The sequence below is a fragment of the Blautia sp. aa_0143 genome (genome assembly GCF_004167315.1).
Taxonomy (GTDB): domain Bacteria; phylum Bacillota; class Clostridia; order Lachnospirales; family Lachnospiraceae; genus Blautia_A; species Blautia_A fusiformis.
The window spans coordinates 1-57,671 of record NZ_RCXU01000008.1 but is presented as its reverse complement, the minus strand read 5'-3'; the positions used below and the strand labels follow the sequence as shown (position 1 = coordinate 57,671).

Here is a 57,671-nt window from a genome sequence, read left to right as displayed (position 1 = left end):
GGAGCCGATAATGAATACAATCACAATCCCCGCAACCTATCATGCAGACCTGAACCTCCATGACACACAGATTGCGATCAAAACAGTAAAAGATTTCTTCCAGCAGACACTCTCACAGAAGCTGAACCTTCTTCGAGTATCCGCTCCAACATTTGTAGCACCGGAATCCGGCCTTAACGACAACCTTAATGGTGTAGAGCGCCCGGTAAGCTTTGATATCAAGGCTATCGAAGGAAGCAACGCCGAGATCGTACACTCCCTTGCCAAATGGAAACGCTACGCACTGAAAAAATACGGATTTTCTCACGGAGAGGGTCTTTACACAGATATGGTAGCCATCCGCCGGGATGAAGATCTGGACAATATCCACTCTGTTTACGTAGACCAGTGGGACTGGGAAAAGATCATCTCCAAAGAAGAGCGTTCCATAGAGACTCTCGAGGAAACCGTACGCACCATTTACAGTGTCCTTCGTAAAACTGAGAAATACATGGCTGTACAGTATGACTACATCGAGGAGATCCTTCCGAAGGATATCTTCTTTATCACAACTCAGGAACTTCTTGACATGTATCCGGACTGCACACCGAAGGAACGTGAATATCGGATCACCCGTGAAAAGGGCGCTGTCTTCCTTATGAAAGTCGGCAAAACCCTCACCAACGGCGAGCGCCACGACGGACGTGCCCCGGACTATGATGACTGGGAACTGAACGGTGATATCCTCGTATACTATCCGGTACTTGACATTGCCCTTGAGCTTTCCTCAATGGGAATCCGTGTTGATGAGGACGCACTTGACCGCCAGCTTACCGAAGCAGGCTGTGATGACCGAAGAGAGCTTCCATTCCAGAAAGCAATCCTGAACAAAGAGCTTCCGTACACCATCGGTGGTGGTATCGGACAGTCCAGGATCTGTATGTTCTTCCTTCGTAAAGCACACATCGGAGAAGTACATGTCTCTCTCTGGCCGAAGGAGATCACAGATGCTGCAGAGACACACGGACTTCAGCTTCTCTAAAACAGCCTACAGATTTATTTATAATTTTCGCGGAAATGAGGTAATAACGTGAACATTCTGTTTTTTCTGATTCCCAAAAGCGAAGTAGCCTACATCTTTGAGGATGAAACGCTTCGCCAGACCCTCGAAAAAATGGAGCACCGCAAGTACTCCTGCATTCCTATCCTCACCATGGACGGCAAATATCTCGGCACCATCTCAGAGGGAGATCTCCTCTGGGGCATGCGCCGTGCAGATATCCACGACATCAAGGAAACAGAGGGAATCCCGATCATGGCGATCCCACGCCGTGCCACCTACAAACCGGTCCATGCAGATTCCAATATGGAAGATCTCCTGGATCGCGCCATTAATCAGAACTTCGTACCGGTGGTAGATGACCAGGGCTCCTTCATCGGGATCATAACCAGAAAATCTATCATCAAATACTGTTACAACGAAATAAAAGCCGCACAGAAAACTGCCGGTGAAGAAATCCACTGAGCAGCGGAAAGAAAAAGGATTTTTTTGCAACTAGCACTACAAAAAACGGATGCTTTATCTCCTGCAGCATTTCCACAGGAGGATGAAGCATCCGTTTTTAATATTCTTATATTTATAATGTCATTATAATGTCTTTGAAAGAAACTCTCGAAGTCTCTTATTCTTTGGATTTGCAAAGAATTCCTTAGGAGAATTTTCTTCCTGGATCTTTCCTTCATCAATGAAGAGGACTCTGGTTGCCACCTCGCGGGCAAAGCCCATCTCATGAGTTACCACAACCATGGTCATGCCGGATCTTGCAAGCTCCTGCATCAGTTCCAGGACCTCTCCTACCATCTCCGGATCAAGAGCAGATGTAGGCTCATCAAACAGCATCACGTCCGGGTTCATGGCAAGAGATCTTGCAATGGCGATACGCTGCTTCTGACCGCCGGAAAGCATGTCCGGATAGGAATCTGCCTTATCCGGAAGACCTACTCGCTCCAGAAGCTCCAGTGCCGTTTTTTCAGCCTCTTCCTTACTCATAAGATTCAGAGTCACAGGTGCGAGCATAATGTTCTCTTTTACTGTCTTATGTGGAAAAAGATTAAACTGCTGGAATACCATTCCGATCTTCTGACGATGACGGTTGATATCCACCTTGGAATCTGTGATGTCGGTTCCCTCAAAGAGGATTTTTCCCCCGGTCGGCTCCTCAAGGAGATTCAGGGAACGGAGGAATGTAGATTTACCACAGCCGGATGGTCCGATAATGGCTACTACTTCACCTCTGCGGATCTGTGTGGTGATCCCGTTGAGAACCTGATTGCCGCCATAGGCCTTTTCAAGTCCCTGTACATCCAGAAGCACTTCATTACTTACGCTCATTGGTTCTCAGCCTCCTTTCAAGTCTTCCTACCAGATAGGTAAGAAAACAAACGATCACAAGATAGATCGCAGCTACTACCAGCAGCGGGAACAGTGCACTGTAGGTCTGGCTTCGGATAATGTCTCCGCCACGGGTCAGATCCATAAGTCCGATATAACCACTGATGGATGTCTCCTTCAAAAGTACGATCAGCTCGTTTCCAAGGGCCGGCAGGATGTTCTTGACCGCCTGCGGAAGAATGATCTTGATCATAGTCTGTGTATAGTTAAGACCCAAGCTCCGTCCTGCCTCAAACTGTCCCTGATCAATAGACATGATACCGGAACGGACGATCTCAGCCACGTATGCAGCAGAGTTCATACCAAAGGCGATAATGGCAACAACTATCTTACCCGGATCTATGGTTGCAAAAATAACATAAAATACGATCAGCAGCTGTACCATCGTTGGTGTACCGCGGATCACAGTCAGATAAACACGACAGATCACATTAAGGATCTTAAGCTTACCTGTCTTATCATGTGTAGAACGGACAATAGCAATGACAAATCCCAGAAAAATACCAAGAAGTACAGCAAAAAAAGTAATGATGATGGTATTTTTCAGACCGGACAAAATGAACTGCCAGCGATTGTCGTCCAGAAAGTTAAACTGAAACTGTTCAATAAGACTCAAAATTTCCACCCTTTCCAAAACTACAGGTTCCGAAATCCGGAAAACATACCCGGATATCCGGAACCTGATCATTCGCTACTGAACCCTGCAACGAATATCTGTTTCTCAGCTTATCCGTTCAGAATCCTCTGATTTCTCTGTGCAAAATTATTTCTTTACAATAACAACCTGCTCTGCAGTTGTGTACGGATCAGTGAAATCAACGCTCTTTTTACGATCCTCTGTTACTGTCATTCCTGCAGCACCGAAATCAGCTTTTCCGGATTTAACAGAATTTACGATCGCATCAAACTCCATATCCTCGACCTTCAGCTCATATCCAAGCTTGTCGCAGACAGCCTGAGCGATATCAACATCAATACCTACAATCTTATCTCCGTCATAGTATTCGTATGGCTGGAAGGTTGCGTTTGTTGCCATGGTAAGAGTTCCCTTGGAGTGATCTGCATCCTTAGGAGTCTCATACGGTGTCTTACCTACATCATCACCGATGTAGTTATCTCTGATGGAATCCAGAGTTCCGTCATCCTTCAGCTCCTTCAGCGCTTCGTTGAACTCTTTGGTAAGGTCTGCATTATCTTTGGAAAGACAGATTGCATACTCCTCTTTATCAAAAATATCCTCAACGATCTCAAGATCATCGTTTTTCTCAACAAATTTCTTGGCAGGCTCGCTGTCGATCACTACGCAGTCAATCTTACCCTGTTTCAGAGCCATAACAGCGTCATTACCTTTGTTGTATCTCTCTACTGTTGCGTCTTTAACCTCTGTAGCGTCTGCATCACCGGTTGTTCCAAGCTGAACACCGATCTTCTTACCCTCCAGATCATCTGCGCTCTTGATCTCATCTGCTGCAAAAACAGCGGATGTCATAGAAACTGTCATAGCTGCTGCAAGTGCAAGTGCCATAAATTTTCTCTTCATTTTTTCTTCCTCCTGAATTCTATGTACTTTACGTTAACTGTCTCTCTGCTTGTGTCAGTCCAATGTTACTGTTCACTTCGTGACCAGCAACACGCTCCGCGATGCACAGAAATCATGCTTTTGCATGATTTCGCGCCGAAATTCTCGGGTTTTCTGTGACCTGTGGTCACAAAAAACACCTCGCGGAATATTACCAATGAACAGTAACAGCCCAATCCGTAATGTACAGCATAATTATACATCTCCATGCATATTACTTTGTTTTATGATACCATGTTTCTGACAAAATGCAAGCACATAAAATCCATAAATACAAAAATCCACTTCTAATTTACCGGAATTTCACAGGGAAAATTCACTTTTCGATAACAATTGTCCAATATACTATACTATTAAAGGCAACAAATGGAAAAAACCTGCGTGTTTTTTTCATGTGGGTCTTGTGCTCCAACAGAAAAAACAAGTATAATATTCAGAAACAAGAGGAGGCTACTATTATGAAATTCACGAAAATGCACGGCATTGGAAACGATTATGTATATGTAAACTGTTTTGAGGAGACTGTTAAGGATCCGGCCGCAGTGGCAAAATTTGTCAGCGACCGTCATTTTGGCATTGGTTCCGATGGTCTGATCCTGATCCGCCCGTCTGAGATTGCAGACTGCGAGATGGATATGTACAATCTGGACGGCTCTCAGGGTGCCATGTGCGGAAACGGTATCCGCTGCGTTGCCAAATATGTCTATGACCACGGCATTGTGGACAAAACTTCTTTAAGCATCGCCACAAGAAGCGGTATCAAATATGTGGATCTTACTATCCGCGACGGCAAGGCCTCCATGGTAAAAGTCAACATGGGCTCCCCGATCCTCACTGCAAAAGAGATCCCGGTGGTTGCCGAAACCGAGCAGGTGATCGACGCTCCCATCACCGTCGACGGAAAAGAATATCACATGACCGCAGTTTCCATGGGTAATCCTCATGCCATCATCTACGTAGACGATGTGAACAGCCTTGACCTGGAAAAGATCGGCCCGTCCTTTGAAAATCACGTATGCTTCCCGGACAGAGTCAACACTGAGTTTGTTCAGGTGATCGACCGCCACACCGTAAAGATGCGTGTATGGGAGCGTGGCTCCGGAGAAACTCTTGCCTGCGGCACAGGCGCCTGCGCAGTTACGGTAGCTTCCATCCTCAATGACAAGGTTGACGGCAGCAAGCCGGTTACTGTACAGCTTCTTGGCGGAGACTTAAACATCTCCTGGGAAAGAGATGAAAACCTTGTATATATGACAGGACCTGCAACTACGGTGTTTGACGGAGAGATCGATCTTGGATTTTTAGGTGAATAAATGAAAAAGGAGGGAGCTTTTCGAAGCTCCCTCCTACATATTATACTTTTCAGATAAATACCAGAACCCTCTCCACGATAAACACCGCCGCACACGCCAGCAGGGCTACTGTGATCAGGCTTTTTTCCTTATATGCAGCAATAAGTGCTACCAGGAAACCTGCAGCGCCGGAGATGATGCTGTCTGTGGCTTTCAGGATAGCCGGGAAGGTCATGGCTGCCAGACAGGCGTATGGCACGTAGTACAGAAAGGACTTGATAAACGGGCTTCTGATCTCGTTTTTTGCAAGAGCAAGGGGCAGCATACGGATGAGATAGGTGACAATTGCCATCACCAGGATATAAAGATATACATTACGACTCATGAACGGCTTCCCCTTTCTCTTCCAGCGGGCAGAAATAAGCTGCCAGGCCTGCTACCAGAAGTGTTGTGATAATGATCATAAATCCGGATGATACCTGTTTTAACACCGGTGTCACCGCAAAAACAGTACTGACTGCCATGGATGCCACAACCACCCCAAGAACCGGTCTGCTCTTTTTGGACGGCGGGATGATGATGGCCAGGAACATTCCGTAAATGGCAACGCTCAACGCACTAAGCATAAAATCCGGCAAAAGGCTTCCGGAGATTCCTCCTGCCAGAGTTCCAAGAGTCCATCCGGGAATTGCCACGCACATGGCTCCGTAATTATAAAATACGCTGACCTTTCCCTCCTGGGCCGCACTGATCCCGAAAATTTCATCGGTGATACCAAAAGCAGCGATGTATTTCAGGATGCCGGACTCCTCACGCCGGAATTTCTGGGACAGGGAAAATGACATCAGGCAGTATCTCAGGTTGATGATCAGCTGGGTCATTGCCATCTCCCACATGGAGCCTCCCGCAAAAATAATGTCCAGTCCCGCAAACTGACCGGCCGATGTCAGGTTGGTCAAAGAGATCAGGACTGCCTGCCAGATACTCAAGCCGCCGGCAACAGCCATCATGCCAAAGGTAAAGGATACCGCAAAATATCCAAGAGCGATGGGAACTCCATCCTTCATACCTTTTCTGAAACTTTCTCTTTTCATCGATTTCCTCCATTGTATGTACATTCCGTTATAAACGCAGCTGTGCCTACTTCTCCGATCTGTACAGCACTCATCAGAATCTCGCCACAGCTCGTTGTACATGTAAATAAGAGCGTGCCCGGAAACGTTTTTCCTGTTTCCTGACACGCTCTTTTATTGTAGCATTGCCCTGTCAAAACTTCAATACGTGAATACGTCATTCCTGTTTGTCATTTTTTCCGGAATATGTCCTTACGCTTCTTCAACTCCATCCGGATCTACCAGACGATCCAGAACCTTGAATCCATTGTTACGAAGAACGCTCTCTGCAACAAGGAGATCCTCACAGTGCATGATCGCTACCGGGACTTTCAAACCTCTGTGGAAAAAGGTGTAAATGTAATGAAGGTTTACATTGCTGTCGCCCATGACGCTGAGAAGCTTATCAAGACCGCCGATCTCATCCTGAAGATCTACCAGGATAGCCTGAGTAATACGGGTCATATATCCGTTTTCTGCCATGATCTGGTCTGCTTTTTCCGGATCATCACATACCATACGAAAGTTTGCGAACTCCGGTGCATCGAAACAGCCGAAGCCGTAGATGTCGATCTGATTCTCAGCAAGAATCTTTGTGACTTTCTGAAGACTTCCCGGAGTGTTTTCTACGAAGACGATATTCTGTTTTACCATGATGTGATTTCCTCTTTTCCTGATTATTTTTTCTTGTTATTGTTTTTCTTATTATTCTTTTTTTATTCTAGCATGAAATTAATTGGAAGTGAATCCCTTTCCGGGAGGGAGCATTTCGCATGCGGTTTTTCCTTTCCAGGAGGAGCATTTCGCATGCGGCAGGTGCGAGGAGGGGAAGCATTCATAGTTGCGAAGGCCATCGTCCCCTCCTCGCGCTCCTCCCCTCCCGGCCACGCCGCTGTTCTGTGTTGTGGAATGTGTTACTTTTCTGACGGGGTGATGGATTCTACGATGTTGGGTATTGCAAGTTGTGCCGATATAAGTAACTGATATGCTTTCTTGATTCAGGTCAAGCGGATATTCGCAATCCGCTTCGCTACTTGCTCATAACTGAATAACTGCTCCGCAGTTTATCAGATAGAGCCTGCACTTCTCCTGATACAAGCAAGTCCTCACCCACTGCTTATTGCTTTTCGCAACTCTGCAGGGAACTTACTTGATTCAGTTAAATATCACAGAATATAAATCTCATATCAGGGAACAGGCCCACTATGCGGGCCGCTTTTCCGTCCGCCTTCATTCATCGGCTCAGCCTTGAATTCCCGATACCGTCAAATCCATCACCCTATCAATAACGTATCACACACCACAACGTACGTTCAAAAAAGCGTGCCCGGAAAGGGGGAGCGCGAGGGGGAAAAACGGGCTTCGCAACTTTGAGTGCTTTCCCCCTCGCAAATTTCCGCCGGGAAACAATTCCCGGATCCCCCACGCGGTATTACAGCGGTATATATTCATACATTAAAGTGTAACACTTTCAATCATTAAACCCATGTATAAGTATACCATCCCGACATGAAATGTCAACCACCTTTCCCCAAAAACGAAAATCCCCCCAAAAAATATAAAAACAAAAAGACAAAAAATATATAAAAAAAGACCAGACGCACATCCAAACAGACATACGTCCAGCCATTTTAATTACAATTTACAATTGCCCCGAAGAGCTCAATCCAGCTCTTCATCCACATACTTCTGAATGTTAGAAGCATTCACATACTTCTTAACCTGTACCCCGTCAGTGATCACAAGTGTAGGCGCCTGACGGATCCCATACTGCTTGACAAGCTCGGGATTCTGCTCAGCATCGATGATCTCCAGCTCTTCGCCTTCCAGCATTTTCTTTGCCATACGGCAGTTCGGACAAGTGCTGGTCGTAAAAAGATATTTATGAGATTCCACTGGCTGGATCTCCACCTCGTCACCCTTCATGGTCATCACACTGGTATGGACCTTTTTCAGCTGGGAATGGGTAATATCATAGAGGGTACGGTTCTTGTACTCCTGGGTCTTACCATCGTTCCAGTTCTGTACAGGACGGTAATATCCTGTGATACGGCTGTAAACCTCAGCCTTCTTTCCACATTTCGGGCAGGTGAAATGCTCGCCGCTGATGTAGCCATGCTCCTGACATACAGAATAGGTCGGTGAGATGGTGTAATAGGGCAGGCGATAATTCTCTGCGATCTTACGTACCAGCGCTGCCGCTGCCTTCCAGTCCGGAAGCTTCTCCCCAAGGAATGCATGGAATACGGTTCCTGAAGTATACAGAGTCTGCAGATCGTCCTGAATATCCAGTGCGTCAAAAATATCCGCAGTGTAATCAACCGGCAGATGAGAGCTGTTTGTGTAATACGGAGTGTCGCCCTCTTTTCCTGCTGTTTTGATATCCGGATAACGGCTTCTGTCGTGTTTGGCAAGACGGTATGCAGTGGACTCTGCCGGTGTTGCCTCCAGGTTGAAAAGCTCTCCCGGATATTGCTCCTGATAGTCTGAAAGACGGCTTCTCATATGCTCCAGAACCTCTTTTGTAAACTTCTGGGTTTCCGGATCTGTCATGTCTTTTTTCAGCCAGCAGGCATTTAAGCCCGCTTCGTTCATTCCCACAAGACCGATAGTGGAAAAATGGTTGTCAAAGCTTCCAAGATATCTCTTCGTGTACGGATACAGTCCCTCATCCAGAAGCCTGCTGATCACATCTCTCTTGATGTGAAGAGATCTTGCGGAGATATCCATCATGTGGTCCAGGCGCTGATAAAATTCCTTCGGCGTTCTGGAAAGATATGCGATACGCGGCATATTGATGGTAACAACGCCTACAGAACCTGTACTCTCACCGGAGCCAAAGAATCCACCACTCTTTTTGCGGAGCTCACGGAGATCCAGACGGAGGCGGCAGCACATGCTGCGGATGTCGCTTGGCTTCATATCACTGTTGATATAATTGGAAAAATACGGAGTACCGTACTTGGAAGTCATCTCAAAGAGAAGACGGTTGTTCTCGGTATCAGACCAGTCGAATTCCTTTGTGATGGAGTAGGTCGGGATCGGATACTGGAATCCACGTCCGTTGGCATCTCCCTCGATCATGGTCTCGATAAATGCCTTGTTGACCATATCCATTTCTTTCTTACAGTCCTTATATTTGAAATCCATGTCCTTGCCGCCTACGATAGCCGGAAGCTCTGCAAGGTCGTCCGGAACGGTCCAGTCCAGTGTAATGTTGGAAAATGGTGCCTGAGTGCCCCAGCGGCTTGGAGTATTTACGCCATATACAAAGGACTCAATGCATTTCTTAACCTCTGGATAGGAAAGGTTGTCTGCCTTTACAAAAGGTGCCAGATAAGTATCAAAGGATGAAAATGCCTGTGCGCCCGCCCACTCGTTCTGCATGATACCCAGGAAATTCACCATCTGATTGCAGAGTACACTTAAATGCTTTGCAGGTGCAGAAGTGATCTTACCCTCAATACCACCAAGTCCCTCTCGGATCAGCTGCTTCAGGGACCAGCCTGCACAGTAACCGGTCAGCATGGACAGATCATGGATATGGATATCTGCATTTCTGTGTGCATCTGCGATCTCGTTGTCGTAGATCTCAGACAGCCAGTAGTTTGCAGTAACTGCTCCGGAGTTGCTTAAGATCAGACCTCCTACAGAATAAGTAACCGTTGAGTTCTCCTTTACACGCCAGTCCTCAACCTTTACATAGCTGTTTACGATTTCTTTATAGTCAAGGATGGTGGATTTCATATTGCGGATCTTCTCACGCTGCTTACGATAAAGGATATACGCCTTGGCAACATCAGAATATCCGGCCTGGATCAGTACGTTCTCCACACTGTCCTGGATATCCTCAACAGAAATCCGGTTGTTCTCGATCTTATTCTGAAAATCCGCTGTAACACGAAGTCCCAGAAGATCGATCATATCCGAACTGTAATTCTTACCTTTGGCATCAAATGCCTTATCAATTGCCGCGGTGATCTTCCCCATTTTAAATTCGTCTAATTCACCGTCTCTTTTTACTACCTGAAACATAAGAAAATGCCTCCCTCATGCATTTATTTATAAGCGGATATTCCATTCCGCCTCACTTGCCTGCTTACGAACACACTCCGTTTCACGATCTGTGTTCAAAGCGCTGTAGGCTTATTGTATCAGACACGCCTCTTTGCGTCAACATAAAAAGTACCATATATAGTGCCCGTTTTGTTCACGGTACTATATATGGTACTGAGTAGATATTTTAACATTATGTGACTTTCGGATAGATTTCCCGCGGAACTCTTGCTTTTACAGCAATCCCGCCTTCGGTATACTCTTCCGAAAGAAGCTGTCCATACTCACGGATCAGCTGGATCTGACCGGCCTCCGAATAAGGAAAAAGCCGTTCCATATAAATCTGTCCTTCTGCCAGTATCTCAGAAAGAAGCTGCTTAAATTCCTCAAGCCCCTCTCCTGTCCGTGCGGAAATCTTCAGCGTATGGTCTGCCCGGAGATCCCGAAAGCTCTCCCCGGAAACACGGTCCTGCTTGTTAAAAAGTGTGATCGTCTTTTTTCCAAGGGCACCAAGCTCTTTCAGGGTTTCATATACGATATGCATCTGCATCTCCGCCTGAGGATTGGATGCATCTACCACATGAATGATATAATCCGCATATTTGGCTTCCTCCAGAGTACTCTTGAAGGCTTCCACCAGATTGTGGGGAAGCTTGCGGATAAAGCCTACGGTATCCGTAAGAAGAAGCTGCTGTCCGTCATCCAGTGTCAGAAGACGGGTAGTCGGATCCAGTGTGGCAAACAGCTTATCCTCCGAAAGCACCGAAGCGCCTGTCAGTGTATTCAGAAGCGTGGACTTTCCTGCATTGGTATAGCCGACAATGGCTGCTGTCTTCAGATTTCCCACAGCTCTTCTGGAACGGATCAGCTCTCTGTGCTTTTCTACCTGGGAAAGCTCCTGCTTCAGTGCGGATATCCTGTTCCGGATCAGACGACGGTCTGTCTCCAGCTTTTTCTCACCAGGGCCTCTGGTTCCGATTCCTCCTCCAAGTCGCGAAAGAGAAGAACGTAGTCCCACAAGACGTGCAGACCGGTAACGAAGCTGTGCAAGCTCTACCTGGATCTTGCCTTCACTTGTGACGGCACGCTTCGCAAAAATGTCAAGGATCAGCAGGGTACGATCCATAACCTTGCACTCCAGCTCCCGCTCCAGATTATTCATCTGGGCTGGAGAAAGCTCATCGTCACAGATCACACCATTGGCATCCAGGGCATAGAGAAGACCTTTTACCTCTTCGATCTTGCCTTTTCCGATATAGGTGCCCGGATGTACGGCCTCACGATTCTGAATGATCCTGCCTGCAACCGCCGCACCTGCCGTAGCCGCAAGTTCTCCAAGCTCATCCAGGGATTCCTCCATGTCATCCCCCCGATCTGCCTGGACACCGATCAGGATAACCCTGTCCTGTATTTCCTCAAAATATTCCATATCAGCCCTCCGAAGACGTTCTGGTTTTCAGGAAAGCCCGCTCTTTTTTTGCAGCGGAATCTTCAGGGAACATCTCAATATATTCCTGGACCTTGGTCAGTGCAGTAGCAAAATCCAGCTTTTTTTCATAGGCTACGATCTCATTGAACAGAAGACTCTGCATCTCGTCTGTGGTAGCTGTCGGAAGGCCTTTTGTGATGTTATCAAGAGCAGAATCATAATCTCCGCTTCGGATATCGCACAGTGCCAGACCATTATAGCCCTTGGCGGAATCACCCACTGCGGAAATATACTGCTTGTACATTGCCTGAGCATTTTCCACATCATCCTGGGCCAGATATACCATTCCCAGAAGAAGCAATGCTTCCGTATTATCCTTCTTGGTTGCTTCCAGAAGCTCTTTTTTTGCGCTGCTGTAGTCTTCCATATAATAGTAGACACGGCCTCTGTCACAGTGGTCCTGGGCATCCTTGGCCTCAGAAGAAAGAGCAGCTTCCAGATATCTGGTTCCGTCCGCTTCCATATCCTTGTCCAGATATGCCTCATAGATCTCGATCGCCATATCATAGGTGGAATCTTCTCCATAGGCCTGTTTGAAGTTAGATGCGGCTTCTTCGTAGGAATCCATGGCAAGGGCAACCTTTCCGGTGAGGAAATAACTGCCTGCATCCATGGAAAAATCTTCTCCAAGTGTCTGGCAGTCTGCCATGGCATCCTCGTATTTTCCAGACTTCAGCTCTGCAGTAGCCCGGTAGGACAGGATATCCTTACGAAGGCTTTTGCTTACTTTATCGCAGTTCAGAGCTTCCGTGAAGCTATTCACCGCATCCTCATATTTGCCAAGACGCAGGCTTGCGATACCTGCCCCGCGATAGGACTGTGCCAGCTTCACTCCGTTCTGGATAGAGCTCTGGTACTCCTCCAGGGCATACTTGTAGCTTCCCTGGGAAAGATCCTTTCCGGCCTGTTCATATATTTTTGTTTTTTCACTGCCACAGCCGCCCAGAAGCAAGGCTCCTGTAACGGCTGCAAGAATCAATACGGTCTTTGTTTTTTTCATGGAATTCCTTATTCTACAACAAGCCCTTCGGCTTCCATCACATCAACAACACTATCTACATATTTATGGCAGAGATCATCCGTTCCCGCTTCTACCATAACACGGATCAGCGGCTCTGTACCACTCTCACGTACCAGGATACGTCCGTCATCGCCAAGTGCCTCTGCGGCTGCCTCAATGGCTGCTTTTACCTTTTCGTTCTCCAGTGCTGTTTTCTTGTCGGAAACACGCACATTCCGGAGAAGCTGCGGATAAACCTTCATCTCCTTTGCAAGGTCACAGAGTGTGGCCTTCTGATCCACACATGCCTCCATGATCATAAGAGAAGTCAGGATCCCGTCACCAGTAGCAGAATAGCGGCTGAAGATGATATGTCCGGACTGCTCACCACCGATACTGTAATTGTTTTCCATCATGTTCTCGGCAACGTATTTGTCACCAACTGCAGTCTGCTCATAGTCGATGCCTTCACGCTCCAGAGACTTGTAAAGACCAAGATTGGACATAACGGTGGTTACAACTGTATTTCCGTTGAGCTGGCCTTTCTCTCTTAAATATTTGCCGCACACATACATGATCTTATCACCGTCAATGATGTTTCCGCGGTGGTCTACGGCGATACAGCGGTCTGCATCACCATCATATGCAAAACCGATATCCAGGCCTTTATCTACCACGAACTGTCTCAGAACTTCAATGTGTGTGGAACCGCAGCCACGGTTGATGTTGGTTCCGTTTGGCTCATTGTTGATCACATAGGTTTTTGCACGAAGTGCGTCAAAAACACTCTTGGCAATGGCGGATGAGCTTCCGTTGGAGCAATCCAGCCCAACCTTGATATTTTTGAAATCATGGCATGGGATAGAGATCAGATGTCCGATATAACGGTTTCTTCCGGATGCAAAATCCACAGTACAGCCGATATCTTCTCCGGTTGCCAGCGGAAGCTCCTCGATCTCGCCGTCCAGATATGCCTCGATACGTGCTTCAATATCTGCGGAAATCTTCTGTCCGTTCTCATTAAGGACCTTGATCCCATTATCATTAAACGGATTATGGCTTGCGGAAATCATGATACCGCAGTCAAAATCTTCTGTACGTACCACATAGGATACACTTGGAGTTGTGGTTACATGAAGCAGATAGGCATCTGCTCCGGATGCGGTAAGTCCTGCCGCAAGGGCATACTCAAACATGTAACTGCTTCTTCTTGTATCCTTGCCGATCACGATCTTCGCCTTGTGATCTCTGCCGTAATACCAGCCGAGATAACGTCCCACACGAAATGCATGATCTGCTGTAAGTTTTACATTTGCTTCACCACGAAAACCATCTGTTCCGAAATATTTACCCATAATGTTCTCCTTTATTACTGATACAGTCCTTCCGGATAAACGCCGTCATCTGTAAGTTTTTTGAATGCAGCCTGTACAGATGCCTTATCCTCCTGATAGGTAACACCGAACCACTCGTCCTTTGTCTCAAGAACATCTACCGCTGCTTTTCCGGAATGGATCAGCTGGTCGATAAGCTCAGGAAGAAGATACTCTTTTTTGATGTCTCCCTCTTTGATCCCGCCAAGGAACTCAACGAAGCCTTTCTCAAGGATCTCCATAAATTCCGGTGTCAGTCCCCACATATTCATGGAAACAAGGCTCTTTGTATCCAGTGTTTCTGCTGTACCATCGTCATTTCTTGTCTCTGCGCCGTCTGCTGTCTTGAAGATGTTATGTGTCTCTGTAACGCCCACAAGCTTGCCATCCTCAATATGGCACACTCCTCTTGTGACGCTTCCGTTGTCACTTAATGTATTTCCAAGGCGGAAACCTGCCATGCAGATGTGCATCGGGCCATCCTGCAGATGATCCTGTACCAGGTAGTCATGCACCTTTACGTAGGCTTCTTTTCCGTAGTAGTCATCTGCATTGATCACAGCGAATGGCTCGGAAAGGACTTTCTTTGCTGCCAGTACAGCGTGTCCGGTTCCCCATGGCTTGGTACGGTCCGCCGGTTTTGTAAAATTGCCCGGAAGATCGTCGATCTCCTGGAATGCATAAGCAACTTCTGTAATGTTGGAGATACGGTCTCCGATCACTTTTTTGAATTCATCTTCAAGGTCTTTGCGGATGATAAATACGACCTTGTTGAATCCTGCCTCCAGTGCATCATGGATGGAATAGTCCATAATGATCTCGCCCTTCGGGCCTACCGGTGCAAGCTGCTTGATTCCTTTTCCAAAACGGCTGCCGATACCGGCTGCCATAATCACCAGTGCTGTCTTTTTCATTTTCGTTTCCTCCTGATTTATTATAATTTTTTGAACTCTGTAGCTGTAATCAGCGCTTACTCCTGTTCATTCAGCTTTGTCAGCTTTACTGCCTGGTCTGCTGCGATCAGACTGTCAATAATCTCATCTAGGTCTCCGTTAAGGATATTTTCCAGACGGTGAAGGGTAAGCTTGATCCTGTGGTCTGTTACACGTCCCTGAGGGAAGTTGTAGGTACGGATCTTCTCGGAGCGGTCACCTGTACCGATCTGGCTTCTCCTTGCCTCTGCCTCAGCGTCATGCTGCTTGGCAAGCTCCATCTCATACAGACGGGAACGGAGCACACGGAGTGCTTTATCCTTATTCTTAAGCTGAGACTTCTCATCCTGGCAGGAAATCACGATTCCTGTAGGGATATGAGTAAGACGTACTGCGGAGTCTGTGGTGTTGACACACTGACCACCGTTTCCGGATGCACGGAACACATCGAATTTACACTCATTGAGATCCAGATGGAAATCAATTTCTTCCGCCTCCGGCATGATCGCTACCGTACAGGTAGAGGTATGGATCCTTCCGCCGGACTCTGTCTCCGGTACTCGCTGTACACGGTGAACACCGCTTTCGTATTTCAGTCTGGAATATGCACCCTCACCCTTGATCATGAAGGTAACCTCCTTAAAGCCGCCGATGCCGTTCTCATTGAGGCTGAGCATCTCGGTTTTCCAGCGGCGGGACTCCGCGTATTTTACATACATACGATAAATCTCTGCTGCAAAAAGTGCTGCCTCATCACCGCCTGCACCTCCACGGATCTCAACGATAACGTTCTTGCTGTCGTTAGGGTCCTTCGGAAGAAGAAGGATCTTCAGCTCATGCTCCAGCTCCTCCACTCTCTTTTTTGCATCGGAAAGCTCTTCCTTCAGCATTTCACGCATCTCTTCGTCCTTCTCGCTCTCCAGCATGGAAAGACTGTCCTCGATGGTTTCCTTATTTTTCTTATATTCTTTATATGCGTCAACGATTGGCTGCAGGTCGCTCTGCTCCTTCATCAGCTTCTGAAAATGTGCCGGATCGTCGGTTACTCCCGGTTCTCCCAGCTCATTGAGAAGCTCTTCAAAACGTACCAGCAGATCATCCAGTTTATCAAACATGTATTTCCTCCTGTTTCTGTCCAAGCACCACACGGTCAAGGCCCGGCAGATCCTTTACGATCTGAACCCCGGTAAACCCGGCTGCTTTCATCATTGTACTGACTGCCTCACCCTGGGTGCAGCCGATTTCATACAGAAGCCATCCGCCTGGTTTCAGGTACCTTCCGGCCTCTGCTGTGATCTTTCTGTAAAAATAAAGCCCGTCTTCCATTCCGTCAAGGGCCTTCCTCGGATCATGAAGGCGGACTTCTTCCATCAGTGTTTCAATTTCTTCTGTTGCGATATAAGGCGGGTTTGAAATAAGGATATCATATTTCCCACTATCTTTTCCACCTTTTTCACAAAAATACGGTGCCGAGAACAGGTCGCTTTCCACAAAATCCGCCCGGTTCTCCACCTTTAGAATACCTGCATTCTTTTTTGCCACTTCCAGTGCTTCCGGTGAAACATCCACACCGGTCCCACAGGCATCCTGCCGTTCCAGAAGAAGGCTGAGCAGGATGCAGCCGGAGCCGGTACACATATCCAGGATCTCCGGTTTTTCCACATCCCCAAGGTGTTTCAATGCCTCTTCCACCAGAGTCTCCGTATCCTGTCTAGGAATCAGCACGTTTTCGTTTACATAAAACTCATAGCCCATAAAAAAAGCCTGATGAGTCAGCTGCTGTACAGGAATATGTCCTGCCCGCCTGTCGATCAGCGTAAGATACTCTGCTGCGGTCTCATCAGACACCGGTTCATCTCCATGCGCAAAATAATATGCCCGATTCTTTCCGGTCTTAAATTCCAGAAGGAGCCAGGCATCCAGCCCGGCTTCTTCCAATCCGTTATCTTTCAGTATTGTTGTACCTTTTTTCAGAAGGGACTCAAGAGTCTGCATTTTCTGTCTCCTCTGTCTCATATGGGATGTCCAGGTCAAATTCCTCTTTCAGATAAGCTCTCCAATCAAAAACAGCCTCAACTGCTTTAATGGCTACCTCTGCCATATCTGCAGCAGGCTCCTTTGTGGTGAATTTCTGCATGGCAAGACCTGGTTTACTCATAATGTCCGCAAATTTACTGTCTGTTCTTCCTGCCCACTGGATGATCTCAAAGGAAATCCCCGCAACTACCGGTACCATGAGAAGTCTTCCCAGCAGTCTCACCCAGTAAAACGGCACCGCCACAAACACAAAGTGCAGCACAATACTTACCAGCATGACCAGAAACAGAAAGCTTGTTCCACAGCGCTTATGAAACCTGGAGCTCTTTAACACATTCTCTACCGTCAGAGGCAGACCATGCTCCACACAGTTGATACATTTGTGCTCCGCGCCGTGATACATAAATGTCCTCTGGATATCCTTCATTCTGGAGATCAGGAACATATATCCCATAAACAGTGCCAGCTTCACAAAGGCTTCCACTATGGTGACCAGAAATTCCGAAGCACCTACCCCTCGGATCAGACTAGCCAGTACATACGGAAGAAACATAAAAGCAGCCACAGAAACCACCATGGAGATAGCTACCGTAATGTAAAGAAGCCACTTGAACTGCTTATCCTCTTTGGCTTTCTTTGCAGAACGCTCTTCTTCTGTAAGCTGCTCATTCTTCCTGGCTGTTTCCTCATCTTCCTCGTCTCCTGCGATCTCCGCAGAATACATCAGGCATTTCGTGCCTACCACAAGAGAATCCACAAAGCTTACCACACCACGGATGATCGGTTTCTTCAGAAATGCGTGATTTCCGAAGATACATTTATAATCCTCTACCTTCAGCTCGATCTCCTGGTCCGGGCGGCGCACTGCGATAGAATATTTGTCCTTGTGGCGCATCATGATGCCTTCCATGACCGCCTGTCCGCCGATATTCGATGATCTCATTCATTCTCTCCTGTGCAAATTAAAAATTTTTCAGTTAAAGAAAGGTTGAGATTTCCCAACCTCAACCTTCTCATTTCCTGTATTCGCAATAATTACTTATTCAGGCCGTATTTCTTGTTGAACTTATCGATACGTCCACGAGCCTGTGTAGCCTTCTGCTGTCCTGTGTAGAACGGATGGCATTTGGAACAGATCTCAACATGGATGTCCTCTTTAGTAGAACCTGTTACGAAAGTGTTTCCGCAGTTGCAGGTTACAGTTGCCTGATAGTAGTTCGGATGGATTCCTTCTCTCATGATTTTCACCTCTCTATATATTTAATATTATTCGTATTCAATTGACGAATTCCATTTTAAACAGCTTGCTAAGTATAACATAGCTTTCCGTAAAATGCAAGGACTTTATAAAAATTTCTGTTTCTTTACAGTCTGTACCAGTTCTGCATTGTTCCTGGTTCTGGCAAAGGTATTCAGGATCTGTTCTACTGCCTCATCCGCTTTCATTCCGTTGAGAGCTTTTCGCATAATATAAACCGCTTCCTGTTCATCCTTGCTGAGAAGCAGATCCTCTCTTCTGGTTCCGGATTTCTGGATATCAATGGCCGGGAATACCCGTTTCTCCTGTAATTTACGATCCAGGACAAGCTCCATATTACCGGTTCCCTTGAACTCCTCATAAATAACATCGTCCATCTTGCTTCCGGTATCCACAAGTGCGGTTGCCAGAATCGTCAGGCTTCCGCCCTCGCGCATATTACGGGCTGCGCCAAAAAACCTCTTGGGCATATGGAGAGCCGCCGGGTCAAGACCACCGGATAAGGTTCTTCCGCTTGGCGGGATGATCAGATTATAGGCTCTGGCAAGTCGTGTGATCGAATCCAGAAGAATGATCACATCCTGTTTATGCTCTACAAGACGGCGCGCACGCTCCACAACCATCTCGGAAACTCTCTTATGATGTTCCGGAAGCTCATCAAATGTAGAATAGATCACTTCCACATTCGGTCCCTGGATCGCCTCTCTGATATCGGTAACCTCCTCAGGACGCTCATCGATCAGAAGAATGATCAGATGCATATCTCTGTTATTCCTGAGGATAGACTTGGCAACATCTTTCAGAAGGGTTGTCTTACCTGCCTTTGGCGGAGATACGATCATTCCTCGCTGACCCTTTCCGATAGGGCTGATCAGATCCACGATACGCATGGCTGTTGTACCGCCTGCACGCTCCATGACAAGTCTCTCATTCGGAAAGATCGGTGTCATATCTTCAAAATTGTACCGTCTCTGTCCCTCACTCGGATGGAATCCGTTAATGGAAGATACGTAGAGAAGGGCACTGAACTTCTCTCCCTGGGTCTTGATGCGGATATTTCCCTGGATGATATCACCTGTCTTTAAATTAAAGCGGCGGATCTGGGAAGGAGACACATAAATGTCGTTCTCACCCGGCATATAATTCTCACATCGGATAAAACCATATCCATCCGGAAGGACCTCCAGGATCCCGTTAGCCTTTTCACCACTGTCCAGCTGGGTGGATTCTGACGGAACATTCCCGTTCTCCCTTGTAGCTTCCCGGTTATATTCACGGTTGTGCTCTCTGCGGATATTTGTGTTTCTGTGTTCCTGCTCATTCTTATCACTACGATATTCCTTCCGCTGCTCCTGAAGTCCTTCCCCTGCCGGACGGGTACGATATTCTGTTTTTTCCGAATCATAGCTTTTTTCTTTTACAGTATTTTCTGCCGGTGTACTTTTGTGTACTTCTTCGGGATTTCCTCTGTCGGACTCTTTGACGTCCTCCTCCAGCATCCGCTCGATCAGTGCCGGTTTTCTCAGAGTAGAAATTCCCTTCATCCCTCTCGCCTTTGCCAGATCCTTCAGCACCGCCAGAGATAATGATTCATACTTTTCTCTCATATTAAATCCTCTATTCTTAAATCTGATAAATTATATATTTGTTGTTTATGGAATCAGATACAACCTGACATGGCTGCACTTTTTTTGAATGAAAGCATGTTTTCAGCTTATGTTTCATTATACACACCTTATAGAGTCTATTGCAAGAAATATTTATCGACATTTTTTTTATACTTTTCTCACAAAAAAGAAAAAAATCTGCCCGGGAGATCTCTTCCCGGACAGATCCAACATTCCTGTATGCTTCTTTTTTAGCTCCAGAACGGTCCGTATATATCCATGACCCTCTGGATACGTTCATCGGTAATTTTATTCAGAGCCGCCACGATCGCTGCATACGTTTTTGGTCTCTGTCTCTTAAGTGTTGACGGACTTGTTACATACTCAAGCACTGATTCTGCAAAATATTCTGAACTGTTCTGCGTTGCATAGCTTCTGTTAATACCTGTAAATTTGGATTTTTCGCTGTTATAAACTGCGGCAAAATCACTTGTTCTGTCTACGTTTCCCGCAACAAAAGCAAGGAAATGTCCCAGCTCATGGTAGATTGTCTCATTCTCAAAACGAAGGATGATGCTTCTTGAATGTGCGTTAAAGCAGCCTCCGTAGTTAACAGACGGATCGATCGTTACAGTAAATCCAAGCTTCTTGTAGGCTTTGAGCACCCTGCTGTCCATCTTCGGTGCAATGGAAGCAATATTGCTTACTGAATATTTGCTGTCCATGCTGATGCTTTCTACTTTTTTTGTGGAAGCTGCATTCGCTTTGCCGGCAGTAGCTGAAGCCGCCATGACTGTTGTGGTCGTCTGAATGGTTGTAGTTACTTTCCGTGTCTGAACGGCTGTTTTTGATTTCTTTGTGTATTTCTGTGTTGTTGCAGTCTTAACTGTCTTTAATGTTTTTACGGTTGTATTTCTGTTTGTTTTCTTTGTGGTCGTACTCTTCTTATTGGTAGTCGGAAGCTTCTTGGTATAAGTCTTGGTCGCCGCTTTTTTCAGCTTAACTTTTTTTCTGGTTGTCTTGGTATTTGAAGTCGTTTTGGTAGTCACCTTCGGTTTTGAAGCAAGTGGAGTGTCGTCCTCTGTGATGGTAGTCTCCACTACCGGATCTGTAAAATTCGGAAATTCCGGAACCTGTGACGACTGCCAGACATTAAAGCCACCTGCCAGTACAATAACAGCTGCAAGGCATCCTGCTAAAGCTTTTTTCCTGCCTGTAAAAATTTTACGGATATCTGTTCTTTTCATATCATTCACACCTTTCTGAAAGCCGACGTTTCAGTTTCCAACCTAAACCGGATTTTAGGCATCAAAAAAGCCGCTTATTCTAACGAAATAAACGGCCGCATTAACACACAGATTCTTGTTCATAGATGTTATCTGAATACGTCATTAAATCGGAATTTAATGCGGCAACCGGCTGTCATAGTCATCCTTCGGACCTTAGACCCATGGCTTTGCGTCCCTGTCTTTCAACAGGTTTGCCTTTATATATAGAGTATATGTTTTTTTCCCTGAAATGTCAACATTTTCCACTGCATTTTGAGCCCTACTCCTGTCTTTTTTTCACGGAATCTGCTATACTGTTCAAAAAGAAAGCATGATATAACAGGAGAACGGAAACAATGTCAAAATTTTTACCAGTCCGTCTCTTTTTTGTATGGCTGCTTTTCGGAATCCTGCTGGCAGGCTGTGGAAATTCTCCTTCCTCCGATGAAGAACCTCCGGTATATTCTCCGGCCAGAGTCCTCACCCCGGAGGCCCCCGGCAAAAAAACACTGGGCAATTCCCCTCTGATCCTGGATATTTCCAATCAGGATCAGGGATATCTGACTGCAGAATCCGATTCCGATGATTCCCGCATGAACATTCAGCTTACCGCTCCCTCCGGTGTGGTCTATTCCTATTTTCTGGAACCTGATGAACAGACGGTACTTCCTTTTTCCGAAGGCTCCGGTGAGTATCTCATCACCTGCTATCAGCAGATTGATGGAAACCAGTATGCCGCCCTTTACACGGAAACGCTCACAATAAAGCTTCAGAATGAATTTCTTCCGTTTCTGTATCCAAACCAGTACGTGGACTTTTCTTCCAAAAGTGAAGCCTGCAAACTGGCAGCCTCTCTTGTCAAAGAAGACATGACCGATATCGACATCCTGAAAACCTTCTATACATATGTTACCAGTCATATTTCCTACGATTATGACAAAGCTGATTTTGTCGAAGCCGGTTATCTTCCTGATGTAGATGATACTTTAAGCACCGGCACGGGGATCTGTTTTGATTACGCTGCACTGACTACTGCAATGCTCCGCAGCCAGGACATTCCCTGCAAGCTTCAGATTGGCTATTCCGGTGATGTAAAGCATGCATGGATCGATGTTTATATCCGTGGCAGAGGCTGGGTGACAAAGGCAGTATCTTTTGACGGCGACACCTGGAAGCTGATGGATCCCACCTTTGACGCCAACAGTGATGGTGATGAAGCGATCCAGGAATATATCGGTGATGAAAGCAATTATACGGTACAGTTCACACGCTGACCCACTAAAGGAGACCTTATTATGAAAAACAAACTGACAGCCCGGGAATTATCCAGTTTCTGCGGGCAGATGGGAATGCTTCTGCATTCCGGCATATCCACAGCTGAAGGACTTCACATCCTCTGTGACGAAAGCAAGACCGATGCAGACCGGCAGATCCTCACACCCCTGATCCGTTCCGTGGAAGAAAACGGTTCTCTTTCCCGGGCTCTTGACGAATCCGGGATCTTTCCCACATCCATGACCGCCTATGTCCGGACCGGTGAGGAAACCGGCTGCCTGGATGAGATCATGGAAAGTCTCAGTTCCCACTATGAACAGGATGAAGAAATCTCAGGACAGATACGGTCTGCAGTCACTTACCCGCTGCTCATGCTTGGCATGATGGCTGTTGTGATCCTGGTCCTTCTGATAAAAGTCCTGCCGGTATTTCAACAGGTATTTAACCAGATGGGAATGGAAATGAACGGGGTTTCCCGGGGACTTCTGAATGCAGGCAACGTGATCAGCCGGTATTCCTCTGTTTTTCTGATCCTCGCCGCAGCCCTCATTGGCTGCATCCTGTTTTTCAGTCTTACGGAAAAAGGTCACAGCCTGCTGCGAAAAATGGCCATCCATCTCCCGTTTTTCCGTGAGATCCCGGTTGCCATGGATTACAGTCGTCTGGCCCAGGGCCTTTCCCTGGGGCTTCGGAGCGGACTTTCCCCGGAAACCAGCCTGGAGCTTACAAAGGATCTGATCTCACAGCCGGTGATACTCGAAAGACTCCGGAAGGCTTCCTCTATCCTGGATAGCGGAGAAACTTTTTCCAAGGCTCTTACAGAATCCAGTCTGTTCGGCGGCATGGAAGGCCGTCTCATCACGATATCCTTCTATTCCGGTTCCAGTGACGAAACCTTCCGCAGGCTTTCCCGGCAGTACACCGAAAGATCCATAGATCTGATCTCACAGGCAGTCTCCATTGTGGAGCCTACCATCGTGATCCTGCTGTCTCTTCTTGTGGGGCTGGTCCTTTTATCCGTCATGATGCCGCTTCTGGGGATCCTCTCAGATTTTGCAATGTAAGGTGGTGACCGCATGGAACTTTTCGAAAGCCGCAGAACAAAATTTCTCAGAGCATTTTTTCTTCTCTTTCCGGCGCTGCTTCTGGTTTTATCCTGCACCTTGTTTGTGGCAGGTGTCAGCAGCACCTCCGATCAGGCCGTACACAAAGAACAGGATGCTCTGGAACAGGCACTGAAAAACGGTGCCATCCGCACCTATGCCCTCACAGGCACATATCCCGAAAGCCTGTCCCAGCTTCTCTTGGATTATCATATCACTTATGACAAAACCAAATTCGTAGTAGAGTATGTTCCTAACGGTTCCAATCTCCTGCCGTCTATCAGCGTGATCGCTCTGTCCGGCAGTGCGAAAGGAGGGAATGCCTCATGAATCACCGGAAGAACACCGGACATTCCGTTTCTTCTCTTTTTTCGCTTCTTCTTTTCGGTGTTTTTGTTTTGTTCCTTATACTGATGCTGCTATTTTCCGCCCGGATTTACCAGCAGACTGTGAAACAGACTGACTCCGATTCCGAGCTTGGAACCGCAGCAACTTATCTGACTACCAAATTCCGGCAGCATGACCGCGGCGATGAGATCTTTTCCGGTTCCCTGGATGATATTCCTGCCCTTTGTTTCCGGGACGATATCAAAGGAAAAGAATATATCACGTATATTTACCTGAAGAATGACAGTCTGATGGAGCTTTTCACTGCAAAAGGCTCTCAGGCCAGTTCCGATGCAGGAACCGTCATCTCACAGCTTTCCGATTTCCGGTTTTCGGAAATGGAAAATGGTTTTTACCACTTTTCCCTGGAAAGTACCACGGGAGTCTGCTCGGAATTCCTGCTTCATCGCACTGGCAAAAAGGAGGCATCATGAAAGAATCAAGACATAATTCCGGTACCAGCCTTTTTCTGATGGAAATGATCCTTGCCCTTTTGTTTCTGTCACTTTCCTCAGCTGCCTGCATCCAGATCTTCGCGGCAGCACGGAAAAACCGGCTCCAGGCAGAACAGTGGAACCAGATCCAGGCTCTCACAACCTCCGTGGGCGAGATACTGGAAGGCACTGACGGAACCGATGAACAGTTCCTCTCCCTGCTTCCGGGGAGTATCAAAAAGAACACCAACCTGATCTGGTATTATGACCGTAACTGGCAGAGCTGCTCTTCTGGAGAAGCCGCCTGTGAAATGATCCTGGAAACAGATATTTCTTCTTCAGAAAAATCCGGCGAGCTTTCTTTCCGGCAGCTTTCCAACGGCAGTGAGCTTTACCGGATCACCCTGCGTTTTCCTGTTGATGACTACAGAAGGGAGGCTGTACATTGAAACAGAAGCATACGTTTTTTGTAACTGTCGGCATTCCTTCCCTGTTTCTTATCTTCTCTGTGCTGTGTCTCTGTGTACTTGCTCTGCTTACTCTTGGAAGCTCCAGATCCAGTCTTAACACAGCCAGACATTCTATGGAACAGACCGAAAATTATTACACCGGCTGCGCAAGCGCCACGGAAACCGTTTCAGAAATCCGTGATGATCTGGAGCAATACAGGGAAAAAGCTTCCGATGAAACCAGATATTTTTCCATGATACAAAAGCTTGCGGACACAAGGAACGATCTCAGCTGGGATTCCCACAGCCACACCCTTTCCTTCTCCGTTGGAATTTCCGAGACACAACAGCTTTCTGTAGTGCTTGAGATTTTTTACCCGCAGGAAAAAAGCTCTTCCGCTTATCAGATCCTGCAATGGAACACAGAGCTTACCGGATCCTGGCAACCTGACAACCACCAGAATGTATTTAAAGGAGAATAAACCTATGGATACCCCTATTCCTGAATTTTTAGCAGAAGCTGCCAACCGGCGTGTCTCTGATATCTTTATCATCGCAGGCCGCCCCCTGGCAGAAAAGATCGACGGTCATCTTTTAGACCGTGGTGACAGGCTGATGCCTGATCAGACAGAAAATTTACTCCGCACCATTTACGGCCTTGCGGAAAACCGCGATATATCCCGTCTTATGGAAACCGGTGATGATGACTTTTCTTTTTCCATTCCCGGTGTTTCCAGATTTCGTGTCAATGCCTACAAGCAGCGTGGTTCCCTGGCTGCCGTGATCCGCGTGATCGCCTTCCGGCTGCCGGATCCTGCAGAGCTTTCCATTCCGGAGGATGTGATGAATATCTCCGACTATACCCGTGGCATGGTCCTTGTTACCGGTTCTGCCGGAAGCGGTAAATCCACCACTATGGCCTGCCTGATCGACCGGATCAACCATACCCGGGAAGGCCACATCATCACTCTGGAGGATCCTCTGGAATATCTCCACCGCCATGATCGCTGTATCGTCAGCCAGCGCGAGATCTGTACCGACACCGAAAGCTATCTGACTTCTCTTCGTGCCACACTACGCCAGAGCCCGGATGTGATCCTTCTTGGAGAGATGCGTGATCATGAAACCATCCAGACTGCCATGACCGCTGCGGAAACCGGTCATCTTGTCCTTTCCAGCCTGCATACTTTGGGAGCAGCCAACACCATCGAACGCATCATGGACGTGTTTGAGCCATCTCAGCAGCATCAGATTGCCCTCCAGCTTTCCATGGTCCTTCAGGCTGTAATCTCCCAGCAGCTGATCCCGGATGTGGACGGACGCAACATTCCTGTTTTCGAGATCATGCGCCTGACTCCTGCCATCCGCAATATGATCCGCGACAATAAAGTACACCAGATCGAAGGCGTGATCTCCACATCCGGTCAGGAGCAGATGCGTTCTATGGACCAGAGCCTTCTGGAATTATATAAAAAAGGCCGTATCACCAGGGATACAGCTCTGAAATACGCTTTAAACGCGGACATGCTGAAGCGCAGACTTATGTAAGGATCTTCTCGGTATACCTCTGCCTGATATGTAAAAACACATAAAAAATCCCTTACCGATCTCTGATATGTTTCCGAAATACAGAACACATATCATTTTACAGATCCGGTAAGGGATTTCTTTATTTTCAATCCGATTTCGATCAAAAAGACATTCCTTCTCTGCGATCGATCAATGCACTACATTTCCTACAATTCCATAAGAAACAATATACATAATGACACTTGCCATAAAAAGTCCGCACAGGATCGCAATGGAGGATTTTTTGATATCCACCTCAAGAAGAGAGGCGATCAGTGCACCTGTCCAGGCTCCTGTGCCCGGAAGAGGGATTCCCACAAACAGCAAAAGTCCAAGAAATTCATATCTCTTGATCTGGTCACTCTTTCCCATAGCTCTGTTTTCCAGCTTTGTGATCAGACCTCTGAACGTCTTTGTTTTTTTCATCCATTTAAAGATCTGCCGGATAAAAAGCAGGATAAACGGAATCGGAATAATATTTCCCACGATACAGATCGGCAGTGCCTTCGCAGCCGATATCTTCAGCAAAGAAGCTGCCAGAAGGCCGCCGCGAAGCTCCAGTATCGGGATCATAGAAATGATGAACACAGCTCCCTCGGGAGAGATAAACTGTGCAAGGTGGTGTGAAAACCATTGTACCAGTACTTCCATAGTACCTCCTTAACTGTTATTTCTGCAGATATTCCGTCAGGAATTCTACCAGCTTTTTCATCTCCTCATCGGTACCGATGGTGATACGGAGATGATTGTCGATCCTGTCCTTCGGGAAATATCTTACATAGATATGTTTCTCTCTCAGTGCTGCGAAAAGCTCTTTGGCCGGACAGCTCTCATGTGTGGCAAAGATAAAGTTGGATCTGGAATCCTGAAAGGAAAATCCAAGCTTCCTGAGCTCTGCCTTTGTCCACTCTCTTGTTGTAATGATCTTATGGCAGCATTCCTCAAAATATGCCTTATCCTCCATAGATGCCACACCAGCTGCGATGGTAGTACGATCCATGGTATAGGAGTTAAAGGAATATTTCACATCATTGAGATATTTGATCAGCTCCGGATTTCCGAAGGCATATCCGATACGCATTCCTGCCAGGGATCTGGACTTGGAGAAGGTCTGCACAACAAGCAGATTATCATATTTTTCGATCAGCGGCAGTGCGGATGCTGCTCCGAAATCCACGTACGCCTCATCTACGATCACGATACTCTCCGGATTCTTTGCCACGATCTCCTCGATCTCGGAAAGAGGCATTTCCACGCCGGTCGGTGCATTGGGGTTAGGGAATACGATTCCGCCGTTTTCACGGAAATAATCTTCCTTACGGATATGGAACTCCTCATCTAATGCCGGGCGCTCATATGGGATCCTTAAAAGATCTGCCCATACATCATAGAAAGAATAAGTGATGTCCGGGAACAGGATCGGTTTCTCTGAATTAAAAAATGTGAGAAAGCACATAGCCAGTACGTCATCGGAACCAACGCCTGTAAATACCTGCTCATCCTTCAGGCCGTAGAACGCGGCAATACTGTGTACCAGGTCTCCTGCTGTCGGATCCGGATAAAGTCTCAGGGTATCGGCATTAAGGGCCTTCAGCGCCTTCTCCACACCCGGAGCCGGTGAATATGGATTCTCGTTTGTATTCAGTTTGATCATGCCGCTCTCATTTGGCTGCTCGCCAGGAGTATACGGCACTACTTTTCGTATATTAGCTTCCCATGGTTTCATGCTGTGCTTAACCTCCTATCATATTCTTTTGCTATTGTACTCACTGAGAGGACATTTGTCAAAGGGTAATACCACCTGCCTGGAAACAAAAAGACACCCGTACCGGGTTACAGAGTACGGGTGTCTGATATATTCTTCTTAATGAAGGGCTGTTTTGGTTCGTATCAGGCGCTTAAGATCAGATACGTGCTACGCCTGTTGCTTTTGCTGCCTCTGCTACTGCTTTTGCGACAGCCGGTCCGACTCTCTTGTCGAATGCCTTCGGAATGATATACTCCGGAGAAAGCTCCTCATCTGTGATCAGATCTGCAAGCGCCTTGGAAGCTGCGATCTTCATCTCATCGTTGATATCACTTGCTCTTACATCAAATGCACCACGGAAGATTCCAGGGAATGCAAGAACGTTGTTGATCTGGTTCGGGAAGTCACTTCTTCCTGTGGAGATAACCTTTGCTCCGCCTGCTTTTGCGTCATCCGGGAAAATCTCCGGTGTCGGGTTTGCGCATGCGAAGATGATGGCATCTTTGTTCATGGTCTTAACCATCTCTGTTGTAACTGCTCCAGGAGCGGAAACACCGATAAATACATCCGCGCCAACCAGCATCTCTGCAAGAGATCCCTGTTTCTTCTGAAGGTTTGTGAGCTTGCTCATCTCTTCCTTAACCGGGTTCATTCCTTCTGTACGTCCCTCATAGATGGCACCCTTTCTATCGCAGAGTGTAACATCCTTGAAGCCTGCTTTCAGAAGAAGTCTGCAGATAGAGATAGCAGCTGCACCTGCACCGTTCATAACGATACGAACATCCTCTTTCTTCTTTCCGACAACCTTCAGAGCGTTTGTCAGGCCTGCAAGTGTGATAACTGCAGTTCCGTGCTGATCATCGTGGAAGATCGGAATATCACATTTCTCTTTCAGTTTTTTCTCGATCTCAAAGCATCTCGGAGCGGAGATGTCCTCAAGGTTAACACCACCGAAGGATCCGGAGATCATGTAAATAGTATTTACGATCTCGTCTACATCATGGCTCTTAATGCAAAGCGGGAATGCGTCTACATCGCCGAATGCTTTGAAAAGTACACATTTACCTTCCATTACAGGCATACCGGCTTCCGGTCCGATGTCACCAAGACCAAGAACTGCGGAACCGTCTGTTACAACAAGACACATATTCCATCTTCTTGTAAGCTCGTAGGATTTATTGATATCTTTCTGGATCTCAAGGCAAGGCTGAGCTACACCTGGTGTATATGCAAGAGAAAGGTCGTCTTTATTCTCAACCGGCACTCTTGTAACAACCTCGATCTTACCTTTCCAATCTCCGTGCAGTCTTAATGACTCTTTTGCATAATCCATTTTCTTTTCCTCCTTGGATAATTATGATATATTTCATTTCAAAAGGATTACCTGAATTAATAATTACCATTGAAGAATCTACTGTCCTTCGGAAGCTCATAGCCTTCAAAATAAGCGCCAAAATCAAGCTTCAGATAACTGCAGAGATCAGCAAGCTCTACCATGGTATTGTCGTTGACCGGAATGCCATTCTCTTTTCTGTCTTTTTCAGCAGCTACCTCTTTCTCGCCGTGTGTATAGATCCTTTCCTGACCGTCTGCCTTCGGACTCTCCCGAAGTGCCTCAAGATATTCTGAAAAATGCTTGCGGATCGCATCCGGATCTCCGAATGCCGCCGGGTTGATCGCCATAAATCCATGGCAGATACCGGTCTTGTCCGGGAATGTACAGCATTTGTCGGAGGTAACGCCCATGGAAAGAATAGAGCTGAACAGCTCACAGAGCATTCCATAGCCATATCCCTTATGGCTTCCGCTGACTTCCTCGTTTCCACCAAGAGGCATGATTCCGCCGCCCTTCTTGGCTACGATGTTTGCAAGTACATCCGGTGCATTATTGCTGGCATGACCGTTTTTGTCAAGTGCCCAGCCATCCGGAAGAGGCTTGCCCATCTTATTATACATTTCCAGTTTACCTCTGGTTACAACTGTTGTGGAACAGTCAAAGAAAAACGGATACGGGTCTGCAGGCATAGCGACTGCGATCGGGTTGGAGCCCAGCATAGCCTTTCTTCCAAAAGTCGGTACCATGATCGCCTCGGAGTTGGTACATGCCATTCCAAGAAGGCCTTCATGGCAGGCCATATTCGCATAATATCCTGCAATACCGAAATGGTTGGAATTTCGTACACTTACGATTCCCACACCAGTTGTCTTTGCCTTCTCAATTGCCTTTTCCATGGCAAAATGGCTGATCAGCTGGCCCATTCCGTTATGTCCGTCTATCACGGCAGAAATCGGTGTTTCAAAAACAACTTCCGGTTTCGCCTGGGGATGAATAGTCCCCTTCTCGATTCCTTTATGGTAACGAACCATCCTCTGCATTCCGTGGCTCTCGATCCCATACAGATCAGCAGTCAGAAGAACATCTTTAATGATGCTTCCTTCTTCCTCAGAAAAGCCAAACGCTTTAAAAACGTCTCCGCAGAAATGGTTCAGTGTGTCATAACTCCATTTTACATATCCCATAATCGCAAGTCCTTTCTCTTGATATTTCCGGCAGGTTACCGCCCACGCTGTGGCCTGCTGCATATTTTATATGATACTGCAGGGGTACAGTAACCTTCATCCTGTGCTGTCTCGTCTTACGCTGTCCTACCTCATGCTGCTTCAACTTATGCTGTCTCATCTCATGCTGTCTCAACTTATGCTGTCTCGTCTCATGCTGTCTCAACTTATGCTGTCTCGTCTCATGCTGTCTCGTCTCATGCTGTCTCGTCATGAAGCCTTCAGGATGCTGCCATTATATCAAACTTTTTTGGTATTACCAATACAGTCCCTATTATAGCACGCGGTCTTACCAAAATCAATAGTGGTCTTACCAAATTAACGGGATTTTTACTGAAATTTTATTTAATTTTTTCAGGTGGATCAGCGATGAAATACAAGGCTGTTCTCCCCCTGCTGCTGCGCAATCTCCAGTATATATTTCTCAATGGTTTCCATATGTTCGCGCATCAGCTTCTCCGCCTGGTTCCGGTCTCCGGAAATAATGGCTTCCACCAGCCTTCTGTGCTGCTCATCCACCTCCAGAGCGGAATTATGTTTCTGCATAATATAGGCTCGGGTACCGGAAATGATCTCCTCTGTCAGCTGCGCTGCCGCATCCAGAACATTATAGATCATAGGATTCCCTGCGATCCTGCCAATCTTCGTATGAAGCTTCTTATCAAGACCTGCACGGGCTTTCTCGTCCTCTGAGCTCTCCAGCTGTGCCAGGATGGAACGCAGATCTAATGCATCCTTCTCCGTACAATTCCCGGCTGCAAGAAGTGCAGCCTCCTGCTCCAGCGCAGAACGAAGTTCCTGTACCTGCTGTACATGACTGTTATTCAGCTGAAAAAGAAGGGCCAGTGGTGCAGAAAGCCACTGATCCATATTCTCGGTAATATAGTTGGCTCCGCCGCGGACCGTTGTGACAATTCCCATCAGCTCCAGTGCCCGCAGGACTTCACGGACAGCAGGTCTGGAAACTCCCAGTGATTCTGCCATAACACGTTCCGCAGGTAAAGTGTCCCCCGGCTTCAGTTCTCCCCGCCGGATATTTTCTATGATCTGCGCTAATATTCCGTCAAATGCTCGTTCTTCTGTAATCTTTGTAAACATGTCGTCCGTTTCGGCCGCCTTCCTTTATTATTGTGTTGCCTTCCTTTACATAAAAATCCCGGAATATAGACAAGTGGATATTTACCATCCGCAGTCGCCATACAGCTCTGCATCAAATAGTCACTCTGCAGCCATTCAGTCAGTCTGTGCAATTTGACTATTTGTTTACTCTATTTTCCGGACTTTTATAGTAAATATAATACGATAATTCCCCAATTTAATCAATAGTAAATAATAAATTGGTAAGACATATTATTTTATTCCATTATTGAGAATGTTTTCTACTTCCTCCATCTGGCCCAGAAGCATTTTCTGGCGGTCGTCAAAAAGAAGACCTTTATTATGCCTGTAATACTGGTCAGAACCGTTCTCCCGAATGAACCAGAGACTATAATAGTTGGCATTCAGTTCTGTGATAAATGCCACCATTTCCTGGCTGTCCCCAAAAGCAGCTTCCATGAAGTCGAAGACGTTCTGAAGAGTAAGAGATATTTCGTCGGTTCGGTTTTCGTAGGCTTCGGTTTCGGATTCGAAGAGGACTTTCACAAACTCATAGTTCCTGTTTGACGATGGATCTTCCGATTTTGCTGCAGCACTTCTGCCTCCTGCCGGGCCTGAATCGGATCCGGTTTTATCTGATCCGATTAATTCCGATCCGGTTATTTTCAATCCGGACGCATTTTCAAAGAATGACACAACACGTTTCTGTATACGCTCCTGCTGTTTTGTAAGAAGCTCACTCTTTTTGTCCTTTTCAAGATCCGCCTCTGCTTTTTCCAGGAGATTTTTTGCTGTGAGGCTGTCCTGAGCTTCTCTGAAGTACACCATATAATCATACAGTTTCGTGAGGTAGGCATCGGTAAGATAGCATTCTGTAAAAAGCTCGCTGAGCTTTCCGTTGAGAAGGCTTACAATGCTCAAATGCTCGTCCAGAGAGGCTGTGCGGATCTTACCCAGAGTAATGGGATCCCACTTTCCTTTCAGGATGTCCTCCACTTTATAGTCCGTTCTGTACTTATAATAAAGAGCCAGATAGCCTGCAAAATCCTTCGCGATCATCCTGTGCTGAATGTACTGACTGACCACCTCACGGTCTACGGTTTTTCCAAGGATCTCATAAACCTGGATCAGACGGGAAAGATCCTCCCAGCCTCTGGCTGTGGCAAAGATCTTTCCGTCTACGGTATTCTCCACCCTGTAGAAATTTTTTCTGCGAAGCTCCAGATAGGAGATCACCGCCGGATGAATTCCCTGCTGATAGGCGTATTCCTTCCACACATCAAAGTCTGCCTCCACATCGATCTTCTTGATACGGTCCAGAGTGACCACATCGAATTCCCGGACGGATTTGTTATATTCTGGCGGGTTGCCTGCTGTGACGATTACCCAGCCTTCCGGCACCTTCTGGTTTCCGAAGGTTTTTCCCTGAAGGAACTGCAGCATCATCGGCGCTAGTGTTTCAGATACGCAGTTGATCTCATCAATGAACAGGATGCCTTCTTTCAGACCTGTTTTTTCCATTTTGTCGTAAACGGACGAAATGATCTCACTCATGGTATATTCCGTGACAGAAAATTCTTCCTCACCATAATTCTTTTTTACAATAAAAGGAAGTCCCACAGCACTCTGCCTGGTGTGGTGGGTAATGGTATAGGAAACAAGAGCAATCCCGCATTCCCTTGCTATCTGTTCCATAATCTGTGTCTTTCCGATTCCCGGAGGGCCCATAAGAAGGATCGGTCTCTGTCGGATCGCCGGGATCCGGTACTCACCGAATTCGTCCTTTGAAAGATATGCTTCTATGGAATCTCTGATCTCCTGCTTTGCTCGTTTTATGTTCATGGTATTCTCCTTTTCACGGCATATAAAAAACTGCCTGCAGGATCCTCCGCCTAAAACGGGTTGCCTTGCGCGACATCTGCAAAAAATATGCCTGAATCCAATGATAAATCGAAAATTGAATTCAGGCAAGTTTTTCACTACTATATAATTTTTTTTATTCTGCTGTCAGTGTGTGTATCAGGTTCAGAATACGTCCCGCACACATTCTGACAACTTCTTCCGAAAGCTTTCCGTCTTCAAAAGCTTTTCGGATATTTTCTGCGTCGGCTGCATTACCAGGCATGATAATATCATTTCCTGCTGTCACGCATTTCCACGGAATACTTCCATCTTCCGGAACCGTTGTATTCCAGTCTGACATGATCACACCGTCAAATCCCCATTCTTTTCGGGCAATGGCTGTACAGAGATCAACACTGTTTGCAGCATGGACACCATTCAGTAAATTATAGGAAGACATGATTGCCACTGGTCTGCTTTCTTTAACTGCAATCTCAAAACCACGCAGGTAAATTTCCCTCAGGGCACGTTCTGATACCTGTGCATCTACGCCCATACGATTATCTTCCTGATTGTTGCAGGCAAAATGCTTAACGGTAACACCGCAGCCAGGTCTGCTCTGCACTCCTTTTGTCATGGCTGCTGCCATGATTCCGGAAAGCAGCGGATCTTCGGAATAATACTCAAAATTTCTGCCGCACAGAGGGTTTCTCTGAATATTAAGACTAGGTGCTAGCCAGAGATCTATGTGGAATTCTTCCATTTCTTCTGCCACTGCTATTCCAACTTTTTCCACAAGGGCAGTATCCCAGGTCTGAGCCAGTGCAGTTCCAACCGGAAATGCCGTACAGAACTGATAATATCTGTCTGCGTTTTCGTGAGTCTCATCTGTTCTCAGGTATCCGTTTTCCAGAGATCCAAGGACACCGATTCCATATACTGTGTCTGTTTCTCTGTCTACTTCATAATTCTGCTGAAGTCTCAGTCCTGCCGGCCCATCGGCCATGATCAGTGGGGAAACACCATATTGCTCATAAAGAGCAGCCGTGGTCTCACCGGCAGAGCCAGGAACACGGATTCCTGCCGCCCCCAGATTGCTGGAGATTCCAGCAATATTCCCATAAAACAGCGGGAGCAGATCCTTTGCAGGAATCTTATTTTCCGGTTGGCAGGTGCATTCTGTTCTCTTCTCTGGTTCAGGATAATAGATATATCTTCCAATCTTCTCATTCTCTGCCTTCTCTTTCCATTTCAGAGTTCTGGCAGAAAGATTCTGGCGGTCATAAACTTCTTCAGTAATATCAGTCTGGTTCTCAAGGATATTCGTTTTATCCAGGATCACACTCTCCGGCACTTCAAGCATTGCAGCCAGCGCAAGCGATGCAATGCTGTTTCCGACCCAGACAGCGTAATAACCTTTTTCAGCAATCCAGGCATGCTGCTCTTCGGAAAAATATGCCAGTGTCTTTCTGTCGATCCTGATTTTCAGCAGTTCTTTTTCCCCCGGCTTCAGAAGTTTTGTTTTTGCAAAGCCAGCCAGCCGACGGTATTCCTTCCCTGATTCATCCTGTGGAAGAGACACATAGACCTGCACGACCTCTTTTCCCGAAAAAGTTTCTCCTGTATTCGTTACCTCTGCTTCAACTTCAACGCCATCCCCTGATGTTTTCATCCCATGGAAGCGTATCTGCATTTCTGTGTAAGAAAGTCCATATCCAAACGGAAACAGCGGTTTTACACCAAAAGTATCAAAATAACGATATCCTGTATAAATTCCTTCCTTGTACTCTTCTCTTTCAAGCTTGCCATTGAGATAGCTGTATTCCTCTGCACACGGATAATCCTCATACCTTCTGGCCCATGTTGCAGTCAGCTTGCCACCTGGAGTTACCTTTCCCAGAAGGACATTGGCGAGGGCAAGTCCGCCTCTTTGTCCAAGCTGGGAAATATTCAGGACAGCACAGATATTTTCTGTTTCTTCCAGAATATCTGTCAGTTCTACCGGACCGCCGGAATTCAGGATAAGTACTGTAGGAATCTTCTGTGCATCAAGGAACCGGATATCCTCCCGCTCCCGTCTGCTCAGATAATAATCTCCCTCGACCCTGCGCCTATCCTTTCCCTCACCGGAAATCCTGCTTACCACATAGATTGCTGTCTGGGCATCGACAGTATCTTCTGCTGTGACTGCACGGCCTTCCGGCATTGCAAAAGGATTTTCCGCATAGGCATCAAAAGGATTTTCCACAAACTTTGCTTCTTCCAGTATTTTTTCTTTCCATGCCCGGCGTGCTTCTGCGTATATTGACTCATAATTGGCTAGCCATTTCTCGCTTACGATCTGAATACCGTTTTCTTTCAGTCCCTGATAAATAGAAATGTTACTTCTGTTATTCACATCACCGGAACCTGTTCCGCCTTTCACTGTCTTTCCCGCACCGGCGCCGTATAAACCTATTTTCGTGGAAATATTCAGAGGGAGTATTTTTTTATCATTTTTCAGCAGTACAATACCCTCCTCTGCTGCTTTTTCCGAAAGAAGACCGTTTCGTATTTCACGGTCTGACATGCTGTGTTTCTTTGTTCCGCTGTGTTTCCATTTCTTAACTGTCATATCTTACCTGCTACCTTTTGTTATTCTTTTACGCCTCCAAGTGTCACTCCTGCGATGATAAACTTGGAAAGAAGGAGATATACGATAATGATCGGCACAATGGCAACTGTGATCATCATGTAAATCTTACCCATATCAAAATTCATATAATCTGCTCCACGAAGTGTTGCAATCAGGATTGGAACAGTCATCTTGCTTTTAGACTGGATAACCAGAGCAGGAACGAAATAATTGTTCCAGGAGCCTACAAATGTAAAAATCGCCTGTACAGCGATTGCCGGCTTCATGATTGGCAGTACAATACTGTTGAAAGTACGGAATTCTCCGGAGCCGTCAATTCTGGCTGCTTCTACCAGTGACATCGGCAGTGAGGACTGCAGATAGCTGTACATAAAATAGAATACGGCCGGTGACGCAACAGACGGAATAATCAACGGAAGCAGGGAATCATATAATCCCATCTTTGTGATCAGACGAAGGAAGCCCATTGCAGTTACCTGTGTCGGCATGACGAGGATCGCCATGATAAATGTAAACGCTACATTCCTTGCCTTGAAATCATAGGCATAAAGACCATATGCTGTCAGTGAGGAAAAATATGTACATAATACTGCACTGCATCCGGACACGATAATACTGTTAAGAATTCCCCTGAACATCGGAAAGCTTCCGTCATTTGCAACATTCATCAGGTTTTTCCAGAAATATTTTCCAGGAAGAGCAGAAAATCCCTTCTGAAGCTCTGCATGAGAATGAGACGCATTCACGATCAGTACATAAAAGAAAAAGAGACACATAAAGGAAAGAATAATAAGTACCACATGTGCCACGATACTTCTGATCCTGCTGGCTGTCTTATCTTTCATCATTTTGTTTTTCTCCTTTCTGCTCTTGCTCTCTTTTTCGCTGCTTTCTTAGATCCGTCCGGATCATTGTCGTTAGTCATACGATATACAAAGAAGCAGAGGATTGCACTGATAATAAACAGGTATACAGACAATGCTCCGGCCATACCATAATTCTTGCTCTTCAGATGGCTGTTCAGGAACATAATCAGTGTCATGGATGTTCTGTCCGGATTACCCTGTCCGTTTGTGAGGATCTGCGGTACATCAAACATCTGAAGGCCACCGATGATGGAAGTGATCAGAGTATAGGAAAGAATCGGACGAATCAGTGGAAGCGTAATATAGACGAAACGCTGAATGCTGTTGCATCCGTCCAGATCCGATGCTTCAAAAATATCCATACTGATTCCCATTACTGCTGCCATCAGCATGATGGTCGTGTTTCCGAACCACATCAGGAAATTCATGAAACCTACCAATGATCTTGTTCCCAGAACAGAGCCCAGAAAATCAATCGGTTCCTTTATCCAGCCCAGTGAACACAAAATGGAGTTTACAGGTCCGTTTGTGGAAAACATGGTAAAAAACAGAAGTGCAAATGCTGATGCCATGATCAGGTTCGGCAGATAAATTACAACCTTAAAAAACTGCTTGCCATGAAGCTTCAACCTGGCATCAGTAAACCAGCATGCAAGCACCAGTGCAACAACGATCTGCGGAACAAATCCGATCACCCAAAGGATCAGTGTATTCAGTCCGTATTTCAGCATGTCAGAATGCAGAAGACTGACATAATTGGCAAGTCCTATAAAATTAGGACCAATCTGCTTGATTCCAGAACGGAAATATTCAAAAAAGCTGTATCTCACTGTATCAAACAGCGGAATCAGCGAAAAGATAAAATAGATCACAAAAAACGGGAGAATAAATATGTATCCCCATTTTCCGTAATTAACGCTCTTTTTCTTCATAATGCTCTTCCTTTCCAGCAAGCTGCAGGATCCAAAGATCCTGCAGCATCAACAATTATCCTCATGTGGTATTTATTCCGGCCACTGGATCTCTGTGATCTCCGGATAACGCTCCTGAATAGCTGTCTCAAAGTTGGCTTTTGCTTTGTCAAAGTCTACTTTACCCTGGAAGTAATCACTGAAAGCGTTCTGGATCAGCTCTACACAACCCTGGTCATATGCGGAAAGCGGTGCGATCTTGATATTCTCTGCAACCGGTGCAAAATACTCAAACGGGTTCTGTCCACCAAGGAAATCAGATGCGAAATCTGCATTTGTAGCTGCATCTTTCATACCGGATTTTGTATTTGTAAAATCAGAGTATTCTTTGGAAATCTTAAGAAGATTATCCTGATTTCCCGTCATTGCCAGGATAATATCTTTGACATGTTCCGGATTATCTGTTCCTGTTGCAGCCTGAATGTAAGAACCACCCCAGTTGTATTCCTGCGGAGGATTTGTAACAGCCCAGTCACCTTCTGCTCCATCCCAGTTTGGTTTCAGAGTAAAGTCGATACCCCATGCCGGGAAGAGGAATGCGAATACCTTGGACTCAGAACTCATTGCCTTGTTCCAGTCATCGTTCCACTGACCTTTTACAGTTTTGTTAAGATAACCTGCATCCAGCCACTCTTTGGAATCTTTTACCCAGTCCATGATCTTTGAATCTACTTTGATCACAGAATCACCGGACTCTACCCACGGATTCTCAATGCTGTTTCCATATAAGCGAAAAGTGTCTGCATAAGAAGCAAATGTATAATATCCTTTTTCTTTCAGCTGAGCTGCTGTTTCTTTAGCTGTATCCCAGTCTTTCATCTTCTCGCCAACTTCTTTCGGGTCATCAGTACCGAAAACATCTTTCGCAATGTCACGACGATATACAAGGACACCCGGGCAGCACTGCCATGTGGCGCCTCTCTGTACTCCATCCGCATCAGAAGCTGTTGTTTTCGTGAAATCATACTGATCTGCAAGATCCTTGTCCGGATCAATGCCAAGATCAGTAAGAGGCATTGCAACATCCGCATCTTTGTCTGTATATTTGAATACATAATCTGTCTCAGAAAGGAACATGTCTACCTTATCATCTGCACTTGCATCAGCCTGGTTGAGAAGTGCCTCATCCAGTTTCTGCTGATATACGCCATCCTGGTTCGGATTTACGATCCAGTGGATCTCTGTACCATCTTTCAGTTTTGTAACTGTACCATCTTTGGAAGTGGACTCTACTTCCGGATAAATAGCTTCCAGTCTCTGACGGAACTCATCATTCCAGGAATAAATATTGATCACTTTTCCCTCATCCGATCCTTTTGCAGATACACAGCTTACATTTGCTGCCATCATTCCACAAACCATTGCTGCTGCAAGGATCATAGATACCGCTCTTTTCTTCATAGTATAAATCCTCCTTTTTCTGTAGCATCCCCGATGCTTTACCTTTGATGATAAAAATATACCATTTTTTTATCTGCGATTATATTATTAATCTTAACAAAATGTCAAATTCATGTCATAATATAAAAAACCAACACATTCCTTAAACATCAACATATAAGGAGGATATCAATATGTCCATTTCCCAAGACTGGATTACTAATGAACTGGAAGATACAGAACTGGAAGCTCTTCATCGCTCTCCCTCTGTGGAATATTCTTTTTACAATGCCGTAAGAGCCGGTGATATGGAAGCTGTAAACAAAAACTGCGAGGAAGACTCTTTTCTTCATCTGAAGGGAACCGGTATCCTCTCCAAAAATCCTCTGACCAACCTGAAGTATCATTTCGTTGTCACTACTGCCATGCTCACCCGTTACTGTATTGACGGTGGACTGGAGTCTGAACAGGCATATCGTCTCAGCGATTTTTACATTCTGAAAATGGATTCCTGCACCACTGTACGCCAGATTGCAGATCTGCATCATATTATGGCCAGAGATTTTACCGGAAAAATGATCCTCCAGAAAAAAAGCTCTATTCTTTCCAGACCGGTCATGCAATGCGTGGACTATATTTACGGTCACATTAAGGAGCGTATCACCATTCAGGATCTGTCAGAACATACCGGACTCTCTCCCAGTTATCTGTCCAGAGTATTCAAACAGAATCTTGGAGTATCCATAAGTGATTACATTCGCGAGAAAAAAATCGAAAAAGCCACTCACCTGCTCCGATACTCTGATAAAACAGTCGTTGATATTGCCAATTATCTGAATTTCTCTTCACAGAGTCATTTTATCCAGATCTTTGAAAACTTCACCGGCCTTACCCCAAAGAAGTACCGTGACAAATATTACAAATCCATGTGGTAAACATCCTTATTATTATGGCTGATATTTTTTATCAGCATCAAAAACGACATCCCGCAGCTTTTTACAACTGTGGGATGCCGTTTTCCTATTGATACTTCTGTTTCTGTAATTTAACAATTATGTATAACCGATTTCTGTTACATCAGTTCCACTTTGATCCTGTGTGTTTCTTTTACAGAAAGCTTTTCGAGCAGTTCCCGATCTATACGTACACAGGTACTCTGTTTGTTTTTCATTTCCTTTTCATCGCACCATACTGTTTTTATTTTATATTCTGAAGGAAGTTTTTTCTCCGGATTGCAGATACAGATCTCCAGCTTTCTTCCGGCAAATTCCATAGTAAGAGATGCCTGTCCATTCTCATTATACTGCTCCGGCATCAGTGCCGGCGCGATCACCAGATCTCCAAGATCTCCTCTGACGCCAAATACCTCTGTGATCATAGTCAGCATATACCAGCTTGCAGCACCGGTAAGATATGCATACAATCCTCTTCCCTGATTATCAAAATATTCCGGAATTCCAGGATACATCCTGCTGTTCTCAAAATCCATGGCAGCGTCCAGAAGCGTTTCCAGAACCTTATGTCCTTCTTTTGCATAGCCGTTTTTATACAGTGCATTGCCATACATAACAGCCATATGGGAAAATACCGCTCCGTTTTCCTTTTCTCCATAAGCAAACCCGAACATTCTTCCCAGATCAAATTTTTCTTCATGGAAATTGGTATTCAGGCGATATCCTCCTGCCTGACGGTCAAAAAGATATTTATCCGCACTTTTACAGATAGACTCAATCTGATCTTTCTGTGCGGTTTTACTCATGATCGCAAATACCTGACTGGTAAGCATCATACGTACCTGGCTGTTTTCTGCCCTTTCCACAGGACGTTTATGATCATCATAATATCCGTTGAACCAGCCGTTTTCTCCGTCTTTTACCCATTCTCTTCTGCGGATGTTTTCCATCATCCAATCTGCCTTTTCATCCAGATTCCGGCTAAGCTGGTCCAGACGGATCACAATAGTATTTCCGCTGATATCATGTGCACATTTTTCTGTGTACTGTCTCAGAAGCTGCTGCTTTTTCTCCGGGCTTTCATAAAGCTCACGGTCTCCGGTAAACAGGATTTCCATTTCTTCCGCAACTTCAATCCTGTCAAACATTTCCTTTTCCTGAAGTTTTCTCAGATATTCTGCGATGTTCTTCATATTTCCAGCATATGCACAGGTAAATGCCACACTCTCACCATTTTCCCATGCCATATCCATGGCATCGTTCCAGTCTGCCCCGTGAAGTTTCATCTCGTTGTGCTCTCCTACATCATAAAAAGCACAGAGATTTTCCAGCAAAATGTGTTCCAGAACCGTTCCGTAATAAATCTCACCGGATTCTGTTTTCTGATTTTCTCCATAGGCACTGCTCCATTTTTCATCATGCGCAGTTCCTCTTTTTGTCTGAAGATCCTTGAAATATGGAATCTTCTCAAAAAGGACATTCATATCCCCGGTCTGATCCATATAAAGCTGCGTTGTCACAAATGGCCAGAAAGCATGATCCATCCACACGCGGGCAATGTTGTTGCGGTCTGCGATAAATTCACCCTGTCTGTTTCCGATGATCGTGGCATTGGTTCCATCGATGCGTACTCCACCGTAATTATCGACGATCATCTGACGTACAACAGAAGGATCCATGATCAGAAGTGCCAGACAGTCTTGCCAGAGATCACGCCAGCCTCTTCCACCTTTTCCATAATCATGATACGGGAGGAATGAACAACCGTAAATTCTTCTTAATATCGGCTGGAAACAGATCCATTTCAGATAATTATCTCTGTCCTCATCACCTGTCTCAAAAGAAACATTCACTTTTTCTGTCCAGTGTTTTTTTACATGTTCAAATTCTCTTGCAACCTGTTTTTCAGTTCTGTAAAACCGTGCAGTCTCCTCCGGCAGCTGATTTTTTTCAGATATTCCCGCTGTCACAACATATACAGCTGTTTCATGTGGTCTCAGAACCCTGGATGCAAAACGAATACCACCGACAGCTTCCTTTCCTTCAATTTCTGTTCCTGCCGGAACACCTTTTTTCTCTTCTCTGACCACCTCCGGAATCAGGAAAGAACCGCCTTCTCCGATAAACATTTCCACATCAGGATAAAAGCTTTCCGGTTCCGTTCCCTCGCCTTCAGATCCATATACAAAATATGCAGTATTATTCTTCTGATGACCTCTTTCATCAAAAGAAAGCACCGGTTTTACTTCAACACCGTACTCCGTTGTTCTTATCCTGTGCAAAAGGGAAGTCACATGCCTGTGATCTCTGAGATTGTCTGCACTTCTTCCATATACAGGTATTACAGCAACCGGTGTGATCTCCTGTTCTTCCTCTTCAATATTGGTAATCTTTACAAGATGGACCTCCGCATCACCTTTCACTGTCACAAAAGACAAAATCTCTGACTGAAGTCCGTATTTCTCAGAAGTTCTGTGCAGCTTCTGCCACATAAATCCGGCTTCCAGGCTGCTTTTATCCTGTTTATCAGTATATTTCTGAAATTCCTGTTCTGCCGAAACTCCGCATGCTGACCAGTAACCTTTTCCTTTTATCTTGCACCAGAAATTTCTGGTGTTTCGATTATTATGAAGATTCTCAATGCTTACCGGTTCCAGCAGAAAATGATTCTGATCCAGTTTGCTGTCTCCTCCCAGAGAAGGGGTGATCGCGGATTTCAATCCGTTTTCTCCGGCCAGAGGTATATATAAACCGCTGTAATTCTCCGGATTTTCTATGGAAAAACTTCCATTTTTATCCTGAAATTTTATATATTTCATTCTGTGATCTCCTTCCTGCCAAAATAAAACGGTATTTATATTCCATTTTACTTTGTATTCATAAATGTGATCTCCTCGCAATTTATATCCATTATGTCATGACATATAGAATTCAATTTCTGTCTCACCGGTAAGTTTCTCCTGCGGAATATAATTACCCGGAAGTTCTTCTCCATTTACATAGAGTTTTTTACATCCGGCTTCCACATGTCCCGGATTCTTCACAGTGATATGGAGATGACATCCACGGAAATCCTTGCTTATCTCAAACTTCTCCCATTCTTTTGGAATCGATGGTGCTATACGTAAGCCATAGAAATCCGGACGCATGCCAAGAATTCCTTCTACACATCCTACCATCACAGTAGATGCTGTTCCTGTCAGCCAGTGCACATGAGATCGTCCGAAATTCGGGCTTGCTTTTCCTTCTGTAAACTGTCCATAGCAGTATGGCTCCAGCTGTCTGATCTCAGCCCTGTCATTCTGCGCTGCCGGAGCATTCTCCAGGAAATAATTAAATGCACGCTCACCATGTCCGCAAAGTGCTTCTGCCAGAATGAGCCATCCCTGTGACTGTGAAAAGATTCCCGCATTTTCCTTTGTTCCTGCATTGTAGATAACCGCAAGTGCTCCGTCGAAAGCATTTGCATGATATGGAGGATCCATAAGGATTGCACCGTATTCTGTATTCAATCTTTCATAAACCATTTGAAGAGCCAGATCTGCCTGCCGCTCTGTTGCAAGGCCGCTGATCACAGCCCAGCTCTGTGGATTCAGCCACATATTTGCCTCCGGGTCAGTTCTCTTTCCGATAACCTCTCCCCGCTCCGTAAACCCACGGATAAAACGATCTTCATTCCAACAGAGTTCCTGGATCAATTTTCCAAGCTGCTCTTGTTTTTCTTCCAGGTATTTTATATATTTTTCATCTTTTTTGTACTTTGCAAACTCTTTCAGGATAGTCATTGCATAATAGAACTGTAATGCAACGAAAGTAGATTCCCCATCCTTTCCAAGTCTCAGACAATCATTCCAGTCTGCATAAAGGCCGGCCGGCATTCCATGTCTGCCAAGATGGTTCATGGAGAAGTCAATAGCTCTTTTCAGATGCTCGTATACAGTTCCTTCATCCTTGTTTGCAAACGGGATCACTTCATCGATGAATGCAAAATTTCCTGTCTCTGAAATATATTTGTATACAGTAGGGAACAGCCAGAGTGCATCATCTGCGCGGTATGCCGGATGACCGGTTTCCTGTACATAGGACGCATCATCCGGTGTATCCTCATGTCCCGGATTATGTGTGAATTTCACAAGTGGAAGACCGCCGCCGTTATCTACCTGTGCTGACAACATGAAACGGATCTTATCCAGTGCCATTTGGGGTGCAAGATGGATCACACCCTGGATATCCTGTACAGTATCACGGTATCCATATCCGTTACGAAGTCCGCAATAAGTAAAAGATGCTGCACGTGACCAGATAAATGTCATAAAACAGTTATATGCGTTCCATGTATTGATCATGGTATCGAATTCCGGACTTGGTGTTCTGATCTGAAAATGTGCAAGCTGTCCGTGCCAGTAACTGATCAGTTCTTCAAGCTCCACCGCGCATGTTTTTTCACAGTCTGCATAATGTGCTATAATCTCCGCTGCTTCATTATCCTCCTTCATTCCTGCCAGAAAAGCCATTTCCCGACTTTCTCCCGGTTCCAGAGTAATTACAGCTGAAAGAGCTCCACAGCTGTTTTCATTATAATTTCCCTCATTACATAATACACCGGCTTCAACCCCTGCCGGATTGTTGTATCCGTGATATCTTCCAAGGAATTTTTCCCTGTCACCACACCAGGAAGAAACCTTCTCTCCAGCCAGGCCGAAGAATCGGTTGAACACGTTCTTGTTATCAACCTCTTCCCCATCCTTAAGGCCGTCCAGATTCGCATGGATCATCTGACGTACACGATCTCCACAGAATACTGTTCTTGTAATATACTGGGAATACTGCAGATTCACCTGATCCTGTTCATAATTGCTGTTATTTGTAAACTCTGCATATCCAGTCACACTGATCTCACGTTTTCTGTCTGAGCAGTTGGTAACTTTCAGATTCCATACCTCATAGGACTGCCCAAGCGGTACATAGTATCTCACCTCTGAATGTATCTCGCTGTAATCTGCCATCATTTTAGTATAGGCTGTGCCATGATGACATTCACTTTTATACTCACTGAGATCTTTGCCAACCGGCTGCCAGGATGCTGACCAATAATCTTTTGTGTCATTATCCCTGAGATAAATATATCTTCCCGGCTGATCAAACTGATTAAAAATATATCTCAGGATTCTGCCGTTCGCCCCGGATTTTGCAAAGCTGTATCCCCCTGCATTATTGGAAACGATTGCTCCGTATTCCGGCGATCCCAAATAATTCACCCACGGAGCAGGTGTGTCCGGCCTGGTAATCACATATTCCTTTTTTTCTTCATCAAAATACCCATATCTCATGCCATACAATCTCCTGTTCTGTATATTTTCCGTAACATTGTCTGTTGTTACCTATTTTCTACACTATAACTGATATGCAGATAGCAATATACAAAATAAAAGATTAAAATATCAGATTCATGACATAAGATATGGATATAATTCTTTACAATTCTTCCTCCGTGATCACCAGCTTCATGGCCCAGGCCGGGATATCCACATCCTCAGGCTCCTGCTCCATAAATACAAATGCTGTCCGGTATGGCGGCATCTTTGCCGGAAAAAGCCCGTATCCGTCTGTAAAATACACCAGGCCCTTAAGATTTTCAAACTCACGTTTTTCCATCAGCTCTTCCACATAAGCAAAAGCCGGACGGAAATCTGTACCTCCATCACCGTAAAGTTCCAGGCTGTTCATATACTCCTGCAATTCCTCTGCACCGGTGATCTTTACATCCGAATGCACTTTCTCATCACACTGGATAATGTGTATATTTACCTTCTGGAAAAAATTCCCGCTGTCGCTTAAGATCCCATAGGTTTCCTCCAGAAATCTCTGTACCAGTTCTCCTGAACAGGACATGGAGGTATCGATCACAATGACAAATTCCGAAACTTTTTTCACTTCTCTGGTTTCCAGGGGTTCGATCAGCGGCATATTCCCGTAAAGGGAAAGCCCGTAGGTATAAAAATTATAATCAAAGCTGTCCGGATCTACAGTCAGTTCTTCCCGAAATACTGCAAACTTCCGCAGAAATTCCCGATAATCATATCGTTCCCGGTTCTCCACTTTCAGTTGATCCAGAAAATCTCCGTCCTGCGCTCCTGCCTCCCTGGAAAAGGTCTCCAGATCTGTCTCGATTCCTTCGCTGATATCTCCCCATTTTTTGCTCATCAGGGGATTGGGTTTCCGATCGGGCTGCTGGTTTGCCCAGTATTTATGGTCGTCCACGTAGAACTCTTTTTCAAGCTGTGCCAGTTCTTTTTCCTTCAGAAATTCTTCTTTCAGAATCTTGTAGATTCTCTCTGCATTCAGCGTCTTCTTTTCCTTTTCCAGAAGACGGTAGGTTTCCCTCCGGAGAAGACTTCTGGAATATCGGACTGAGCGGTGGTAGATCCCGTCGATCATATGCTCCACTGCAATGTCGCAGCTTAAATTCCACAAACGTTTCTCTATTCCCGGCTTCCCAAAGTGCCGGAAAATGCAGTGAAATACCATATGGAGATATCCTCGATTCACAAGAATCCTGTTTTCTTTATAAAGCCCGCCAAGCTGTGCCGGATGGAAGTATATCACAGCCCCGTCTGTTCCAAACGGACTGACCGAACCATCCATCTGATAAATAAAACTGCTCAGCGCCACATCCAGAAAACGCATGCCAAGATACAGCTCGTCTCTTGCCGCCCGGAGAATGCTGCTGCCGATATCCTGGAGACGCTGGGCTGCCTCCTGGGAATTGGATCCCTGACCGGGCAGGAAGTTATTTTTATTGTTTTCAGTTGTTTCTATATCACTCATAACTGAAACTTCTTTCTCCTTTTAACAGGGCACCTCTCATTTTCTGTCTCCCCGGCCACCTTCTGCTCTTCCTTCTGCATCCGGCTGCGTTCATTCATCAGAAATGCGGAAATCTCCATATCCTTCTTCCCGGACGCCACATCAATACTATGTTCCAGGCCCTCTCTGTTCCAGAGTTTTTCCCGAGAAAGCAGCTCCAGACCATTTAAGCTTCCGCTTTCCACCAGAAATTCCCCGATATCCTTAAGATTTCCCCGGATATAATCCTCATACTGCTTCTTCGCCTTTTCACTGAGCTGCCACGGATAACGAAGCCGCCCAAAGCTCATATCAACCAGAACCTCCAACTTATCCATTACCACTGCCATATCAAACAGGCTGTCATACTCCGCGAAATCCAGTTCTTTGCTGTAGAAGCATTGCCGGTAATTGGTCCCTGAGCCATGATACTCCGTAAACAGAATTCTCGCAGGCGTATTCTCCACCGCCTCATCATAATGCTCCGGAAAAACCATATGCGCACGTTTTCCACCTGCATCACCATTTTCATACAGAAAATCCACATCGATCTTCTGCCACAGCTCACCGAGGATCTCCTTTGCACAGGACTTGAGCCCTTTTTTCTGATGGATCACAAGCTCCTTCAGCCCGCTGCAGCCCGTAAACGCCCCGGTTCCCACCTGCATCAGCGTATCCGAAAATTCCAGCCGTTCCAGTTTTTTGCATCCATAAAAAATATATCTTCCGATTTCCTTCAGCGTATCCGGGAAAACGATCTCCTGCACTTCCTCCCCGGCAAGAAGTCTATCTTCTCCGAATGAAAATGCGTCTTCGCTCTCCCAGGTTTCTGCATCTTCTTCTCCGTCCTTATGTGCAGAAAACGCATACGGCGCCGCACTGACTACCGGAAGACCATTGATCTCTTCCGGCAGCACGATCCGGTCATCGGTACCATAACACCGAACGATCTCTATTGCATTATTTTTAATTCTGTAATGTATTTTCATCGTACACTTTCTTCCCTATGTCACAATAATAAAAATTTCTGTTTCCTATTGTAGACTTATTCCAAACAAAAAACAACCCATCGGACCACTGATGGCAAGTCAGTATCCTGCGGGTTGTTCGTTTCTTTTATCATAAGGTTGGAGGAATTGCTATATTTTTATCGGTCTATACTTTGAGTTTTTTCTCTTCAGGATTTAAAGTTTCCTGTAAACTTCCATACCATATCCGGCTGTTCCGGAAGATAGGTAACGTTAGGTCTCCAGGTCGCGATCACGGTATCTTTAGAATTGACCCAGAAGGAATACTCTTCCCTGTAGGAAGTGTTGAGCAGTCCCACAGACAGATATAACGTTTCCTGATCCATTCCATAAGCAATGCTGTGATATCTCTTTGTAAAATCATCCGGATAAAGATCGTTCTGTTTCCAGCTCTTAAATCCTGCATAAGCAATCTTTTTCTCACCCTGGACTATCATTTCCAGACGCAGTTTACATCCTTCCGGAATGATCTTTGCACTTTCAATATTTCTCGGATTTTCTGTAAAAATAATCTCCCGGTTAAATAATCCACTGAGTTCTTTTTCCGCAGTTTTCAGTCTGCCTTCCGGCTGTGGCAGAGAAAGGCTTTTTATTTTTGCTTCCAGATATTTCTCTCCTTCTTCCCGTTTTTCTTCCGGGCAAGGTATGGAAACTGCTTCCTTCATATATTTAAGGCAGATATCTGCCGCAAGATATTCTCTCGCACCTGCGGTAATGCCAATGGCAACCGGAAGTTCCCGGAAGCACACCAAATACTGTCCAAATGCTCCTTCTGCCGCAAAGATCTCTTTTCCTGCTTTGATGTGATATGCATAATGAGTCAGTGCTTTTTTCTCATCTCCGGGAATTACGACTCTTGACTGTCCCATCTCTTCGATCCACCACTGTGGCACCAGCTGCTCACCCTTCCAGTTTCCTTTCTGGAGAAGGAGCTGTGCCAGTGTGGAAATCTGATCTGCGGTCAGATACATGCCCCAGCCGCCGGTATTATGTCCCTCAGGACTTGTAAGCCAGTTGATCTTTCCAAAACCAAGTTTGTCAAAAACACGTTTCTGCATAATGGACAGACAGTTTTCACCCATAACTTTGGTCACGATCCTGGAAAGTGTATAGCTGCATCCGGAATCATAATGAAAAACTTTTCCGATATCTTCTTTCAGCTTAGGCTGTCCAAGCCAGTTCTTCTCCCAGTCTTTTTCCAGTCTGGAAAACCATACATTATTACAGCATTCCGGGGAACCGGCCTGCATGGTAAGAAGATCATATACGGTAATATTTTCCAGGGCTTCATCATATTCATCCGGAAGATCTTCTCTCACATAATCCAGAAATTTATCCTCCAGATGAAGTTTTCCCTCATCCACCGCAAATCCAACACAGATACTTGTTCCGATCTTTGATAAAGAATGCAGCATCTGCGGCTCTTCCATTGAGAAAGGTGCCCAGGCTCCTTCAACAACCTTTTCTCCTTTATACCGTACAGAAATACTGTGTAATTCTACGGTGTTCTCAAGTTCCTCAAGCATTTTTGCCAGCTTGAACGGATTTAATTCATTCATTTTTTTCCTCCTCTGCAGGCTGCCATATGGATGTCTCGATACGGATTCCACCTTTTCTGGTGAGATATACACCAATCAAGATCAATGCAACCATAACTATAACAGCAGATACTGCATATACAAGTTTAATACTGAAAATTCCTTTTATAAAAATAATCGTGTAAATGATGATACTGATGGTGCAGAATACGTAAAGTCCTGCACTGGAAAGGTGAAATTTGTTCTTCTTCCAGGTATCCGGATATTTCTTCGGAAGACGTGAAATTGCATACACAACTGTAACATTCATAAAAAATGTGATCACCTGGAAAATATTTGTGATCGTCACGATACTCATATCAAAAATGATCGGAAGCAACACTACGATCAGTGTGTAGGTATAGATCAGGTACGGTGCTCCGAAACGGTTTTCCTTCAGAATTCCTTTCGGCAGCCATCCATCCTTGGCAGCCTGAGCGATCGGATATCGTACATCATTAAATACACCATTCAAAGTAGTGATGATTGCCATGATCGGTCCGCCGATCATAAAAAGTTTATACACAATACCAGGAAGGATCTCCTGTGCTGCCGGAAGGATTGTTTCCACACCTGCAACCTCATCGTGAGGAAGCACCCCACCTGTAACCATCGCAAGGCCCACATAAATAAAAAGCAGACATGGCACGCAGGACATTGCCGCAAACGGAACATCTTTCGTTGCTCTTTTCGCGTCTTTACCATACCACAGAATATTGTAGTAACCATTTGCGGAATTGATAAGAAGAAGTGCCGCCAGCATAAAGCCTTTAAAGCCGCCGGTAAACATCTTATCTCCTGAAAAATCAAAGATCGGCTGTCTGATCTGTGTAAGTCCGAAAACAACATACAGAACCATTGTGATCAGAAGAACCGTTGATAATATCTTGCTTACCTTTGCAAAAATATCCATTCCCAGAAGATTCAGAACAAACAGGATAACAACACCTGCGATTGCCAGTGCTTTCACTGTAATTCCCGGGAGGAGATTATTCAAATACAATCCCAGTGCCAACGCAAAAGAACTGTTGAGGATCGGCGTTACCAGTTTCGTATAAGCTACCAGACCTCCGGTGCTGACTCCGGAAAGGTTCGTTACGATGGAATACGGGCCTCCTGCCACGCGCATGGTCCCACCAAGAATAATATACGGAAAAACCATAAAGAATCCCATAACAATCGCTGTCAGATAAGCAAGCCATACAGAATAACCGGTATAAGCCATTGCCGGTCCGATCAGAGTTACCATTCCGGAGCCGATTACCATTCCTACTGCGATTGCAAAAAGATCACCACGCTCAAGTATACCCGGTTTCGGTTCCGGCTTGTTCACAATTATGTTCTTGTCGTTCATTTCATTGCGCCTTTCTTTACTTCTTCACTTTTTATTTTTTATTTTTTATATTGTATACATAAAGAATAGTGAAAAACGCCGTAACTGTCAATAACAATTAACAATTTCGGCGTTTTGTAAAAATTATCTGTTCTGTTTTTGTATACTTTTTACAGAAAAATGGTAATTTCTACAGCCTAATTATACCGTTGCACAAAGTTCTCACAACTGCTTTTTATATGTTTCTGCATACGCAGATAACATTCCATAGAATCACCTTTTCGAATACTTTCTACAATTTCCTCATGCTCTTTCAGAGATTTTCTTACGTACTCTTCTTCATTTACCAGTACGCCTCTGGACAGTCCGTTCCACAGTTCTGACAGCATATTTTTAAGTTTATCATTTCCTGCTGCTGTCCATAATTCCATGTGCAAAGTCTGATTGAGACTTGAATAACTTTCAAAATCACCTTTTTCTATCTCTTCTCTGGAAACCTTGAGGATCTGATCAATCCTCTGAAGATCGATCTTATTTTCACAACACAAAACACAGGCTTCACTTTCCAGTGCCGCCCGCACCTGAAAATGTTCGCGGATCGTTTTTTCATTCACTCCAAGAACTACTGCACGTTTATTTCGCTCCAGTTCCAGAAGTCCATCTCTTGCCAGAATCTGAAAGGCTTCTCTTGTAGGTGTAATGGACACTCCAAGTTCCTGCGCAGTACTTTCCAGTGTCAGAATTTCCCCCGCCGGAATTTTTTTTGAAAGAATTGCCTCTCTGAGATTCGCCGCAATCTTTTCTCTTATGGGTAAAGTCTTTATTGGTTTAAGTCCCAGCATGTATATACTCCTGTTCTTATAGATCTTTTTTATTTAGATGAATATTAACAGTATTCTATTCTAGCGTATTTTTACTGTATTGTAAATTCCCATTAAGACAGGTACCCACATTCTTGCAGGAGACTTAACTGACTTACACATTTTATAAATACTGGCTGAACTCCACCTTCTCCTTATTCGGGCCTTCAATAGTAAAAAATTTCACGCCATTCTCCCAGAACGGCAGAAAATGCACCTCGTCATTGGTGGTATTCAGTCCTGCTGCTGTCACCAGCTCGTGGACTTTCTCCACATCCTTCACATCAATGGCAACATGGTCAATGGCGCCGGATTCCATTTTTGCTGCTTTGTTCTCGTAAGTCTCGATCACAAGATTTCCAAGCTTCAGGAAAGCAACCTTCTCATTGGCAGCCTCGTTCACCGTCTGGAAAGCGATCTTAAATCCCAGTGCCTCATAAAATTTAATGGTTGTCTCAATATCATTGGTTGGCACACCTACGTGCTGAACTCCGTTCATCTGATCTTTTAAATTCATTTCAAAACCCCATCCTTTCATAAATCTGACATACTCATAAACACAATCGCTTCGCAATTTAGATTCAACTCTGCTACAGTTTTATGAATACGATCACTTTGCAATTCTGCGTTCCACCTGTGCAAGCTCCGGCATTGCCGGGATCGCACCTTTTTTCTCCACGCAGAGACTGGCCACTGCATTGCCGAAACGGGCAAATTCCTTCAGATCCTCCTGGGTCAGCTCGTCCAGATGTTTCTCTGCTGTGCTGACTTTGTACAGGAAACCGCCCCAGAAAGAATCTCCGGCTCCGTTCGTGTCTGCGATCTGTTTCACTGCAAATCCCGGTACCATACAGCCGCCATCCTTGCCGTAAAGATAGGCTCCTTCGCCGCCAAGTGTAACTGCCACAACTTTCACGCCCTGGCTGTACAGTGCTTCTGCTGCTTCCCGGACATCCTTATGATCTGTCAGAAGTTCTGTCTCTTCATCCGAAATCTTCATAAGATCCACATAGGGAACCAGGCTTCTCATATGCTTCTTCGCTGTCTTTTCATCCGGCCACAGAGATGCACGGTAATTGGGATCGTAAGAAATCACGCTGCCCTTGTTTTTTGCTCTTTTTACCGCATAAAACGTGGTATCTCTTGCAGGCTGATCCGTCAGGGACAGGGATCCAACATGAAAAATATGGGTATGATCCAGCACATCCACATCCACTTCTTCCTTCTGGATCTTCGTATCCGCTCCCGGTTTTCTTGCAAAAGAGAAAGTCCTCTCTCCAGTCTCGCTGACTTCCACAAAAGCCAGTGTAGTAAAATAATTTTCATCCAGGAGCATACCCTTGGTATCCACGTTTTCTTTCTCAAGAACAGATTTCAGGAACTTTCCGTGCATATCTTTTCCTGCTTTACCGATAAATGCAGTATGAGCTCCCAGTCTGCTGGCTGCAACTGCAACATTGGCTGGTGCACCGCCCGGATTTCTGGCATACAGCATCTGTCCATCCTCATTGATATCCTGAGATGTAAAATCGATCAGGATCTCACCAAAGGTTGTGATATCATAGATGGATCTTTTCACAGCATCTCCTGTGTCCATAATAAGGTTCTGATCAAGCAGCTGAAAAAAGATCTTCTCGCATTCTTTCTCATTATCTGTATGTATATGAAGCTCTCCCTCGTCAAACTCAGGCATACTTAAGACACCAAGCATAGACTTCGCATTTACAACATAACGGCCATAACATAATTCTACATCACAGGGGATGGATTCTGCAATACTTACCAGCTTTCTTGCATTCTGCATTGTGCCTAAAATTACTTTTACTATCATTTTTGTCTACTCTCCTATGCAAACAGGCTGATCACAACAGCACAGACCAGACCTGTTACTCCTACGATGGTTTCCATCATTGTCCAGGATTTCAGGGTTGTTTTCTCATCAATCTCAAGAAGGGAACCTACCAGCCAGAATCCGGAGTCATTTACATGGCTGAATGCCGTTGCGCCTCCGTTGATGGCACAGACCATTGCTGCCAGATAAACCGGTGACAGGTCTGCAACTCCGGGCATAGCCGCCATAATTCCTGCTGCCATTGTCATAGCCACAACTGCCGCACCAACCGATGCACGGATCAGAGCTGCAATAAGGAATGCAACCAGTACAAGCGGAAGTCCGCTTTTTTCCAGGGCTGGTCCTATAATATTTCCCATACCGCAGTCCTGCAGCACCCAGCGGATGATACCTCCACCAGTGATGACCAGAAGAATCTGTCCGGTAGGCTTCAGAGAACGATCCAGGATTTTCTTAAGCTGCTCTCCATTATAGCCCTGCTTCTTTCCAAGAAAATACATGGCAAGCAATACTGCTATGATCAGTGCCACAAATGGTGTTCCCAGAAATTCCAGAACAGGACGTGCCGCGTCGATTCCCGGAATGTATTCAGAAACTGTATTGCACAGGATCAGTACCAGCGGAACAAGAATGATACATAATACTGTAGAAAATTTCGGCAGATTGGCTTCTTCTTCCTCACGTACCTCCTGGATATTGGAGGGCAGCCCTGTATTGATCTTTTTGCCGATAAATTTGGACCATAAGATTCCTGCAAAGATCAATGATAAAATGCCCACAGGCACACCTACCGCGATCATCACTCCGAGATCCACATTCAGCATATTTGCCACCAGAACAGATCCTGCTGATGGCGGTATAAATGCAAATCCGGTGGCAAGTCCGGCGAGAAGAGGAATCACATAATATAAAGTAGATTTCTTTGTTTTCTTCGCAAGTCCGAATGCCAGAGGGATCAGGATCACAACGCCAGCCTCAAAGAATACCGTAGTTCCTACCACAAGTCCTGTGATCCCAAGAGCGATTCCCGCTTTTTTCTCACCAAATTTGTTTATCAGTGTCTGAGCAACGCACTGTGCGCCGCCGGACACTTCCAATATCCCACCGAACAGAGAGCCCAGTCCGATCAGGAGTATGATTCCCTGTAAGGTTTCTCCTGCGCCGTTTTCCACAGTGCTTACCAGCGTTGGAACCGGCATTCCGGCGCCAAGCCCGATAACCAGTGCAGCGATCAGCAGGGATAAAACCGGGTGGATCTTAAATTTTATGATAAGTAACAATAATAATAAAATTCCTGCTGCTGCCGCGATCAACAGTCTTGCCGGGTCTGCCGCAAATACCGGTTCTGTCATCTTTCCATTTACCTCATTTCTCTTTATTCAATATTTACATAAACTGTTCTCGTAACCCTGGTTTTATTTTACATATTTATGAATAGTTGCCTTTACAGCTCCGGGGCCGACGATCATCTCACGGAACATGTCCTCGATCTTCTCTCCGACACCATCTTTATAGAGGTCTGTGAAGAACAGTCTCTCATTGGAAAGGATCGGCTTCAGCTGATTCTTAAAGGTCTCCGGTTTTCCGATCACGATATCTCCAAGCTGCTCCTGAAGTTCCTCATTCATCGGGTCCGGTGCAAGCTCAAATTTGTTTCCTTCATCATCTACAGCCAGCATGTATCTCAGCCATCCTGCGATTCCAAGCGGGATTGCTGTCAGCCTGGAAGCATCTCCAAATTTCTTCACATATGCTTTTACAGTCTCACCGAAACGGATACCTACCATCTGGGACACATCTACAGCCAGACGAAGGTTGGTATCTCCAAGATACTCATTCGGGAAACGGTCATTAAAAAGCTCATCCACAAATGCCTGTGGGGAAAGGATTCCAGGATCTGCAACTACCGGAAGTCCCTCGTCATAAGCAACCATACGGGCCATTTTCATCATATCTTCGTTGGTGTTCAGCATATGTGCAAACAGATCATAGCCAAGTACCACACCAAGAGGGCCGGTTGCGGAATGTACAGGATTCAGGCATACGGTTACTTTCATTCTCTCGGAAAGATTGACGGTATTTCTGTCCGCCATGTATACGCCGAAGCCTTTTTCCAGAGCAGGGCGTCCGTTAGGGAAGCTGTCCTCGATAACAAGATACTGTGGCTTCTCAGCATTAACAAATGGTGCTATGTATGTCTTCTTTCCTGTGATCACCGGCTGCATGTCTTCAACGCCAAGCTTCTCAAGGTCTGCTGCGATCTGCTCGCTTGGACGAGGTGTGATCTTGTCGATCATGGTCCACGGGAATGCAACCACCTTCTCGTCCGTTACATAATCTACGAAGCCATCATCTACGAAGCCCGCTTTATGCCATTCCTCTGTCATAGTCAGCACGGACTCACGAAGCTTGGCGCCGTTCTGTGAGCAGTTATCCATAGATACCAGAGCGATCGGATATTTCCCTGCTTTATATCTCTCATTCAGCATAGCTACAAGAACTGCCATTGCTCCGGTTGCCTTATCCGGTCCGTTTTTAATATCTGCTTCCACAAACGGGAACCATGTTCCGTCTGCTTTCTGAAGTGCATAGCCCTTCTCTGTGATCGTAAAGGAAACCAGCTGCAGGGACTTAGCTGTGAAGATCTCCTTCAGGCGGTTCCATTGTTCAGCATCAGAAGACTGTGCTTTCACTGCTTCTGCAAGTGCCCCAAGAACTTTGTACTCACGGGTTCCATCACCATGAAGGATGACATTTAAGCCAAGGTTGTCATATGGCGCGTAAATCTTATCTACTACGTCATAATCAAAGGTCTCTACACATGTGATACCTCTGTCAAGAACTCCCTCTTCCAGAAGACCATCTGCAATACCGCCGATAAATACACGGAAGATATTTCCGATTCCGAAATGTACCCAGCCTGGCTCCTTCTTCGCTTTCTCAGTAACTGCCTCTACATCGTATCCTGGAAGATTGATGCCTGCTTTCTCCCATGCTTCACGCTCTTTGATTCCTTCTCTTGTTAATTTCATGATAGAACCTCCTTTTTTTCGTTCATTTCGTTATTTATGTCTTTTACTTATGTTTATGTCTTAACTGTAAGTAGAGTATAAAACTTTCCTTTTTAAAAATCTATTGGCAAAGCGTCTAATTTTACTCTTATTTTTTTGTTTACTTTTACCCGTTCTCCCCTACATTGCATTTCCCGCAAATTTATACTAAAATACATTTAACAAATGTAGCAAGAATTCTCTCACCTCTTCAGGTGGTGAGATGAATTGCACATCGGAGCATGTCTGCTCAAAAAAATCTCTATAGTATAAAAGAAACACTTGTTCTCCCTTCCCTGATGTAGTATACTGAAAAGAACAATTAGTTCATAAATACATATCCGTTGATATAAGAAAAAGGATGATAAATATAATGGAGTTAGACCATGAAAGATGCATTCTGGGGTCAGATATTCTGTCTGC

The 57,671-nt window shown here is 45.5% G+C and carries 49 protein-coding genes and 1 riboswitch; of the genes, 11 read left to right on the top strand and 38 right to left on the bottom strand.

Annotated elements, in window-relative coordinates; genetic code table 11:
• Positions 1-10: 10 nt before the first annotated feature.
• Both asnA and EAI83_RS05385 read left to right on the top strand, forming a co-directional pair.
• Positions 11-1,021: an aspartate--ammonia ligase gene (gene asnA, locus EAI83_RS05390; protein ID WP_129974734.1), complete on the top strand. Its 1,011-nt coding sequence runs from the start codon at positions 11-13 to the stop codon at positions 1,019-1,021.
• Positions 1,022-1,069: 48 nt separating this feature from the next.
• Positions 1,070-1,504 (top strand): CBS domain-containing protein, encoded by a 435-nt coding sequence (locus EAI83_RS05385; RefSeq protein WP_021651604.1) that lies wholly within the window; start codon positions 1,070-1,072, stop codon positions 1,502-1,504.
• Between the two features lie 123 nt (positions 1,505-1,627).
• Here the strand turns inward: EAI83_RS05385 and EAI83_RS05380 are convergent, their stop codons facing one another.
• From EAI83_RS05380 to EAI83_RS05370, 3 genes are all read right to left on the bottom strand, one after another.
• Entirely contained in the window at positions 1,628-2,371 is a 744-nt protein-coding gene (locus EAI83_RS05380) for an amino acid ABC transporter ATP-binding protein (protein ID WP_021651603.1), read from the bottom strand.
• Positions 2,358-3,050 (bottom strand): amino acid ABC transporter permease, encoded by a 693-nt coding sequence (locus EAI83_RS05375; RefSeq protein ID WP_059086976.1) that lies wholly within the window; start codon positions 3,048-3,050, stop codon positions 2,358-2,360. Before EAI83_RS05375 ends, EAI83_RS05380 begins: the two co-directional genes overlap by 14 nt.
• Positions 3,051-3,194: 144 nt before the next feature.
• Positions 3,195-3,971 carry a transporter substrate-binding domain-containing protein gene (locus tag EAI83_RS05370; protein ID WP_129974733.1) on the bottom strand — a complete coding sequence of 259 codons (777 nt, stop codon included), beginning with the start codon at positions 3,969-3,971 and terminating at the stop codon, positions 3,195-3,197.
• A 497-nt stretch (positions 3,972-4,468) separates the two neighbouring features.
• Between EAI83_RS05370 and dapF the strand changes: the two genes are divergently transcribed.
• Positions 4,469-5,323, top strand: coding sequence for a diaminopimelate epimerase (gene dapF / locus EAI83_RS05365; RefSeq protein ID WP_015526134.1), 855 nt, complete (start codon positions 4,469-4,471; stop codon positions 5,321-5,323).
• 49 nt (positions 5,324-5,372) lie between these two features.
• Here the strand turns inward: dapF and EAI83_RS05360 are convergent, their stop codons facing one another.
• From EAI83_RS05360 to EAI83_RS17485, 14 genes are all read right to left on the bottom strand, one after another.
• Entirely contained in the window at positions 5,373-5,687 is a 315-nt protein-coding gene (locus EAI83_RS05360) for an AzlD domain-containing protein (protein ID WP_129974732.1), read from the bottom strand.
• On the bottom strand, positions 5,677-6,396 hold the full coding sequence (locus EAI83_RS05355) for an AzlC family ABC transporter permease (RefSeq protein ID WP_129974731.1): 720 nt from the start codon (positions 6,394-6,396) through the stop codon (positions 5,677-5,679). Before EAI83_RS05355 ends, EAI83_RS05360 begins: the two co-directional genes overlap by 11 nt.
• Before the next feature lie 231 nt (positions 6,397-6,627).
• Entirely contained in the window at positions 6,628-7,068 is a 441-nt protein-coding gene (locus EAI83_RS05350) for a hypothetical protein (RefSeq protein WP_021651595.1), read from the bottom strand.
• Positions 7,069-8,076: 1,008 nt separating this feature from the next.
• Positions 8,077-10,449, bottom strand: a complete 2,373-nt coding sequence (locus tag EAI83_RS05345; RefSeq protein WP_022426862.1) for a ribonucleoside triphosphate reductase — start codon at positions 10,447-10,449, stop codon at positions 8,077-8,079.
• A gap of 214 nt (positions 10,450-10,663) precedes the next feature.
• Positions 10,664-11,899, bottom strand: coding sequence for a GTPase HflX (gene hflX, locus EAI83_RS05340; RefSeq protein ID WP_022426861.1), 1,236 nt, complete (start codon positions 11,897-11,899; stop codon positions 10,664-10,666).
• A 1-nt stretch (position 11,900) separates the two neighbouring features.
• On the bottom strand, positions 11,901-12,959 hold the full coding sequence (locus tag EAI83_RS05335) for a tetratricopeptide repeat protein (RefSeq protein ID WP_129974730.1): 1,059 nt from the start codon (positions 12,957-12,959) through the stop codon (positions 11,901-11,903).
• 8 nt (positions 12,960-12,967) lie between these two features.
• Entirely contained in the window at positions 12,968-14,314 is a 1,347-nt protein-coding gene (gene glmM / locus EAI83_RS05330; protein WP_015526146.1) for a phosphoglucosamine mutase, read from the bottom strand.
• A gap of 14 nt (positions 14,315-14,328) precedes the next feature.
• Positions 14,329-15,246 carry a nucleotidyltransferase family protein gene (locus tag EAI83_RS05325; RefSeq protein ID WP_129974729.1) on the bottom strand — a complete coding sequence of 306 codons (918 nt, stop codon included), beginning with the start codon at positions 15,244-15,246 and terminating at the stop codon, positions 14,329-14,331.
• A gap of 56 nt (positions 15,247-15,302) precedes the next feature.
• Complete coding sequence (gene prfA, locus EAI83_RS05320; RefSeq protein WP_015526148.1) at positions 15,303-16,379, bottom strand: peptide chain release factor 1; 1,077 nt, start codon at positions 16,377-16,379, stop codon at positions 15,303-15,305.
• Positions 16,372-17,259, bottom strand: a complete 888-nt coding sequence (prmC, locus tag EAI83_RS05315) for a peptide chain release factor N(5)-glutamine methyltransferase (protein ID WP_022426857.1) — start codon at positions 17,257-17,259, stop codon at positions 16,372-16,374. The genes prfA and prmC overlap by 8 nt, the downstream gene beginning before the upstream one ends.
• On the bottom strand, positions 17,246-18,244 hold the full coding sequence (locus tag EAI83_RS05310; protein ID WP_129974728.1) for a DUF1385 domain-containing protein: 999 nt from the start codon (positions 18,242-18,244) through the stop codon (positions 17,246-17,248). Before EAI83_RS05310 ends, prmC begins: the two co-directional genes overlap by 14 nt.
• Positions 18,245-18,336: 92 nt before the next feature.
• Positions 18,337-18,540, bottom strand: a complete 204-nt coding sequence (rpmE, locus tag EAI83_RS05305) for a 50S ribosomal protein L31 (RefSeq protein ID WP_015526151.1) — start codon at positions 18,538-18,540, stop codon at positions 18,337-18,339.
• Between the two features lie 105 nt (positions 18,541-18,645).
• A complete protein-coding gene (rho, locus tag EAI83_RS05300; RefSeq protein WP_129974727.1) occupies positions 18,646-20,166 on the bottom strand; it encodes a transcription termination factor Rho in 1,521 nt (506 codons plus the stop codon).
• Positions 20,167-20,417: 251 nt separating this feature from the next.
• Positions 20,418-21,413, bottom strand: coding sequence for an anthrax toxin lethal factor-related metalloendopeptidase (locus tag EAI83_RS17485; RefSeq protein WP_227588573.1), 996 nt, complete (start codon positions 21,411-21,413; stop codon positions 20,418-20,420).
• 160 nt (positions 21,414-21,573) lie between these two features.
• A riboswitch (cyclic di-GMP riboswitch) is annotated at positions 21,574-21,661 on the bottom strand.
• 129 nt (positions 21,662-21,790) lie between these two features.
• Between EAI83_RS17485 and EAI83_RS05285 the strand changes: the two genes are divergently transcribed.
• From EAI83_RS05285 to EAI83_RS05255, 7 genes are read left to right on the top strand one after another with little or no spacing between them, the layout of a single operon-like run.
• Positions 21,791-22,708 (top strand): transglutaminase-like domain-containing protein, encoded by a 918-nt coding sequence (locus EAI83_RS05285; RefSeq protein WP_192926469.1) that lies wholly within the window; start codon positions 21,791-21,793, stop codon positions 22,706-22,708.
• A gap of 21 nt (positions 22,709-22,729) precedes the next feature.
• The gene (locus tag EAI83_RS05280) at positions 22,730-23,773 is read left to right on the top strand and encodes a type II secretion system F family protein (RefSeq protein ID WP_129974726.1); all 1,044 of its coding nucleotides are present in this window, start codon (positions 22,730-22,732) and stop codon (positions 23,771-23,773) included.
• Positions 23,774-23,785: 12 nt separating this feature from the next.
• The gene (locus EAI83_RS05275; RefSeq protein ID WP_022426852.1) at positions 23,786-24,142 is read left to right on the top strand and encodes a hypothetical protein; all 357 of its coding nucleotides are present in this window, start codon (positions 23,786-23,788) and stop codon (positions 24,140-24,142) included.
• Positions 24,139-24,633, top strand: a complete 495-nt coding sequence (locus EAI83_RS05270; protein ID WP_022426851.1) for a DUF4860 domain-containing protein — start codon at positions 24,139-24,141, stop codon at positions 24,631-24,633. Before EAI83_RS05275 ends, EAI83_RS05270 begins: the two co-directional genes overlap by 4 nt.
• On the top strand, positions 24,630-25,082 hold the full coding sequence (locus EAI83_RS05265; RefSeq protein WP_129974725.1) for a hypothetical protein: 453 nt from the start codon (positions 24,630-24,632) through the stop codon (positions 25,080-25,082). Before EAI83_RS05270 ends, EAI83_RS05265 begins: the two co-directional genes overlap by 4 nt.
• Positions 25,079-25,564, top strand: coding sequence for a hypothetical protein (locus EAI83_RS05260; protein ID WP_118608157.1), 486 nt, complete (start codon positions 25,079-25,081; stop codon positions 25,562-25,564). Before EAI83_RS05265 ends, EAI83_RS05260 begins: the two co-directional genes overlap by 4 nt.
• Positions 25,565-25,568: 4 nt before the next feature.
• Entirely contained in the window at positions 25,569-26,630 is a 1,062-nt protein-coding gene (locus EAI83_RS05255) for a type IV pilus twitching motility protein PilT (RefSeq protein WP_118608158.1), read from the top strand.
• 171 nt (positions 26,631-26,801) lie between these two features.
• On the opposite strand, the gene EAI83_RS05250 is transcribed toward EAI83_RS05255, so the two are convergent.
• The 10 genes from EAI83_RS05250 to EAI83_RS05205 form a co-directional block, all read right to left on the bottom strand.
• Positions 26,802-27,302 (bottom strand): COG2426 family protein, encoded by a 501-nt coding sequence (locus EAI83_RS05250; protein ID WP_021652100.1) that lies wholly within the window; start codon positions 27,300-27,302, stop codon positions 26,802-26,804.
• A gap of 16 nt (positions 27,303-27,318) precedes the next feature.
• The gene (gene hisC, locus EAI83_RS05245) at positions 27,319-28,377 is read right to left on the bottom strand and encodes a histidinol-phosphate transaminase (protein WP_129974724.1); all 1,059 of its coding nucleotides are present in this window, start codon (positions 28,375-28,377) and stop codon (positions 27,319-27,321) included.
• Positions 28,378-28,555: 178 nt separating this feature from the next.
• A complete protein-coding gene (locus tag EAI83_RS05240; protein ID WP_015526165.1) occupies positions 28,556-29,731 on the bottom strand; it encodes an NAD(P)-dependent malic enzyme in 1,176 nt (391 codons plus the stop codon).
• 56 nt (positions 29,732-29,787) lie between these two features.
• Positions 29,788-30,918, bottom strand: a complete 1,131-nt coding sequence (locus EAI83_RS05235; protein WP_022426846.1) for an Ldh family oxidoreductase — start codon at positions 30,916-30,918, stop codon at positions 29,788-29,790.
• 402 nt (positions 30,919-31,320) lie between these two features.
• Positions 31,321-32,055, bottom strand: a complete 735-nt coding sequence (locus tag EAI83_RS05230; RefSeq protein ID WP_015526167.1) for a FadR/GntR family transcriptional regulator — start codon at positions 32,053-32,055, stop codon at positions 31,321-31,323.
• A 252-nt stretch (positions 32,056-32,307) separates the two neighbouring features.
• Positions 32,308-33,897 carry an ATP-binding protein gene (locus tag EAI83_RS05225; RefSeq protein ID WP_129974723.1) on the bottom strand — a complete coding sequence of 530 codons (1,590 nt, stop codon included), beginning with the start codon at positions 33,895-33,897 and terminating at the stop codon, positions 32,308-32,310.
• Positions 33,898-34,051: 154 nt separating this feature from the next.
• The gene (locus tag EAI83_RS05220; protein WP_129974722.1) at positions 34,052-36,511 is read right to left on the bottom strand and encodes a glycoside hydrolase family 3 protein; all 2,460 of its coding nucleotides are present in this window, start codon (positions 36,509-36,511) and stop codon (positions 34,052-34,054) included.
• Between the two features lie 20 nt (positions 36,512-36,531).
• Entirely contained in the window at positions 36,532-37,377 is an 846-nt protein-coding gene (locus tag EAI83_RS05215) for a carbohydrate ABC transporter permease (protein ID WP_044961860.1), read from the bottom strand.
• Positions 37,377-38,330 (bottom strand): carbohydrate ABC transporter permease, encoded by a 954-nt coding sequence (locus EAI83_RS05210; RefSeq protein WP_129974721.1) that lies wholly within the window; start codon positions 38,328-38,330, stop codon positions 37,377-37,379. The genes EAI83_RS05215 and EAI83_RS05210 overlap by 1 nt, the downstream gene beginning before the upstream one ends.
• A 72-nt stretch (positions 38,331-38,402) precedes the next feature.
• Positions 38,403-39,770: an ABC transporter substrate-binding protein gene (locus EAI83_RS05205; RefSeq protein ID WP_015526173.1), complete on the bottom strand. Its 1,368-nt coding sequence runs from the start codon at positions 39,768-39,770 to the stop codon at positions 38,403-38,405.
• A 173-nt stretch (positions 39,771-39,943) separates the two neighbouring features.
• Between EAI83_RS05205 and EAI83_RS05200 the strand changes: the two genes are divergently transcribed.
• Positions 39,944-40,684, top strand: coding sequence for an AraC family transcriptional regulator (locus EAI83_RS05200; protein ID WP_129974720.1), 741 nt, complete (start codon positions 39,944-39,946; stop codon positions 40,682-40,684).
• A gap of 137 nt (positions 40,685-40,821) precedes the next feature.
• Here the strand turns inward: EAI83_RS05200 and EAI83_RS05195 are convergent, their stop codons facing one another.
• The 11 genes from EAI83_RS05195 to EAI83_RS05145 form a co-directional block, all read right to left on the bottom strand.
• Positions 40,822-43,521: a GH36-type glycosyl hydrolase domain-containing protein gene (locus EAI83_RS05195; protein WP_129974719.1), complete on the bottom strand. Its 2,700-nt coding sequence runs from the start codon at positions 43,519-43,521 to the stop codon at positions 40,822-40,824.
• 96 nt (positions 43,522-43,617) lie between these two features.
• The gene (locus EAI83_RS05190) at positions 43,618-46,032 is read right to left on the bottom strand and encodes a GH36-type glycosyl hydrolase domain-containing protein (protein WP_015526176.1); all 2,415 of its coding nucleotides are present in this window, start codon (positions 46,030-46,032) and stop codon (positions 43,618-43,620) included.
• A 145-nt stretch (positions 46,033-46,177) separates the two neighbouring features.
• Positions 46,178-47,530: a vWA domain-containing protein gene (locus EAI83_RS05185; RefSeq protein ID WP_129974718.1), complete on the bottom strand. Its 1,353-nt coding sequence runs from the start codon at positions 47,528-47,530 to the stop codon at positions 46,178-46,180.
• Positions 47,527-48,537 carry a leucine-rich repeat protein gene (locus EAI83_RS05180; protein WP_129974717.1) on the bottom strand — a complete coding sequence of 337 codons (1,011 nt, stop codon included), beginning with the start codon at positions 48,535-48,537 and terminating at the stop codon, positions 47,527-47,529. The genes EAI83_RS05185 and EAI83_RS05180 overlap by 4 nt, the downstream gene beginning before the upstream one ends.
• 188 nt (positions 48,538-48,725) lie before the next feature.
• Positions 48,726-50,135 carry a serine hydrolase domain-containing protein gene (locus tag EAI83_RS05175; protein ID WP_015526178.1) on the bottom strand — a complete coding sequence of 470 codons (1,410 nt, stop codon included), beginning with the start codon at positions 50,133-50,135 and terminating at the stop codon, positions 48,726-48,728.
• Positions 50,128-51,507, bottom strand: coding sequence for an APC family permease (locus tag EAI83_RS05170; protein ID WP_022427079.1), 1,380 nt, complete (start codon positions 51,505-51,507; stop codon positions 50,128-50,130). Before EAI83_RS05170 ends, EAI83_RS05175 begins: the two co-directional genes overlap by 8 nt.
• 176 nt (positions 51,508-51,683) lie before the next feature.
• Entirely contained in the window at positions 51,684-52,328 is a 645-nt protein-coding gene (locus EAI83_RS05165; RefSeq protein ID WP_022427078.1) for a GntR family transcriptional regulator, read from the bottom strand.
• A gap of 142 nt (positions 52,329-52,470) precedes the next feature.
• On the bottom strand, positions 52,471-52,863 hold the full coding sequence (locus tag EAI83_RS05160) for a VOC family protein (protein ID WP_015526181.1): 393 nt from the start codon (positions 52,861-52,863) through the stop codon (positions 52,471-52,473).
• Between the two features lie 93 nt (positions 52,864-52,956).
• Complete coding sequence (locus EAI83_RS05155; RefSeq protein ID WP_235812422.1) at positions 52,957-53,943, bottom strand: carbohydrate kinase family protein; 987 nt, start codon at positions 53,941-53,943, stop codon at positions 52,957-52,959.
• A 248-nt stretch (positions 53,944-54,191) separates the two neighbouring features.
• On the bottom strand, positions 54,192-55,550 hold the full coding sequence (locus EAI83_RS05150; protein ID WP_015526183.1) for a GntP family permease: 1,359 nt from the start codon (positions 55,548-55,550) through the stop codon (positions 54,192-54,194).
• Positions 55,551-55,613: 63 nt separating this feature from the next.
• On the bottom strand, positions 55,614-57,230 hold the full coding sequence (locus EAI83_RS05145) for a mannitol dehydrogenase family protein (RefSeq protein WP_129974716.1): 1,617 nt from the start codon (positions 57,228-57,230) through the stop codon (positions 55,614-55,616).
• Between the last annotated feature and the right edge of the window lie 441 nt (positions 57,231-57,671).

Coding starts and splice junctions, on each gene's coding strand:
- asnA (WP_129974734.1), top strand. CDS start 11: ATGAATACAATCACAATCCCCGCAACCTATCATGCAGACCTGAACCTC.
- EAI83_RS05380 (WP_021651603.1), bottom strand. CDS start 2,371: ATGAGCGTAAGTAATGAAGTGCTTCTGGATGTACAGGGACTTGAAAAG.
- EAI83_RS05370 (WP_129974733.1), bottom strand. CDS start 3,971: ATGAAGAGAAAATTTATGGCACTTGCACTTGCAGCAGCTATGACAGTT.
- dapF (WP_015526134.1), top strand. CDS start 4,469: ATGAAATTCACGAAAATGCACGGCATTGGAAACGATTATGTATATGTA.
- EAI83_RS05360 (WP_129974732.1), bottom strand. CDS start 5,687: ATGAGTCGTAATGTATATCTTTATATCCTGGTGATGGCAATTGTCACC.
- EAI83_RS05355 (WP_129974731.1), bottom strand. CDS start 6,396: ATGAAAAGAGAAAGTTTCAGAAAAGGTATGAAGGATGGAGTTCCCATC.
- EAI83_RS05350 (WP_021651595.1), bottom strand. CDS start 7,068: ATGGTAAAACAGAATATCGTCTTCGTAGAAAACACTCCGGGAAGTCTT.
- EAI83_RS05345 (WP_022426862.1), bottom strand. CDS start 10,449: ATGTTTCAGGTAGTAAAAAGAGACGGTGAATTAGACGAATTTAAAATG.
- hflX (WP_022426861.1), bottom strand. CDS start 11,899: ATGGAATATTTTGAGGAAATACAGGACAGGGTTATCCTGATCGGTGTC.
- EAI83_RS05335 (WP_129974730.1), bottom strand. CDS start 12,959: ATGAAAAAAACAAAGACCGTATTGATTCTTGCAGCCGTTACAGGAGCC.
- glmM (WP_015526146.1), bottom strand. CDS start 14,314: ATGGGTAAATATTTCGGAACAGATGGTTTTCGTGGTGAAGCAAATGTA.
- EAI83_RS05325 (WP_129974729.1), bottom strand. CDS start 15,246: ATGAAAAAGACAGCACTGGTGATTATGGCAGCCGGTATCGGCAGCCGT.
- prfA (WP_015526148.1), bottom strand. CDS start 16,379: ATGTTTGATAAACTGGATGATCTGCTGGTACGTTTTGAAGAGCTTCTC.
- prmC (WP_022426857.1), bottom strand. CDS start 17,259: ATGCAGACTCTTGAGTCCCTTCTGAAAAAAGGTACAACAATACTGAAA.
- EAI83_RS05310 (WP_129974728.1), bottom strand. CDS start 18,244: ATGAGATCATCGAATATCGGCGGACAGGCGGTCATGGAAGGCATCATG.
- rpmE (WP_015526151.1), bottom strand. CDS start 18,540: ATGAGAGAAGGAATCCATCCGAACTACTATCAGGCAACTGTAACCTGC.
- rho (WP_129974727.1), bottom strand. CDS start 20,166: ATGAGAGAAAAGTATGAATCATTATCTCTGGCGGTGCTGAAGGATCTG.
- EAI83_RS17485 (WP_227588573.1), bottom strand. CDS start 21,413: ATGAAAAGAACAGATATCCGTAAAATTTTTACAGGCAGGAAAAAAGCT.
- EAI83_RS05285 (WP_192926469.1), top strand. CDS start 21,791: ATGTCAAAATTTTTACCAGTCCGTCTCTTTTTTGTATGGCTGCTTTTC.
- EAI83_RS05280 (WP_129974726.1), top strand. CDS start 22,730: ATGAAAAACAAACTGACAGCCCGGGAATTATCCAGTTTCTGCGGGCAG.
- EAI83_RS05275 (WP_022426852.1), top strand. CDS start 23,786: ATGGAACTTTTCGAAAGCCGCAGAACAAAATTTCTCAGAGCATTTTTT.
- EAI83_RS05270 (WP_022426851.1), top strand. CDS start 24,139: ATGAATCACCGGAAGAACACCGGACATTCCGTTTCTTCTCTTTTTTCG.
- EAI83_RS05265 (WP_129974725.1), top strand. CDS start 24,630: ATGAAAGAATCAAGACATAATTCCGGTACCAGCCTTTTTCTGATGGAA.
- EAI83_RS05255 (WP_118608158.1), top strand. CDS start 25,569: ATGGATACCCCTATTCCTGAATTTTTAGCAGAAGCTGCCAACCGGCGT.
- EAI83_RS05250 (WP_021652100.1), bottom strand. CDS start 27,302: ATGGAAGTACTGGTACAATGGTTTTCACACCACCTTGCACAGTTTATC.
- hisC (WP_129974724.1), bottom strand. CDS start 28,377: ATGAAACCATGGGAAGCTAATATACGAAAAGTAGTGCCGTATACTCCT.
- EAI83_RS05240 (WP_015526165.1), bottom strand. CDS start 29,731: ATGGATTATGCAAAAGAGTCATTAAGACTGCACGGAGATTGGAAAGGT.
- EAI83_RS05235 (WP_022426846.1), bottom strand. CDS start 30,918: ATGGGATATGTAAAATGGAGTTATGACACACTGAACCATTTCTGCGGA.
- EAI83_RS05230 (WP_015526167.1), bottom strand. CDS start 32,055: ATGTTTACAAAGATTACAGAAGAACGAGCATTTGACGGAATATTAGCG.
- EAI83_RS05225 (WP_129974723.1), bottom strand. CDS start 33,897: ATGAACATAAAACGAGCAAAGCAGGAGATCAGAGATTCCATAGAAGCA.
- EAI83_RS05220 (WP_129974722.1), bottom strand. CDS start 36,511: ATGACAGTTAAGAAATGGAAACACAGCGGAACAAAGAAACACAGCATG.
- EAI83_RS05215 (WP_044961860.1), bottom strand. CDS start 37,377: ATGAAAGATAAGACAGCCAGCAGGATCAGAAGTATCGTGGCACATGTG.
- EAI83_RS05210 (WP_129974721.1), bottom strand. CDS start 38,330: ATGAAGAAAAAGAGCGTTAATTACGGAAAATGGGGATACATATTTATT.
- EAI83_RS05205 (WP_015526173.1), bottom strand. CDS start 39,770: ATGAAGAAAAGAGCGGTATCTATGATCCTTGCAGCAGCAATGGTTTGT.
- EAI83_RS05200 (WP_129974720.1), top strand. CDS start 39,944: ATGTCCATTTCCCAAGACTGGATTACTAATGAACTGGAAGATACAGAA.
- EAI83_RS05195 (WP_129974719.1), bottom strand. CDS start 43,521: ATGAAATATATAAAATTTCAGGATAAAAATGGAAGTTTTTCCATAGAA.
- EAI83_RS05190 (WP_015526176.1), bottom strand. CDS start 46,032: ATGAGATATGGGTATTTTGATGAAGAAAAAAAGGAATATGTGATTACC.
- EAI83_RS05185 (WP_129974718.1), bottom strand. CDS start 47,530: ATGAGTGATATAGAAACAACTGAAAACAATAAAAATAACTTCCTGCCC.
- EAI83_RS05180 (WP_129974717.1), bottom strand. CDS start 48,537: ATGAAAATACATTACAGAATTAAAAATAATGCAATAGAGATCGTTCGG.
- EAI83_RS05175 (WP_015526178.1), bottom strand. CDS start 50,135: ATGAATGAATTAAATCCGTTCAAGCTGGCAAAAATGCTTGAGGAACTT.
- EAI83_RS05170 (WP_022427079.1), bottom strand. CDS start 51,507: ATGAACGACAAGAACATAATTGTGAACAAGCCGGAACCGAAACCGGGT.
- EAI83_RS05165 (WP_022427078.1), bottom strand. CDS start 52,328: ATGCTGGGACTTAAACCAATAAAGACTTTACCCATAAGAGAAAAGATT.
- EAI83_RS05160 (WP_015526181.1), bottom strand. CDS start 52,863: ATGAATTTAAAAGATCAGATGAACGGAGTTCAGCACGTAGGTGTGCCA.
- EAI83_RS05155 (WP_235812422.1), bottom strand. CDS start 53,943: ATGGACACAGGAGATGCTGTGAAAAGATCCATCTATGATATCACAACC.
- EAI83_RS05150 (WP_015526183.1), bottom strand. CDS start 55,550: ATGACAGAACCGGTATTTGCGGCAGACCCGGCAAGACTGTTGATCGCG.
- EAI83_RS05145 (WP_129974716.1), bottom strand. CDS start 57,230: ATGAAATTAACAAGAGAAGGAATCAAAGAGCGTGAAGCATGGGAGAAA.